38 protein-coding genes (1 of these 38 running past the window's edge) are annotated in these 57,671 nt (G+C 73.0%); 14 read left to right on the top strand and 24 right to left on the bottom strand.

All coding sequences use genetic code 11. The features are described 5' to 3' along the window. From ACZ45T_RS10595 to ACZ45T_RS10585, 3 genes are all read right to left on the bottom strand, one after another. Window positions 1–406, bottom strand: partial view of a flavin-containing monooxygenase gene (locus ACZ45T_RS10595; RefSeq protein WP_468439542.1) — the 5' portion only. The gene continues 932 nt to the left of window position 1, outside the view; the window shows 406 of its 1,338 coding nt (coding positions 1–406); the start codon lies at window positions 404–406; its stop codon lies beyond the left edge, outside the window. A gap of 163 nt (window positions 407–569) precedes the next feature. Then, entirely contained in the window at window positions 570–2,594 is a 2,025-nt protein-coding gene (recQ, locus tag ACZ45T_RS10590; protein WP_468439540.1) for a DNA helicase RecQ, read from the bottom strand. 75 nt (window positions 2,595–2,669) lie between these two features. After that, window positions 2,670–3,611 (bottom strand): NAD-dependent epimerase/dehydratase family protein, encoded by a 942-nt coding sequence (locus ACZ45T_RS10585; protein WP_468439538.1) that lies wholly within the window; start codon window positions 3,609–3,611, stop codon window positions 2,670–2,672. A 95-nt stretch (window positions 3,612–3,706) separates the two neighbouring features. On the opposite strand from ACZ45T_RS10585, the gene ACZ45T_RS10580 reads away from it, so the two are divergent. From ACZ45T_RS10580 to ACZ45T_RS10565, 4 genes are all read left to right on the top strand, one after another. Next, window positions 3,707–4,132 (top strand): VOC family protein, encoded by a 426-nt coding sequence (locus ACZ45T_RS10580; RefSeq protein ID WP_468439536.1) that lies wholly within the window; start codon window positions 3,707–3,709, stop codon window positions 4,130–4,132. A 76-nt stretch (window positions 4,133–4,208) separates the two neighbouring features. Further along, a complete protein-coding gene (locus ACZ45T_RS10575) occupies window positions 4,209–6,605 on the top strand; it encodes an ATP-binding cassette domain-containing protein (protein ID WP_468439534.1) in 2,397 nt (798 codons plus the stop codon). A 110-nt stretch (window positions 6,606–6,715) separates the two neighbouring features. Further along, window positions 6,716–7,135 carry a helix-turn-helix transcriptional regulator gene (locus ACZ45T_RS10570; RefSeq protein ID WP_468439532.1) on the top strand — a complete coding sequence of 140 codons (420 nt, stop codon included), beginning with the start codon at window positions 6,716–6,718 and terminating at the stop codon, window positions 7,133–7,135. A gap of 10 nt (window positions 7,136–7,145) precedes the next feature. Continuing rightward, window positions 7,146–7,562 (top strand): VOC family protein, encoded by a 417-nt coding sequence (locus ACZ45T_RS10565; RefSeq protein WP_468439530.1) that lies wholly within the window; start codon window positions 7,146–7,148, stop codon window positions 7,560–7,562. Here ACZ45T_RS10565 and ACZ45T_RS10560 read toward each other — a convergent pair. The 10 genes from ACZ45T_RS10560 to ACZ45T_RS10515 all read right to left on the bottom strand — a co-directional run bounded on the left by ACZ45T_RS10560 (window position 7,540) and on the right by ACZ45T_RS10515 (window position 26,441). Next, window positions 7,540–9,645, bottom strand: coding sequence for an FUSC family protein (locus ACZ45T_RS10560; RefSeq protein ID WP_468439528.1), 2,106 nt, complete (start codon window positions 9,643–9,645; stop codon window positions 7,540–7,542). The genes ACZ45T_RS10565 and ACZ45T_RS10560 overlap by 23 nt on opposite strands. Before the next feature lie 78 nt (window positions 9,646–9,723). Then, window positions 9,724–10,533, bottom strand: a complete 810-nt coding sequence (locus ACZ45T_RS10555; RefSeq protein WP_468439526.1) for a thioesterase II family protein — start codon at window positions 10,531–10,533, stop codon at window positions 9,724–9,726. Beyond that, window positions 10,530–11,390, bottom strand: a complete 861-nt coding sequence (fabD, locus tag ACZ45T_RS10550; protein WP_468439524.1) for an ACP S-malonyltransferase — start codon at window positions 11,388–11,390, stop codon at window positions 10,530–10,532. Before fabD ends, ACZ45T_RS10555 begins: the two co-directional genes overlap by 4 nt. Next, on the bottom strand, window positions 11,387–11,938 hold the full coding sequence (locus ACZ45T_RS10545) for a flavin reductase family protein (RefSeq protein WP_468439522.1): 552 nt from the start codon (window positions 11,936–11,938) through the stop codon (window positions 11,387–11,389). Before ACZ45T_RS10545 ends, fabD begins: the two co-directional genes overlap by 4 nt. Then, window positions 11,935–12,990 carry a MupA/Atu3671 family FMN-dependent luciferase-like monooxygenase gene (locus ACZ45T_RS10540; protein ID WP_468439520.1) on the bottom strand — a complete coding sequence of 352 codons (1,056 nt, stop codon included), beginning with the start codon at window positions 12,988–12,990 and terminating at the stop codon, window positions 11,935–11,937. Before ACZ45T_RS10540 ends, ACZ45T_RS10545 begins: the two co-directional genes overlap by 4 nt. Before the next feature lie 79 nt (window positions 12,991–13,069). Next, a complete protein-coding gene (locus ACZ45T_RS10535) occupies window positions 13,070–14,416 on the bottom strand; it encodes an MFS transporter (protein ID WP_468440027.1) in 1,347 nt (448 codons plus the stop codon). 5 nt (window positions 14,417–14,421) lie between these two features. Continuing rightward, window positions 14,422–16,053: an amino acid adenylation domain-containing protein gene (locus tag ACZ45T_RS10530; protein WP_468439518.1), complete on the bottom strand. Its 1,632-nt coding sequence runs from the start codon at window positions 16,051–16,053 to the stop codon at window positions 14,422–14,424. Next, the gene (locus ACZ45T_RS10525; protein ID WP_468439516.1) at window positions 16,050–19,541 is read right to left on the bottom strand and encodes a beta-ketoacyl synthase N-terminal-like domain-containing protein; all 3,492 of its coding nucleotides are present in this window, start codon (window positions 19,539–19,541) and stop codon (window positions 16,050–16,052) included. The genes ACZ45T_RS10530 and ACZ45T_RS10525 overlap by 4 nt, the downstream gene beginning before the upstream one ends. Then, window positions 19,538–24,505 carry an amino acid adenylation domain-containing protein gene (locus tag ACZ45T_RS10520; protein ID WP_468439514.1) on the bottom strand — a complete coding sequence of 1,656 codons (4,968 nt, stop codon included), beginning with the start codon at window positions 24,503–24,505 and terminating at the stop codon, window positions 19,538–19,540. Before ACZ45T_RS10520 ends, ACZ45T_RS10525 begins: the two co-directional genes overlap by 4 nt. A 64-nt stretch (window positions 24,506–24,569) precedes the next feature. Continuing rightward, window positions 24,570–26,441, bottom strand: coding sequence for a non-ribosomal peptide synthetase (locus ACZ45T_RS10515; protein WP_468439512.1), 1,872 nt, complete (start codon window positions 26,439–26,441; stop codon window positions 24,570–24,572). 275 nt (window positions 26,442–26,716) lie between these two features. On the opposite strand from ACZ45T_RS10515, the gene ACZ45T_RS10510 reads away from it, so the two are divergent. Then, window positions 26,717–27,457, top strand: a complete 741-nt coding sequence (locus tag ACZ45T_RS10510) for an SDR family NAD(P)-dependent oxidoreductase (protein ID WP_468439510.1) — start codon at window positions 26,717–26,719, stop codon at window positions 27,455–27,457. 119 nt (window positions 27,458–27,576) lie between these two features. Here the strand turns inward: ACZ45T_RS10510 and ACZ45T_RS10505 are convergent, their stop codons facing one another. Continuing rightward, entirely contained in the window at window positions 27,577–28,491 is a 915-nt protein-coding gene (locus tag ACZ45T_RS10505) for a hypothetical protein (protein ID WP_468439508.1), read from the bottom strand. Further along, window positions 28,488–29,900, bottom strand: a complete 1,413-nt coding sequence (locus ACZ45T_RS10500) for a phenylacetate--CoA ligase family protein (protein ID WP_468439506.1) — start codon at window positions 29,898–29,900, stop codon at window positions 28,488–28,490. The genes ACZ45T_RS10505 and ACZ45T_RS10500 overlap by 4 nt, the downstream gene beginning before the upstream one ends. 424 nt (window positions 29,901–30,324) lie before the next feature. On the opposite strand from ACZ45T_RS10500, the gene ACZ45T_RS10495 reads away from it, so the two are divergent. The 4 genes from ACZ45T_RS10495 to ACZ45T_RS10480 all read left to right on the top strand — a co-directional run bounded on the left by ACZ45T_RS10495 (window position 30,325) and on the right by ACZ45T_RS10480 (window position 35,534). Further along, window positions 30,325–31,086: an IclR family transcriptional regulator gene (locus ACZ45T_RS10495; RefSeq protein ID WP_468439504.1), complete on the top strand. Its 762-nt coding sequence runs from the start codon at window positions 30,325–30,327 to the stop codon at window positions 31,084–31,086. 396 nt (window positions 31,087–31,482) lie between these two features. Continuing rightward, a complete protein-coding gene (locus tag ACZ45T_RS10490; protein WP_468439502.1) occupies window positions 31,483–32,925 on the top strand; it encodes a hypothetical protein in 1,443 nt (480 codons plus the stop codon). 108 nt (window positions 32,926–33,033) lie between these two features. Next, complete coding sequence (locus ACZ45T_RS10485; RefSeq protein WP_468440025.1) at window positions 33,034–34,281, top strand: AAA family ATPase; 1,248 nt, start codon at window positions 33,034–33,036, stop codon at window positions 34,279–34,281. Beyond that, window positions 34,278–35,534 (top strand): vWA domain-containing protein, encoded by a 1,257-nt coding sequence (locus ACZ45T_RS10480; RefSeq protein ID WP_468439500.1) that lies wholly within the window; start codon window positions 34,278–34,280, stop codon window positions 35,532–35,534. The genes ACZ45T_RS10485 and ACZ45T_RS10480 overlap by 4 nt, the downstream gene beginning before the upstream one ends. Window positions 35,535–35,544: 10 nt before the next feature. Here the strand turns inward: ACZ45T_RS10480 and ACZ45T_RS10475 are convergent, their stop codons facing one another. The 3 genes from ACZ45T_RS10475 to ACZ45T_RS10465 form a co-directional block, all read right to left on the bottom strand. After that, window positions 35,545–38,178, bottom strand: coding sequence for a SpoIIE family protein phosphatase (locus tag ACZ45T_RS10475; RefSeq protein ID WP_468439497.1), 2,634 nt, complete (start codon window positions 38,176–38,178; stop codon window positions 35,545–35,547). A 256-nt stretch (window positions 38,179–38,434) separates the two neighbouring features. Continuing rightward, entirely contained in the window at window positions 38,435–39,187 is a 753-nt protein-coding gene (locus ACZ45T_RS10470; protein ID WP_468439495.1) for a tyrosine-protein phosphatase, read from the bottom strand. Window positions 39,188–39,206: 19 nt separating this feature from the next. Continuing rightward, window positions 39,207–45,056 carry a WD40 domain-containing protein gene (locus ACZ45T_RS10465; RefSeq protein WP_468440023.1) on the bottom strand — a complete coding sequence of 1,950 codons (5,850 nt, stop codon included), beginning with the start codon at window positions 45,054–45,056 and terminating at the stop codon, window positions 39,207–39,209. A gap of 168 nt (window positions 45,057–45,224) precedes the next feature. On the opposite strand from ACZ45T_RS10465, the gene ACZ45T_RS10460 reads away from it, so the two are divergent. Beyond that, window positions 45,225–46,415, top strand: a complete 1,191-nt coding sequence (locus ACZ45T_RS10460) for an SLC13 family permease (protein ID WP_468439493.1) — start codon at window positions 45,225–45,227, stop codon at window positions 46,413–46,415. Between the two features lie 38 nt (window positions 46,416–46,453). On the opposite strand, the gene ACZ45T_RS10455 is transcribed toward ACZ45T_RS10460, so the two are convergent. The 4 genes from ACZ45T_RS10455 to ACZ45T_RS10440 form a co-directional block, all read right to left on the bottom strand. Continuing rightward, on the bottom strand, window positions 46,454–47,290 hold the full coding sequence (locus ACZ45T_RS10455; RefSeq protein WP_468439491.1) for an inositol monophosphatase family protein: 837 nt from the start codon (window positions 47,288–47,290) through the stop codon (window positions 46,454–46,456). After that, window positions 47,271–47,759 carry a hypothetical protein gene (locus tag ACZ45T_RS10450; protein ID WP_468439490.1) on the bottom strand — a complete coding sequence of 163 codons (489 nt, stop codon included), beginning with the start codon at window positions 47,757–47,759 and terminating at the stop codon, window positions 47,271–47,273. Before ACZ45T_RS10450 ends, ACZ45T_RS10455 begins: the two co-directional genes overlap by 20 nt. A 154-nt stretch (window positions 47,760–47,913) precedes the next feature. Next, on the bottom strand, window positions 47,914–48,858 hold the full coding sequence (locus ACZ45T_RS10445; protein WP_468439489.1) for a hypothetical protein: 945 nt from the start codon (window positions 48,856–48,858) through the stop codon (window positions 47,914–47,916). 115 nt (window positions 48,859–48,973) lie between these two features. Continuing rightward, window positions 48,974–50,410, bottom strand: a complete 1,437-nt coding sequence (locus ACZ45T_RS10440; protein ID WP_468439487.1) for an MFS transporter — start codon at window positions 50,408–50,410, stop codon at window positions 48,974–48,976. Between the two features lie 166 nt (window positions 50,411–50,576). On the opposite strand from ACZ45T_RS10440, the gene ACZ45T_RS10435 reads away from it, so the two are divergent. Continuing rightward, window positions 50,577–51,521 carry a helix-turn-helix domain-containing protein gene (locus ACZ45T_RS10435; RefSeq protein WP_468439485.1) on the top strand — a complete coding sequence of 315 codons (945 nt, stop codon included), beginning with the start codon at window positions 50,577–50,579 and terminating at the stop codon, window positions 51,519–51,521. Between the two features lie 10 nt (window positions 51,522–51,531). On the opposite strand, the gene ACZ45T_RS10430 is transcribed toward ACZ45T_RS10435, so the two are convergent. Then, window positions 51,532–51,894 carry a zinc ribbon domain-containing protein YjdM gene (locus tag ACZ45T_RS10430; RefSeq protein WP_468439483.1) on the bottom strand — a complete coding sequence of 121 codons (363 nt, stop codon included), beginning with the start codon at window positions 51,892–51,894 and terminating at the stop codon, window positions 51,532–51,534. A 152-nt stretch (window positions 51,895–52,046) separates the two neighbouring features. On the opposite strand from ACZ45T_RS10430, the gene ACZ45T_RS10425 reads away from it, so the two are divergent. Then, a complete protein-coding gene (locus tag ACZ45T_RS10425; RefSeq protein WP_468439481.1) occupies window positions 52,047–53,675 on the top strand; it encodes an AMP-binding protein in 1,629 nt (542 codons plus the stop codon). Between the two features lie 141 nt (window positions 53,676–53,816). Continuing rightward, entirely contained in the window at window positions 53,817–55,007 is a 1,191-nt protein-coding gene (locus ACZ45T_RS10420) for a serine hydrolase domain-containing protein (RefSeq protein ID WP_468439479.1), read from the top strand. Window positions 55,008–55,022: 15 nt separating this feature from the next. On the opposite strand, the gene ACZ45T_RS10415 is transcribed toward ACZ45T_RS10420, so the two are convergent. Next, complete coding sequence (locus ACZ45T_RS10415) at window positions 55,023–55,307, bottom strand: hypothetical protein (RefSeq protein WP_468439477.1); 285 nt, start codon at window positions 55,305–55,307, stop codon at window positions 55,023–55,025. 257 nt (window positions 55,308–55,564) lie between these two features. On the opposite strand from ACZ45T_RS10415, the gene ACZ45T_RS10410 reads away from it, so the two are divergent. Continuing rightward, window positions 55,565–57,583, top strand: a complete 2,019-nt coding sequence (locus ACZ45T_RS10410) for a galactose-binding domain-containing protein (RefSeq protein ID WP_468439475.1) — start codon at window positions 55,565–55,567, stop codon at window positions 57,581–57,583. The last annotated feature ends 88 nt before the right edge of the window (window positions 57,584–57,671 follow it).

Below are 57,671 nucleotides of genomic sequence, written 5' to 3'. Positions count from 1 at the left end.
CGTCGCGGCTCGTGACCGTCCAGGCGCCGTCGCCGTCCTGTCGTACGGAGAGCACTTCGGTGCGCAGTTCGATACGGGGCAGCAAGCCGGCCCACTCGGCGAACGACCGCAGATAGGCGGCGACATCGCAGTGCCTGGGGTAGAGGGGCAGTTCGGACGGCATCGGGAAATCGGCGTACCCGGTGAGCTGTTTGGCACTGTTCAGATGCAGCGACAGATAGGCCGGGCCCCGCTCCCCCGCCTCCGGCTGGCGCCAGATCCCGCCGACGTCCGGTGCCTTCTCCAGGCAGACGAAGTCGATCCCCCTGGCCGAGAGGGCGTGCGCGGTCGCCAGCCCCGCCAGCCCCGCACCGATGACGCACACGGTCGCAGCAGTGGGAACGCCGCCCACACGTGACCCGACCAAGGATCCCTCCACAGCACACCATCCGTCCTCGTACCGGGCGTTGGCTTCCCGACCGACCCTCGTCTCACACCGACGACGAGGGAACAGCAGCGCAGGGACTGCCGCGACGGATGTCGCAACAGCCCCTGCAGGAGCCCGGACGGCTCACGATACCGATCGCGCGCTACTCCCAGTCGTCCCAGGGCGGTTCCGTCTCCTCCGGGTCGAAGGGCGGCTCCTCGAACTCCTCCGCGAGCGCGGCGGCGCGGGCCGGCACGGTGGCCTGGGCAGGCACAGTGGCCGGGGCAGGCACGGTGGCGGGGGCGGGCGCGGTGGCGGGGGCGGGCGCGGTGGCGTCGCACTCCGCCAGGGTGTCGAGGACCCCCTGGGCGTACTTGGCGAGTTTGGCCTCGCCGACCCCGCCGATGGTGCCCAGCTCCTCCACCGTGGCGGGAAGCCGCGTCGCGATCTCCCGCAGCGTCGCGTCGTGGAAGACGACGTACGCCGGCACGCCCTGCTCGCGCGCCGTCGCGGCCCGCCAGGCGCGCAGCGCCAGGAACACCGGTTCGGCCGCGGCCGGCAGGTCGACCGGGACGCGGGCGGCCTTCCCGGAGCCCGACCCGGACGCCTTTCCGGACGAGCCGGCGGCCGGCGCCTTCTCCTTGCGCATCGAGACGGTCCGGCGGCCTCCCAGCACCTCGCCGCTGGCGTCCGTCAGGACGAGCGTCCCGTACTCGCCCTCCACCGCCAGCAGTCCCAGGGCCAGCAACTGCCGTACGACCCCTCGCCACTCCGCGGTGCTCAGGTCCGCGCCGACGCCGAACACCGAGAGCGCGTCGTGGTCGAACTGGATGACCTTGGCCGTCTTCTTGCCCTGCAAGATGTCGATGATCTGGCCGGCGCCGAACTTCTGGCGCCGTTCCTTCGCCAGCCGCCACACCGTGGAGAGCAGCTTCTGAGCCGCGACCGTCCCGTCCCAGGACTCGGCCGGCGTCAGACACGTGTCGCAGTTGCCGCACGGCTCGCCCGACTGCCCGAAGTACGCCAGCAGCCGCACCCGGCGGCAGGTGACCGTCTCGCACAGCGCCAGCATGGCGTCCAGGTGCATGCCCAGGGACCGGCGGTGCGCCTCGTCCCCCTCGGAGCCGTCGATGAGCTTGCGCTGCTGGACCACGTCCTGGAGGCCGTACGCCAGCCACGCCGTGGCCGGCTCGCCGTCGCGGCCGGCCCGGCCGGTCTCCTGGTAGTAGCCCTCGACCGACTTCGGCAGGTCGAGGTGTGCCACGAAGCGCACGTCCGGCTTGTCGATGCCCATGCCGAAGGCGATCGTGGCCACCACCACGACTCCGTCCTCCCGCAGGAAGCGCGCCTGGTTCGCCGCACGCGTCCGGGCGTCCATTCCCGCGTGGTAGGCCACGGCGTCGATGCCCTGCTCCGCCAGGAAGGCCGCGGTCTTCTCCACCGAGGACCGCGAGAGGCAGTAGACGACTCCGGCGTCCCCGTCGTGCTCGGCCCGGATCAGCTCCAGGAGCTGCTTGAGGGGGTTGTTCTTCGGGGCGATGCGGTACTGGATGTTCGGCCGGTCGAAGCTGGCGACGAAGTGCCGGGCGTCCTCCAGGCCGAGCCGCGCCACGATCTCGGCGTGGGTGGCCTCGGTGGCCGTCGCGGTCAGCGCGATCCGCGGCACCTTCGGCCAGCGCTCGTGCAGCATGGACAGCGCGAGGTAGTCGGGCCGGAAGTCGTGGCCCCACTGGGCGACGCAGTGCGCCTCGTCGATCGCGAAGAGCGCCACCTTGCCCCGGTCCAGCAGCCGCTGCGTGCCCTCGGTGCGCAGCCGCTCGGGCGCCAGGTAGAGCAGGTCCAGCTCGTCGGCGAGGAAGGCCTGCTCGACGGCCTGCCGCTCGTACGGGTCCTGCGTGGAGTTCAGGAATCCGGCCCGCACGCCGAGGGCGGTGAGCGCGTTCACCTGGTCCTGCATCAGCGCGATGAGCGGCGAGATCACGACGCCCGTGCCTTCTCTGACCAGCGCCGGGATCTGGTAGCAGAGCGATTTGCCACCGCCGGTCGGCATCAGGACGAGGGCGTCACCGCCGCCGACGACCTGCTCGATGATCTCCTGCTGCTCACCGCGGAAGGAGCTGTAGCCGAAGACGCGGTGCAGCACCTGCAGAGCATCGGAGATCTCGGGGGAAGCGTCGGGAAGGGCCATTCACACAGCGTAACGTCATCCGCCGACAGCCCGGCTCCGTCCGCCCGAAGCTGTGGACAGCCGTGCTGCGCGGAGTCACCCGGCGGTGGCCAGTCGCTCCCGCCACCACTCCACGGTCGCCTTGAGCTGCTCGTCGAGGGGGGTGGCCCGTACGGCGAACGCGGCCTCGTACGCGCTCGAATCGACCACGAAGGGACGGTCGAACTGGTAGCGGATCTCCTTCAGTTCGCGGATCAGCGGGGAGAAGAGCGACGCGACGCCGAGCGCCGCCGACGGGAGCCTGCGCACCGCGACCGGGCCCGTGCCGGCCTGGGCGGCGAGGCGGTCGACCATCTCCCGGGTGGAGCGCGCGGGCTCCGTCGGGACGTGCCAGGGCCGCCCCCAGGCCCCTTCCTCGCCCGCGACCTCGACCAGGGCCCTGGCCACATCGGGGAGGTAGGTCCAGCTGTGCGGGGCGTCCGGGTCCCCGAGGGTGGAGACCGGCTTGCCGCGCAGCAGCCGCGGCACGACCCGCACGGCCAGGTGGCCGCCGTCGGTCACACCGGGCCCGAAGAAGTCGCCGGCCCGCACCTCGACGGCCTTGATGCGGCCCTGCTCGTGCAGGGTCCGCGCCTGCTCCCAAACGGCTGCGCGCACACGCCCCTTGGGGCCGGTCGCCGCGAGCGGCAGCTCCTCGGTCATGGGGCCGTCCACCGGGCCGTAGCCGTAGAGGTTCCCCAGCATGACGAGTACGGCCCCGGTCGCCTCGGCCGCGGCACAGGCCGACGAGGCCAGCGGGGGCCACGCGCTCGCCCAGCGGGGGTAGGGAGGGGCGGCGCAGCTGTAGATCGCCGCCGCGCCCCGCGCGGCCGCTGTCAGTCGCCCGCCGTCCGTCGCGTCCAGCGCGACGTGCTCGATCCCGGGCTCCGGACGGCGGCCCGACGTGGTGACGACCCTGACGGAATGACCCTGTTCGGCCAGCAGCCGGGCCGTCGCCGCCCCGGCAGGCCCATAACCCATGACGACATGAAGACTCACGTACGAACCCTAACGCGGAGGGGGCCACGGAGCCGGACCGGATCGATCAGGATCGGAGAAGCGCCGGCCCACGGGCCGCGCCTAGCGTGACGGTCATGGACATCAGCCTGCACGCGAGCTTCCTCCCGCACCACGACCCCGAGGCCTCCCTGGCCTTCTACCGCGACCTGCTCGGCTTCGAGGTCCGCAAGGACGTCGGATACGACGGCATGCGCTGGCTCACGGTCGGCCCCGCCGACCAGCCCGGCACGTCCATCGTCCTGGAGCCGCCGGCCGCCGACCCCGGCCTCACCGACGACGAGCGCCGCACCATCGTCGAGATGATGGCCAAGGGCACCTACGCCCGCACCATCCTGGCCAGCGCCGACCTGGACGCCACCTTCGCGCGGCTGCGGGCCGGTGGCGCCGAGGTCGTCCAGGAGCCGACCGACCAGCCGTACGGCATTCGCGACTGCGCCGTCCGCGATCCCGCGGGCAACCTGATCCGCATCAACGAGGTCGGCCTCGACGAAGTCCGCTGAGCCTCCCGATCGTCGATACATACTGCTCGAAGCCGATGAGACCAGGCCGGGCGACGCCCCTGTGGATGGAGACACGATGAGCATGGCCAGGAAGACGAACACGGGGTCGCCCGCGCCGCACGCCACCGACAGCCACGACGTGATCCGCGTGCACGGAGCGCGCGAGAACAACCTGAAGGACGTCAGCATCGAGATCCCGAAGCGCCGGCTGACGGTCTTCACCGGCGTCTCCGGCTCGGGCAAGAGCTCGCTGGTGTTCGACACGATCGCCGCGGAGTCGCAACGGCTGATCAACGAGACGTACAGCGCCTTCGTCCAGGGCTTCATGCCGACGCTCGCCCGTCCCGAGGTCGACGTCCTGGAGGGGCTGACGACCGCGATCAGCGTCGACCAGCAGCGGATGGGGGCCGACCCCCGCTCCACGGTCGGCACCGTCACCGACGCGAACGCGATGCTGCGCATCCTCTTCAGCCGGCTCGGCAAGCCGCACATCGGCCCGCCCAGCGCGTACGCCTTCAACGTCCCCTCGGTCCGGGCGAGCGGCGCCATCACCGTGGAGCGCGGTGCCAAGAAGGCCGTCAAGGCGACCTTCAACCGCACCGGCGGCATGTGTACGCGCTGCGAGGGCCGGGGCGCGGTCTCCGACATCGACCTCACCCAGCTCTACGACGACTCCAAGTCGCTCGCCGAGGGCGCGTTCACCATCCCCGGCTGGAAGTCGGACAGCTTCTGGACCGTGCAGGTCTACGCCGAGTCGGGCTTCCTCGACCCGAACAAGCCGATCGCCAAGTTCACCAAGCGGGAGATGCAGGACTTCCTGTACCGGGAGCCGACCAAGGTGAAGGTCAACGGCGTCAACCTCACCTACGAGGGGCTGATCCCCAAGCTGCAGAAGTCGATGCTGTCCAAGGACAAGGAGGCCATGCAGCCGCACATCCGGGCGTTCGTGGAGCGGGCGGTCACCTTCACCACCTGCCCCGAGTGCGAAGGGACCCGGCTCAGCGAGGGGGCCCGGGCGTCGAAGATCAAGCAGATCAGCATCGCCGACGCCTGCGCGATGCAGATCAGCGACCTGGCCGCATGGGTCCGGGGACTGAAGGAGCCCTCGGTGGCACCGCTGCTCACCGCGCTCCGGCACACCCTCGAGTCGTTCGTGGAGATCGGGCTCGGCTACCTCTCGCTGGAGCGGCCGGCGGGCACGCTGTCCGGCGGCGAGGCGCAGCGCGTGAAGATGATCCGCCACCTCGGCTCCGCGCTCACCGACGTCACCTACGTCTTCGACGAGCCGACGATCGGGCTGCACCCCCATGACATCGAGCGGATGAACAACCTGCTGCTGAGGCTGCGGGACAAGGGCAACACGGTGCTGGTCGTGGAGCACAAGCCGGAGGCGATCGCGATCGCCGACCACGTGGTCGACCTGGGCCCCGGCGCCGGTACGGGCGGCGGCACCGTCTGCTTCGAGGGCACCGTCGAGGGACTGCGGGCCAGCGGCACCGTCACGGGCCGCCATCTCGACGACCGGGCCGCCGTCAAGGAGACCGTACGCGAGCCCGCCGGCGCCCTGGAGATCCGCGGCGCGACGGCGAACAACCTGCGGAACGTCGACGTCGACATTCCGCTCGGGGTGCTGGTCGTCGTCACCGGTGTCGCGGGCTCCGGCAAGAGCTCGCTCGTGCATGCGTCGATCCCTGCCGGTGAGGACGTGGTCTCGATCGACCAGAGTCCGATCCGCGGTTCGCGGCGGAGCAACCCGGCCACCTACACCGGGCTGCTCGACCCGATCCGCAAGGCGTTCGCGAAGGCCAACGACGTCAAGCCGGCGCTGTTCAGCGCCAACTCCGAGGGCGCCTGCCCCACCTGCAACGGCGCCGGCGTCATCTACACCGACCTGGCCATGATGGCCGGCGTCGCCACCACCTGCGAGGACTGTGAAGGCAAGCGGTTCCAGGCATCGGTGCTGGACTACCACCTCGGCGGCCGCGACATCAGCGAAGTGCTCGCGATGTCGGTGACCGAGGCCGAGGAGTTCTTCGGCGCCGGCGAGGCCCGCACGCCGGCCGCGCACAAGATCCTCGAGCGGCTCGCCGACGTCGGGCTCGGCTACCTCACCCTCGGCCAGCCGCTGACCACGCTGTCCGGCGGCGAGCGGCAGCGGCTCAAGCTGGCCACCCACATGTCGGAGAAGAGCGGCGTCTACGTCCTCGACGAGCCGACCACCGGCCTCCACCTCGCCGACGTCGAGCACCTCCTCGGCCTGCTCGACCGGCTGGTCGACTCCGGCAAGTCGGTCATCGTCATCGAGCACCACCAAGCGGTCATGGCGCACGCCGACTGGATCATCGACCTCGGCCCCGGCGCCGGGCACGACGGCGGCCGGATCGTCTTCGAGGGCACGCCCGCCGACCTCGTCGCCGCCCGCTCGACCCTCACCGGCGAGCACCTCTCGGCCTACGTCGCCCAAGGCGCCTGACCCGGCCGACACGGGGACCGGGCCGCGGCCGAACCGAGGCCGCGGCCGGTCAGCGGACCGTGCGGAGAAAAGGCCCGGGCCGGCGCCCCGCGCTGTGCGATGGTGGTCGGGTGAACTTGGAGGACCTCGTCCGGCTGCGCCGGGCCCGTGACCGGATGGACCGCGAGTACGCGGAGCCGCTCGACGTTCCGACGCTGGCGCGCGCCGCGCTCATGTCGCCCGGCCACTTCTCCCGCAGCTTCCGCGCCGCCTACGGGGAGACCCCGTACGGCTACCTGATGACGCGCCGGATCGAGCGGGCGAAGGCGCTGCTGCGGCGGGGGGACCTGTCGGTGACGGAGGTCTGCTTCGCGGTCGGCTGTACCTCGCTGGGGTCGTTCAGCTCGCGGTTCACCGAGCTGGTGGGCGAGAGCCCGAGCGCCTACCGGGCCCGTCCCCATGACGAGGGCGCCGCCATCCCGGCCTGCGTCGCCAAGATCCACACGCGACCGGTCAGGAATGGAGAAGCAAAACCCGACCCCCGCCCTTAGCGTCGTACGCATGGACATCAAACTCACTCAGTGCTTCATCGCCGTCGACGACCACGACAAGGCGCTCGCCTTCTACCGGGACGCCCTCGGGATGGAGGTCCGCAACGACGTCGGGTTCGAGGGGATGCGATGGGTGACCGTCGGCTCGCCGTCGCAGCCGGACGTGGAGATCGTCCTGGAGCCGCCGCTCGCGGACCCGAACGCCTCGGCCGCCGACAAGGAGACCATGGCGGAGCTGCTGGCCAAGGGCCTGCTGCGGGGTGTCATCTTCAGGACCGACGACGTCGACGCCACCTTCGAACGGATCCGCGCCGCGGGTGGCGAGGTGCTCCAGGAGCCGATCGACCAGCCCTACGGCGTCCGGGACTGTGCCTTCCGCGATCCTTCCGGCAACATGCTGCGCTTCAACCAGCCTCGTAAACAGTGATCCGTTCCAGGTCCGTCAGCAGCGCGTCCAGCCAGGTCTCCGCCACGAAGTAGCTGCTCGGCGCCCCGTCTGGGGCGGTCCTCGACGCGTCCGGCGCGTCGGGGGGCCGCCCCGGCGTCGGTTCGGGGTCGCCCATCGGGTCCAGCACCGCGGACAGCAGCAGCATCCGTCCCGCCACCCGGTCCCCGAGGCGGGTCACCGCGGCGGCCACCGCGGGTGGCGGCGGCGGGCCCGCCGGCGGCACGGGCGCCAGCAGCATCCGCTCGGCGCCCCACAGGGTGTGGTGGCCGGTCAGCAGCACCGCCTGCCAGTCGACGGCCTGCGGGCCGTCCCCGGGCCCGTGCCCCGGTTCGATCTGGAACTGCGCGAACGCCGACTCCGCCAGGACGAGCGAGTGCCGCAGCGCTCCGTGCCCCGGCGGCTGACCCGGCTCCCGCGCCCCGCCGGCCGCGATCGCCGACACCGTGGTGACCACCGCCTCGGCGGCGGCCCGCAGCAGCGCCGCGCCCGAGCGGCGCACCTCCTCGTGCGCGCCGCGCGGCCAGGCCAGCAGCCCGAACACGGCACCGATGGCGCTTCCGATCAGCACGTCCAGCAGCCGGACCTCGGCCAGCCGCCAGGTGGTCGGCGCCAGCTGCGCGAACACCAGGGCGACCACCAGCGCGAACAGCGCCTGTGACCAGCCGACGCCCTTCACCGGCCCCACCGTGAAGGTGAACAGGAGCAGCACGGGCATCACGACGGCGTACACCGTGGTGTCCGTACCGACCAGGGCGAGGACGCCGGCCACGCACCCGGCTCCGATCAGGGTCCCGGCCAGGGCGTGGCGGATGCCGGTCCGGGTCGCGTCCAGGGTGGTACGGGTCAGCGTCAGGGTGGCCAGCATCGCCCAGAAGCCGTGCGGCAGCGTGGCCAGGCCGGCGACGGCCCGGGCGGCCGCGAGCGCCAGGCTGATCCGCACGGCGTTCTGGAAGAGGACCGACCTGCTCCCCGTGTGCCCCACCAGCCGCCGCCACCACAGCTGCGGCGCCCGCATCCGCGCGTACCAGAACCGGTCGGCGGGCAGGCCGGCCGCGGCCGCCCGCCCCCGTACCGCCAGTCCCGCGGCCGCCGACAGCGCCAGCGCGGCGTCGGCCACCTCCAGCAGGGCCGCGCGGCGGCGCAGCGACGCCGGGAGGGCGTGCCCGGTCGGAGCCCCGGCCAGCAGCGCGCGCTCGCGAGTCGGGCCGGAGTGCGCCGCGCCCGCTCCAGGATCCCCGCGCAGCAGCGCGGCGGTGTCCGCCGCGGACCGCCCGACGGCGCGCAGCAGGTCCAGGCCCGCCTGCGTGGGCTCCCGGCCCGGTGGTACGGCGGCCATCCGGGCCAGCCGGTTCAGCAGCGTACGGCCCGCCAGCCCGGTCTGGGCCAGGCCGCGGGAGCGCACCCCGGGCCCGGCGGGACGCTCCGCCTCCGGAACCCGCGAGGGCCGCAGCGCCTCGCTCGCCGTGCGGGCCGCTTCGCGCTGCGCCGGGGAGAGCGCGTACGGCGCCCGGGCCAGCTCCCCGGCGCAGCGCTCGGCCGTGACCGCGGCGCGGGCGGCGAGTTCCCGGTACGGCACGGTCGGCGGATCGGGGAACAGGAACGCCTCGGCGAGGATCAGCAGGAGGATCCCGACGGTGGTCCCGGCGAACCGCTCGCCCAGGGTGTCCGGGGCGTACGGCGGGAAGGACGGCAGGATGTAGAGAAGCTGGAGCCCGGGCGCCGCGCCGGCCGGGCGGGGGCCGGCCACGGCGAGGAAGGCCAGGGCGAAGCCGATGACCAGCATCCCGGCCACCGCGCTCCAGGTGCGTACGGCCAGGAAGGTGCCCGCGGCGACCAGCAGCCAGGCCGCCGGGAGCGACCGCCCCAGCACGGCGGCCCGCTGCCGCCCGGTCCCCGGGATGCGCGAGAGCCCGGCCAGCGCCACCGCGGCGAACAGCGCGTAGGTGGCCGCGACGGGCTGCCCGAAGCCATACAGGAACAGGTAGAACGCGGCCCCCGCCGCCGCCGTGACCCGCAGCGAGCGGCGGGCCGCCCCCGCGTAGGCGGCGCGGTCGGCACCCATGCCCCCAGGATCGGGCACCCGCCGCGCCCCGGCACCCCAGGCCCCAGCGGTGTCCTGCCGATCAGGACTCCGCGGTGCTCACCAGGCCAGCAGGCCCGGCGCCGCCGTGTCGATCTCCTGCGCGATCTGCTCGGCCACCACCGGGATCTGGGCCTCCCAGAAGAAGTGCGCGCCCGGGTACAGGTACTCGCCGAGCACTTCGTCGGCGCCCTGCGCCCACGCCGCCAGCTGCTCCCGGCTCACCACGTGGTCGTCCTCGCCGCCGAAGAGCGAGATCGGGACGGTGATCCGCGACGATCCGCCCGGGCGCGGCCGCCAGGTCTCCACCACCTCGAAGTCGGCGCGCATCCGGGCCTCGCAGAGCGCCCACAGTTCGTCGTCCTCCAGGATGGCCGTCGGCAGGCCGCCCATCTCCGCCAGCGCCGCGCGCAGCCGCGCGGACTCCATCAGGTGCATCGGCTCGCCGCCGTGAGCCGCGTCCATGACCGGTTCGAACGGGGACTCGCAGGCGGAGACACCCAGCCACACCGGCTCCTCCAGGCCCCGCTCCGCGAGCTGCCGGCTCATCTCGTACGCGACGAGCGCGCCCATGCTGTGCCCGAAGAAGGCGAACGGCGTGCCGCCCAGCCAGGGAACCAGGTCCTCCAGCAGGTACGCGGCCAGCTCCGCCGCCGTCCTGCACGGTGCGACACCGCTCAAGGGGCCGCGGCCGGGCGCCTCCGGCAGGCAGATGTCCCACCCGGTCGGGAAGTGCTCCGCCCACTGCGCGTAGGACAGATGGGAGCCCCCCGCGTGGTGGAAGACGAAGAGCCGCAGCTCGGGGTCGTCCACCGGGCGCGGCCGGACCACCGCCGGGACCCGGTCGCGTACAGGGTTCGGCCCGCTCATCTCTTCGCTCCTTCGGTGCGGATGGCCCGCAGCAGCCGGGTCAGCACCTGGCTGTCCCCGAGCTCCTGGAACTCGGCCCGCGGGTCGGTGTCGAGCAGCTCCTCGACGGTCTGCCGCCACAGCACGGGGTGGTCGATCTGCGCGGTGAGCACGTCGGCCAGCTCGCCCGGCGCGTAGGGCCGGGCGGTGCGGTTCGCGATCACCGGGAAGCGCGGCGCGCGCAGGGCGGCCGCGGCGGCCGCCGGCCGGAACTCCTCGGCCGCCGGCGTCATGTGGCGGGTGTGGAAGGGGCCGCTGACATCGAGCCGGCGCACCGCCTTCGCACCGGACTCCCGCAGCAGCTCGGCCGCGGTCTCCAGCTTCGCCAGCGGCCCGGCGACGATCGTCTGGTCGGCGGTGTTGTAGTTGGCGACCTCCACGGCCTCCAGCCCGGCCCGGCGCAGCAGCAGCCGGATGACCGCCTCGTCCATGCCGATGACGGCTGCCATCGAGCCGTCCGTGATCCGGGCCATGGCCCGGGCCCGGGTGACCACCAGCCGCAGTCCTTCGGCGAAGCCGAACACCCCGGCCGCCTGGAGCGCGTTGTATTCGCCCAGGCTGTGCCCGATGGCCACGTCGGGCTCCGGCGCGTCCTCCCGTACGGCCTCGTAGGCGAGCGCGCCCACGACGTAGACGGCGGGCTGGGTGAACTCCGTCCGGGACAGCCGCTCCTGCGGGCCGTCCAGGCACAGCTCACGGATCGAATAGCCGAGCACCTCGTCGGCCTCCGCGACCCGGTCGGGGAAGCGGTCCAGCAGGGCTCTGCCCATGCCGGGGCGCTGGGTGCCCTGGCCGGGGAACATGAAGACGCGGGTCACGGGTGATCCTCCCGGTGGCTGAACCGGCTGTCGGCGAACACGAGGGCCCGGCGGTCGGACAGGACGTCGAAGGACTCGACCCGCCCGAGCAGCAGGGTGTGGTCGCCCGCCGGGCGGACCTCGGCCACGGTGCAGTCGAAGTACGCGACGCCGTCGAGCAGGACGGGCGCCCCCGAGTGCGGGGCGGCCCGCCACGGCCGTCCGGCGAAGGCCTCGGCGCCGACCGGACGCGAGCGGTCGGCGAACCAGCGGGCGTCGGCCTCCTGGTCCTCCGCGAGGACGCTGACGCAGAAGCTCCACGATGCGAGGACGTGGTCGTGCAGCCGCGATGCGCGGCCGAGCGAGACCAGCACCATGAACGGGTCCATGGAGACGGTGGTGAAGGAGTTGACGGTGGTGCCGTGCGGCTGGCCCCCGGCCGTGGTCGTCACCACCGTGACCCCGGTGGCGAACCGTCCGGCGGTCCGCCGGAAGCGCTGCCGCGCCGCCGCCGCGTCTTCGGTCCGACCGGCGAGAGCGACCGCGGGCGGCGGACCGGCGGGCGTCATGAGCTCAGCTTTCGCAGCGCGTCGAGCTGTTCCAGCCCGTCGAGCACGGTCTTCGTGGGGAGCCCGAAGTCGATGAGGCAGGCGATCTCGTCGACGCCGAGCGCGCCGAGTCGCTCCACCACCTTGGCGGCCTTGGGCAGGGTGCCGAGCAGCCCGCCGTCCTCGTAGTACCGCTCGAAGGCGCGCCGGGCCAGGAAGTCCAGGTCCTTGTCGCGCAGCTTCGCCGGATCGATCTTCCGCGCGCTGCCGTGCGCCTGGGAGCCGACGAGCAGCCCGACCGAGGTGCGCAGGTACTCCGTGAGCGGCGCCCGCACCAGGTCGCGGGCCGTGTCCTCGTCGTCGTCCAGGTACGTGTGGACCATGACCACCACGTGGCCCCGGTCCCCCGGTCCGGCGCCGGGGCGGGCCGCGTACGCCTCCCGGTACGCGGTGATCTTCCCGGCGAGCTCGTCCAGGTCCTGGCCGAGCAGGTGGGTGAGCACGCCGGCCCCGAGGGCGCCCGCGTTGCGGAAGGTCTCCACGCCGCCGGCGCTGGTGATCCAGACGGGCAGGTCGCGCTGCACGGGACGCGGGTACGAGCGCACGGCGCGCGGGCTGCCGGTGCCGTCGAGGACCTCCGCCTCCTCGCCGCGCCACAGGCCGCGCACCTGGCGCACCGTGTCCAGCAGCACCTCGCGGCGGTTCTCGTAGGACTCGGGGCGCAGGGCGAAGTCGGTCGCGTGCCAGCCGGAGGCGAAGGCGAGGCCGACCCTGCCGTCCGAGATGTTGTCGACGACCGCCCACTCCTCGGCGATCCGGAGCGGGTGGTGCAGGGGGGCGACCACGCTGCCCGCGCGGATCGCGACGCGGCTGGTGGCCGCGGCGATCGCGGCACCGGTCACGGCCGGATTGGGGTAGAGGCCTCCGAAGGGGTGGAAGTGGCGCTCGGGCGTCCACACGGCGGTGAAGTCGTGCGTGTCCGCGAACCGGGCGCCTTCGAGGACCAGTTCGTAGCGGTTGCCGGTGTCCGGTGAGGTGCTGTCGTTGCCGAAGTAGAACAGGCTGAAGTCCACGCGTGTCTCTCTGTGTCGTACGGGTGTCTTGCGTGTCTTGCGTGTCTTGCGGTACGGGCTCGGGTGGCGTAGCCGCGGGTCAGGCGCGCGCGGGGGCGGTCTCGTCGGCGGAAGGCGGCGGTACGGCCGCGGGCGCGGCGGACGCGGGCCGGGCGGACGCGGGCTCGGCCGCCTCGGCGGGCTCCGCCACCACCCGGGTACGGGCCGCCCAGCGGGCCACCGCCGGGGTGGCCAGTCCGCCGGCCAGCAGGACGGCCCCGAAGAGCAGCCAGCCCGGCCAGCCCCAGCCGATGATCACCGCGGTGGTGAGCGCGGGCGTCACCGCGCCGCCCACGCGCTGGGCAAGGTTGAACATGCCCTGGTACTGGCCGTGCGCGTGGGCGGGCGCGAGCTCGTACGACAGCGCCCACGACCCCGCGGAGTGCAGCATCTCCCCGCACACGTGGACCGTCGCGCCGACGACCAGGCAGACCGCGGCCACCCAGGCCGGCTGCCCGGCGGAGAGCGCGAAGAACGCGCAGCAGACCGCCAGCAGGATCCCCGCCCGCCGCATGGCCCGCGCACCGCCGGCGACGTCCTCGGCGCCCTTGCTCATCCGCACCTGGAGCAGCACGCACATCGCGGTGTTGATGAAGATCAGCGCGGCGAAGAGCGAGACCGGCGCGTCCGTGCGCTCCGCGATCCAGATCGGCAGCGCCACGGTCAGCAGCGCGTCGGTTCCCAGCACCAGGACGGCGTTGAGCACCGAGACCGCCACGAAGGGCATGTCGCGCAGCACGTGGCCCGGGCCGCCCCCCTCGGCGGGGCCCGGCTGCGGCCGGGTGTTCGGCAGCGGCAGGCACATCAGCCCGGCGCCGACGAACAGGAGCCCCGCACCGGCGAGCAGCCACCGGTACAGCGCTCCGGAGTCCGCCGCCAGGGCCACACCGCCGAGCAGGGTGCCCAGCGAGAGGCCGACGTTGATGACCGACTGCAGGTAGGCGCGTGCCCGGACCCGCTCCGCCGGGGGCAGGGCCTCGGCGATGAGCGCGCCGCGGGCGGCCGCGCCGCCCGCGTCGGCCATGGCGGAGAGCGCCACGACCACCACGAAGCCGCTGAAGGCGCCGGTCAGCGCGTAGCAGCCGACCACCAGCCCCTGGGCGACGCCGAAGAGCACGGAGGTGTTGCGGGAGCCGAGCCGGTCCGAGAGCTGCCCGGCCGGGATGCTCACGATCATCGCGAGGACGGCGGCGACGGTCAGTCCGAGGCCCACCTCGCCGGCCTCGATGCCGACCGCGCGGATGAAGAAGAGCACGCTGACGGAGAGCAGGAAGCCGTTCGCGACGGTCCGGGCGAGATTGCTGACCGCCAGGATCCGGACCACGCCCGGCGGCGGGCTCAGGTCGCGGAGCAGGGACGGCAGGGAGAAGCGGGAGTCGGCTGCCATCCGGGTCACCGGTGTCCTTCCGGGGTGAACCGGAGCGTCAGCGCGGGCCGGTCGATCTTGCCGTTGGGGTTGAGCGGCAGCGCTTCGAGGAACACCATCCGGCGCGGCACCATGTGCACCGGTACGTGCCGCCGCAGCCACAGCATCAGGTCCGTCGCCTTGAGCTCCGTGCCCGTGTAGCAGCCCACCAGCTCGGTCTCGTGGGGGCCGGGCACGACCAGGACGACCACGTCGGAGATCGCTTCGTGGCGGCGCAACGCGGCCTCGATCTCGCCCAGTTCGATCCGGTAGCCGCGCACCTTGACCTGGCTGTCCAGCCGGCCGAGATGGCTCAGCGTTCCGTTCTCCCGGCGGACGCGGTCGCCCGTGCGGTACCAGTGCCCGGCGGTCAGCGGGCCCTCGCCCTCGTAGACCGCCGCCGGCTCGCCCGACTCCGGGTCGTAGCGCAGGAAGCGGCCCTTGTCGTCGGCCGGATCGAGGTAGCCGTCGAAGCGCTGCGAGCCGCGCACGCACAGCTCGCCCTCTTCGGCGGGCAGCCCGTCGGCGCCGAGGACGACGTGCTCGAGGAAGTCGTAGACCGGTCCGATGGGGACCGTCCCGTTGGACGCCTCGGACCAGTCCCCGGGGTCCTCTGGAAGCCTGAACTCGGTGCAGGCGACGGTGAGTTCCGTGGGGCCGTAGACGTTCTCGATCCGCGCCTTCGGGGCGGCCTCGCGCCAGAGGCGGGCCTGCCGGGAGGTCAGCTGCTCGCCGATGAAGACGCCGTAGCGCAGTCCGGTGGCGAGGCCCGCGGGCAGCTTGCCCAGGCTCGCGGAGACCGATACCACCGACGGGACCGAGAACCAGTGCGTGATCCCGCGGTCGACGACGTACGTGACGGGCTCCAGCAGTTCGGTGCGCTGCGGCACCACCAGGGTGGCGCCACCGCCCCAGGTCACGAACAGGTCGAACACCGACGGGTCGAAGGTGAGGTCGAAGGTGTGCGAGACCCGGCAGCCCGGCGCGATCTCGAAGCGCCGGATGTTGTGCCCGATGTACGGGGCGAGGTTGCGGTGCCGGATCGGCACGCCCTTGGGGCGGCCGGTGGAGCCGGAGGTGAACAGCACGTACGCGATGTCGTCCGGGCCGGTCGTCCGCGGCGGCAGGGCGGCCTCGTCCGCCGGCAGGGCGGCGGTCTCCTCCTCCGTCAGCCACAGGACGGCGAGGCCGTCGCCGGAGTCCGCGCCGAGCTGGGCCGCGCCCGCCCGGTCCGCCAACAGCACTTCGGCGCGGGCGAGTTGCCACACCGAGCGGTTGCGGGCCACCGGGTAGCCCGGGTTGAGCGGGGTGACGGTGGCCCCCAGGCGCAGGGCCGCGAGATAGCCGGCGAAGGCCGTGAGGCTGCGGGAGGCCAGCAGGGCGATCCGGGCCGGGGCCTTGCCCCCGTTGGCGCGCAGCACCGCGCCGGCGACGGCCACGGCCCGCTCGTCGAGCTCCCGGTAGGTGTAGCCGCGACCGAGCACTTCGAGGGCCGGCTGGTCGGGGTGGTTCGCCAGGGAGTCCGCGAACCAGTCGTACAGTGTGTGCCGTGCCGTGTCGTGGATGTGGGTCGGGGTCGGGGTCGGGGTCGGGGTCGGGGTCGGGGTCGTGTCTGTCATCGGGGTCCTTGCAGATCGAGCAGTTCCGCGTACCTGGCGCGCCGGTCGGCGGCGAAGTCAAGGCTGTGGAGCAGGAGTTCGGCCGTGGGGCGAGGGTCGTGACCGCCGCGGGCCAGCCAGGACTGCCAGGCCTGCGCCTCGACACCGCCGCCGGTGGTGGTACCGAGGGCGAACCGGCCCAGGCCGCGCACCGCGAGCGGGTCGAGCGCCTCGTTCTCCCGGTCCAGGGCGCGCAGCGCCACCTCGCGCTGCCACGCGCGCTCGGACACGGTCCTGGTGGGCCGGTCGCCCGCCGCCAGCAGTTCGAAGAACCGCAGTGCGGTGACCGGGTCCTCGCCCACGAGGTGGTACGCCCGGCCCTCGGACGCGGGTGAGACGGCGAGCTCCGCGATGGCGCGGGCGGCCAGGTCCACCGGGCTGACGGCGAACGGCCGTTCGTCCCGGGGGTGCACACCGGTGGCGAGGGCGCTCGCGATCAGCCGCCACAGCGGGTGGTCGGGGTCGCAGGCGCCGGATCCCCGGTCGCCGAGCAGCAGGCCGGTACGGAACACCCGTACCCGCATGCCCTGTTCCTCGGCGCGCTCCGCCAGCCGCTCACCGACCCAGGCCGCGACGGCTCCGCCGTGCATGCCCGGTCGCAGCGGCTGTTCCCGGGACTCCTCGATCCGGGCGTCCGCACCGAGGCCGGAGCCGCAGGCGCTGAGCGTCGACAGCAGGACGAGGTCGTCGATGCCGTGGCCGCGCATCCAGGTGAGCAGCGACACGAGCGGCAGGACGGTGTCCTCGCGCACCTGCTCGTAGGGACCGGTGAGTCCGAAGGCCGCCGGAGTGTGCACGACGCGGGCGATCCGGTCGATCCGGTCGGCCGGCAGGCCGGGGAGGGCCCACCCGCCGCGTGCGCCGTCCGCGGGCAGTACCCGCACCCGCGCAGGGTCGGGTTCGGGGAGGGCGCACGCGGCGGCGCACTCCCGCAGCAGGTCACGGGCCTCGGCTTCGCCCGCCGCCGGTACGACGACGTGGACCAGGCCCGTCGTCGCCCTGACCAGCTCGTGCAGCACGAAGGTGTCGAGGAAACCGGTGCCGCTGGTGAGCAGGGTGTCGGTGGCCTCGGCACGGTCCACCGCGGCGACCGCGGGGCCCAGGTCGAGGGCCAGGTCCGCGTCGACCAGGTCGGCCTCGGTGACCTCCCGCACCGCTCCGGCGGCGGCTGCCCCGTCGCCCTCCTGCCCGGTCATCCCGCGCACGATGCCGGCCATGCGCCGGACGGTGGCCTGGGCTCCGCCCGCGCGGAACACGTTGACCGTGACCCCGAACGCCCGCTGCACGGACGCCTCGATGCGCATCGAGGTGAGCGAGTCGCCGCCGTACGCGCCGAACTCGTCGTCGTGGCCGAGAGCGGCATGGCCGAGTACCCGCCGCCAGACGGCCAGCAGTTCGGACTCCACCGGGTCGGCCCCGCCGGCCGGCGCTCCGGCCGGCCCGGCAGCCGGTCCGGACGCCCGATCCGCCTCCGGTTCCGGTGCGGCCGGACCCGCGGGCGGCGCGGCGATCGGGGGCAGCGTGTCCAGGGCCCAGTACGTGCCCCGGACGAAGGGGTAGGTCGGCAGCGGGACCCGGCGGCCGGCCGGGCCGCACAGTGCCTCCCAGTCCACGTCCGCGCCGTGCGTCCAGGCAGCCGCGACGGCTCCCTCCAGCTCCTCCTGCGGGGCCGCACCCTCCACGTCCAAGGCCAGCACATGGCGGCCCTCGCCGGGCTCGCCGTGGCCGAGCAGGATCGTGAACCGGTCGGCGCGCGGCTCCTGTCCGGGTGCGGCGGTCTCGGCGCGGCCCTTGAAGGCCGCCGAGAGGCGGTCGAGCACCGGCAGGTCCGCCGCGTGCCCGACGGGCGGTACGAGCACCACGCGGCGCAGCGGCTTCGGCGCCGCGGCCGCATCGGGCTCGCGCAGTGCCGAGGCCAGCGCGGCCGGATCCGGGGCGGATGCGGTGACCACCCGGCGGTGGGGCTGCGCGGTGCGCCCGACGCGCAGCGTGTGCGCGGCGTCGGCGACCGGCGGTGCGTCGGGCGCGGTCAGCGCGTCGGCCAGTTCGTCCGCGACGGCCGCCAGTTCCGCGGGGGTCCGCGCGGACAGCATCAGCCGGACCGTCTCGCGGGCCGGGGCCGGGGCCCGGGTGGGGGCCGGCGGCGGGCCGAGCACGGCCGCCGCGTTGGTGCCGCCCAGCCCCATGGAGTTGACCAGCACATAGGCGTCGTCGCCGGTCTCGGTGGGGGTGGTGGCGATGGCGAACGGGCTCTCGGCGAGCACACCGGGGTTGCGCGGCCGCTCGAACATCGGGTGCGGCGGCAGCTGTCCGGTCCGCGCCACCTCGACGGCCTTGATGAGTCCGGCGATGCCCGCCGCCGGACCGGCGTGGCCGATGTTGGCCTTGACCGAGCCGAGCCCGCAGTAGCCCGCCGGGGCGGCCGCCGTGCGGGCCAGGCCCGCCCTGATGCCGGCCGTCAGCCCGCGCAGCTCGATCTGGTCGCCCAGTGCGGTACCGGACCCGTGGGCCTCGACGTAGCGCAGCTGGTCCCCGCGCACACCGGCGACGTCCAGGGCCGTGGCCACCACGTCGGCGAGTCCCGAGGGGCTCGGCGCGGTGAAGCCGGAGCGGGCCGAGCCGTCGTTGCCGACCGCGGTGCCGCGCAGTACGGCGAGCACCGGGTCGCCGTCCCGCAGCGCGTCGCCGAGGCGGCGCAGCACCACGACGCCGACGCCCGAGCTGAAGGACGTACCGGTCGAACGGGCGTCGAAGGGACGGCAGTAGCCGTCCTTGGACTGGAGCGCGCCGACGTGGAAGCGGTAGCCCAGCATCGGCTCGTTGACGGAGGCGCCCCCCGCGAGCGCCATGTCGCATTCGCCGGACAGCAGGGACAGCACCGCGTAGTGGACCGCCGTCAGCGACGAGGAGCACGCGGTCTGCACGCCGATGGACGGGCCGCGCAGGCCCAGCTCGTACGCCACTCGGGAGGGCAGGAAGTCACCGAGGCCGCCCAGGTGCAGCGCCACGTCGTCGACGGCGCCCATGACACCGTCCGACACGGCGCGGGAGGCCTGCAGCGCCGCCATGTAGGTGCTGGGGCTGCCGCCCGCGAAGACCCCGGTGACCAGGCGGTCGCCGCTGGGCGCGTGACCGGCCGACTCCAGTGCCTGCCAGCAGGCTTCCAGGAAGATCCGCTGCTGCGGGTCGGTGGCGGCGGCCTCGGCCGGTGAGTAGCCGAAGAACTCGGCGGCGAAGTCACCGGCCGCCGGGATGCCCGCCGCGCGCCGCACGTATTCGGGGTCGGCCAGCTGCTGTTCGGTCAGGCCCGCGGCGAGGAGCCGCGCCGGGTCGAGGTCCCGTACGGACACCCGTCCTTCGGCGATGTTGCGCCAGTAGTCCCCCGGGCTCCAGGCGTCGGGGAAGCGGCAGCCGGCGCCGACGACCGCTATCGCGCCGTCGTCGCTCACGCGGAGCCCTCCACGGCCGCGCCGCGGCGGCCGCGGCCGAGCAGCCCGGTGCGGCCGGCCTGCGCGGCGGGCGGCTGCGCCCCGGCCGCCTCCTCCGGGGCGGCCGGCGCGTCGGCGTCGGCCTCGCCGAGGAAGGCGGCCTGGGCCTCGATCGTGCTGTGCTCGAAGAGGTCGGCCGCTTCCAGGTCGCGGCCGGTCAGCTCGGACAGCCGCTCCATGAGGATGATCAGGAGCAGCGAGTCGCCGCCCGCGTCGAAGAAGTTCGCGTCGTGCGCGACGCCGGCCTGGTCGAGGACGCCCTCCCAGACCTCGGCGATCCGGTCGGCCATGTCTTGGGGCGGGGTGGTCTGCGGAGGGGTGGTCTGGGGCGGGGTGGTGGTGAGCACAGGTGACTCCATGTCGGTGAGAAGGTCCCCGGCGGCGTTCGCCAGGTCGGTGAGGAGCCCTTCGACGGTCGTCGCGTCGAACAGGGCGGTGAGGTAGGAGAAGGAGAGGCCGAAACCCTCGGGGCCACCAGTGGCGGTGAGTTCGAGCTCGTACTTCGCCTTCAGCCGCGGCGGCGTCACGTACCGGGACCGGGTCCGGTCGTCCAGCGCCGGCGGCCGAGGGCTCTCGTCCGTCGCGTTGAGGTAGACGGGGGTGACGGCCGGGCGGCTGAGGTCGCGGTCGGGGTGCAGGGCGGCGGCGAGCTCGTCGAACGGCGTGTCCGCGTGCCGGTACGCCGCCAGCGCGGACTCGCGCACCTGCTCCACGAGCTGCCGCCAAGTCGGCCCGCCCGTCAGGTCGGCCCGCACCACCAGGGTGTTGACGAACATGCCGACGGTTTCGGCGCGGCCCGCCCCGTCGCGGCCGGCCCACGGGAAGGCGAACAGGAAGTCGCGCTGGCCACCGCGCCGGGCCAGCGCCGCCGCCAGCAGTGCGGTCGCGACCATGAAGGTGGTGCAGCGCAGCCCGGCGGCCGCTTCCCGATGGCGGGCGGACTCCTCGGCGGGCAGCCGCAGTTCGCACAGTGCGGCCTCGACGGACTGGGTCCGGCCGCGCTCGCGGTCGTGCGGGAGCGCGATGTCCGTCGGCGCTCCTCGCAGCCCTTCCACCAGCGTCCGCAGTCCTTCGGCGGTGTCCTGCGCCGGCGCGGCGCCGGCCGCTGCCGGATGGCCGGGGACGGGCAGTTCCAGCGGCGCTCCGGTGGTCAGCGACCGGTAGGTGGCGGCGATGTCGCGCAGTACCAGCTCCAGCGACCAGCCGTCGGAGACGATGTGGTGGACGCCGTAGACCAGCAGGGTCCGCTCCGGCCCGACGGAGATGATCTCGCCGCGGGCCGGTGCGTCCTTCGCCAGGTCGAAGGGGGTCCAGCAGATCTCGGCGACCCGCTGCTCCAGCTCGGCTGCGGTCCAGCCGGTACCGTCCACCAGCGCCGCCTCGGGGGCGGCGCCGTCGGTGCGGTAGAAGACCTTGCGGACTGCGGTGTCCATGGCGAAGCGGGAGCGCAGTCCCGGGTGCCGGGCGAGGGTACGGGCGAACGCCTCGCGCAGCGCCGCCCGGTCCAGCGGGCCGTCGATCTCGACCACGCAGGGCGCCAGGTAGGCGGTGCGCATGCCCTTCAGCCGGTCGAGGAACCACAGGCGCTGCTGGACGGGGCCGGCCTGCCGGGGCTCCGCCGGCTCGGGCACGGCGGCCGACGGCGCTGCCGTGGGGGCCGGCCGCCCCTCCTCCAGGGCGCGGGCCAGCCCGGCCACCGTCGGGTCGGCGAGGAACGTCCGCAGCGGTACCGCGGCTCCCCAGCGGCGCTCGGCCTGCGCGAGCATCCGTACGGCGAGCAGGGAATGGCCGCCCACGGTGAAGAAGTCCGTTTCGGGCCCGAGCAGTTCGGGGCGCAGCGGCTCCGAGCCGGGCTTGGCGAGTGCGTCGGCCATGAGCGAGGCGGCCCGGCGCTGGGCGGGCGTCGCCTCGGCGGGGCGGACCTCGGCGCGGGTCAGCGGCCGGTCCCGCAGGGCGGCCAGCGCGGCGAAGTCGACCTTGTCGTTGGGCGTACGGGGCAGGGCGTCGACCACGTACACGTGCTGCGGCAGCACGGCGGCCGGCAGCCAGCGCAGCAGCGGCCGTACGAGGTCCTCGCGGGTCGGCGGCGCGGTCGTGCCCTGCTCGCTGAGCTCGACGTACGCGACGAGGGCGGCCGGTGAGCCGGCGGCGTGCACGGCGGCGGCCGCGACGGCCGGGTCCTCCTCGATGAGCCGGGTGATCTCGCCGGGCTCGATGCGGTTGCCGAGGATCTTCAGCTGGTCGTCGGCGCGGCCGAGGTAGCCGAGCCGGCCGTCCTCGCGCAGGACCACCCGGTCGCCGGTCCGGTACATGCGGGCGCCGGGGTCCTCGCCGAAGCGCGCCGCGTGCGGATCGGGCAGGAAGGCCGCCGCGGTGAGGTCGGGGCGGTCGAGGTAGCCCAGGGCCACGCCGGTGCCGGCGACGTACAGCTCGCCGGGGACGGTGGGCGGCAGTTCCTCGCCGTGCGGGCCCAGGACGTACGCGCGCGTCCCGGGAAGGGGGACACCGATGGGCGGCGCCAGCGGGTCGGCGGGGTCGACGTGGGCGAAGGTGGAGTTGCAGGAGGCCTCGGTGGGCCCGTACACGTTGACGACCGCGGCGCCCCAGCGCTCCGCGCAGTCGGCGGCCAGTCGGCGGGGCAGCGCCTCGCCGCCCGCGTACACGGCGCGCAGCGTGCTGCCCTCGGCCTCGTCCGCGTCCGCGTCCGCGTCCAGCATGGCGTGCAGGAGGCTGGGGGTGAGGGAGCCGGCCACGGTCGCGCCCCGCGGCCCGCGGATCAGTTCCAGCAGGGCGCGGGCGTCGCGCCGTTCGATGTCGTCGGCGATGACCAGCTCGGCGCCGGCGATCAGGGTCTCCACCACGTTGAACGCGGCGGGGTCGAAGGCCGTGCCCGCGGTGAGCAGCAGCCGGTCACCGGGGCCGAGGCCGCAGTCCTGGCCCCACCACAGGGCGGTGTTGAGCAGCCCGCGGTGCGCCACCCGCACGCCCTTGGGGCGGCCCGTGGTGCCGGAGGTGTAGATCAGCGCGGCCGGGTCGGCGGCGCCGGGCAGCACGGGGTCGGGCAGCACGGGGTCGGGCAGCACGGGGCCGTCCGCGAGCTCGCCCGCACGGACGCGCAGGTCCGTCAGCGACACCGCCTTGACGGTGCTGCCCAGTCCGGCGAGGAGCCGCGCGCCCTGCGGACACACCAGGGCCGCCTCGGCGCCCGTCTCGCCGAGGATGAAGTCGACCCGGGCGGCCGGGGCGTCCATCGCGAGCGGTACGAAGGCCGCGCCCGCTCGCAGTACGCCGATCCAGCCCGCCACCAGTTCCGGTCCGCGGGCGGCGAGCACCGGGACGTACGAACCGGGGCCGGCGCCGTGCGCGCGCAGCAGCCCCGCCACGGCGCGGGACCAGGAGTCCAGCTCGCCCCAGGTGAGCCGGGCGCCGGCGCAGGTCACGGCGACCGTGTCCGGATCCGTCCGGGCGAACCGGCGCTCCAGCAGTTCCACGGCGGTCGCGGCCGGCGGTTCCCCGAGGGCCGCCTGGGCCGCCGGGCCGCCGTCGAGGACCCCGCACGGAAGGGCGTCCGCGGGCCGCTGCGTGACGGGCAGCTCCCGCAGGGGGGTGTCGGGCCGGGCGACTCCGGCGGACAGCAGCGCGCGGTAGCTCGCTCCCAGGTGCCGGGCGGTGGCCTCGTCGTAGCGCGCGGTGTCGTACTCGACGGTGGCGCTCAGGCCGCCGTCCGGCGCGTACTCGAGGACCAGGGACAGGTCCTGCTTGGCGGTCCCGGTGGGCAGCAGCAGCGGCGGCTCCCAGCGGTGCCGTCCGTCCGGATCGGCCGCGGGCGCGTTCTGCAGGACGAAACCGATGTCGGCCAGTCCTCCGGCCTCGCCCCGGCGGGCCTCGGCCACGTGCGCGGTGAGCCGGTCGAAGGGGAGCCGCTGGTGCGCGAGCACCCGGAAGGCCTCGCCGCGGGAGTCGGCGCACAGCTGGGCGAGACCGCGCCGCGGGTCGGGTGCGCAGCGCAGCGGGACCGTGTTGACGAAGAAGCCGATGAGGCCTTCGACGCTGGGGTGCGGGCGGTTGGCCGCCACCGTGCCGAGCAGGAACTCGTCCTGCCCGCTCCAGCGTTGGACGACGGCCTGGAAGGCGGCGAACAGCACCACGAAGGGGGTCACCTTGAGCGTGCGCGCCAGCTCCGCGGCCGCGCCCGCGAGTTCGGCGTCGAGCGTGAACCGGTGCTGCGCCCCGCGCCGGTCGCCCTCCACGGTGCGGCGGCGCGGCGGGCAGACGCCCAGCGCGAGGTCGGCGCCCGCGCTCAGGGTGGCGGCGCGGGAGGCGAGCTGCGCCTCCATGGCCGGGTCCTGTGCGCCCTGGCGGTCCCAGACCGCGAAGTCGGCGTACTGCACGGGCGGTTCGGGAAGCCGCGGGACGGTCCCGGAGAGGGCCTGCTCGTAGGCGTCGGCGAGCGCGCCGTACAGCGCGGACAGCGACCAGCCGTCGACGGCGATGTGGTGCACGGTGAGCAGCACGGTGCCCGGGCCGGCGCCGTCCCGTTCCTGCCACACCGTGCAGCGCAGCGGTGGTGCGGCGGTGAGGTCGAAGGGCGCGCGGGCGTGCCGGGCCAGCTCCGCCTCGTCGGGCGGCCCGCCGTCGATCAGCCGGAACGGGACGGGGCCGGCCGGGGCGATGAACTGGGCCGGGGCGCCGTCGTGCGTTCCGTACGTCGTGCGCAGCACCTCGTGGGCCGTCGCGACGGCCTGCAGGGCGCGGCGGAAGGCGGCCACGTCGATGCGCTCCCGCCAGCGGGTCAGCAGGGGGACGTTGTAGACGGCCGATGCGGGCGCGCTCTGGTGGATGAACCAGAGCCGCTCCTGGGCGGGGGACAGCGGGGCGACGGTGGCCGGCCGGCGGACCGGGGCGGAGGGGCGCGTGGGCGCCATCGATGGTTCTCCTTGCGGGTGGTTCACGCGGTGGGGCGTCAGGGCCTGATCCGACAGGCAGGCCCTAGGCCTGGGTGCGGAGCTGGTCGGCCAGGTCCGCGAGGCTCGCGGCCAGCAGGACGTCGGTGGGATCGAGCGGCACGCCCAGCTGTTCGGCGATGCGGAAGGCCGCCTGCGTGGCGAGGATCGAGTTGCCGCCGAGGCCGATGAACTCGTCGGCGGGGCCGATGTCCGCGACGCCGAGCAGCTCGGCCCACACCTGCGCGACGACCGCCCGCACGGGGTCGGCCGGACCGGAGCCCGCGCCCTGCGCGAGCTGCACCGCGGAGGCCGGGTTCTGGGTCGCGAAGCCGGCGAGCAGCTCCTTGATACGGGTGCGGTCGGCCTTGCCCGTGGAGCCGTACGGGAGTTCCGCGAGCGCCAGCCAGCGCGCCGGCAGCATGTACGAGGGCAGCGCGGCCGCGAGGGCGTCGGCCAGGTCACGGGCCTGGGCCTCGGATCCGCCCGGGTGCCCGGGGTCGGCGAGGAACGCGCCGAGGAGCCGGGCGGTGTGGCCCTCGCCGGTCTTCTCGACGAAGGCCGCGGCGGTGCGGCCGGTGGTGGTGGCGGCCAGCTCGATCTCCTCCAGCTCGATCCGGAAGCCGCGCAGTTTGACCTGCCGGTCGGCCCGGCCGACGATCTCGTACACCCCGTCGGGCAGCAGGCGTACGAGGTCGCCGGTGCGGTAGCGCAGGCCCTCGGTGCCGTCGGGCGAGCGGTGGGGCAGGAAGGACTGCGCGGTGCGTTCGGGCCTGCCCAGGTAGCCGCCGGCCACGGAGGGCCCGCCGATGACGAGTTCACCGGTCGCACCGGGGGCGACGGGATCGAGGTTCTGGTCGACGACGGAGAGCTCGGCGGCCCGGACGGGGTGTCCGATGGGGATGCGGGTCCGGCCGGCGAGGGAGTCGGGAGTGCAGTCGTAGTAGGTGGCCAGCACGGTGGCCTCGGTGGGGCCGTAGATGTTGGTGAGCCGGGCCGGCGGGCCCGCGGCGAGCACGGCCAGGGTGGCGGCCAGGTCCATCTGTTCGCCGCCCACGAGGAGTTGGCGCATCCCGCCGAGCGAGCCGGGGGCCTCCCGGGCGACCATGTGGAAGAGGGACGTGGTCAGGAGCGCGGTGCTGATGCCCTCGGCGGCGAGCAGCGCGGTCCAGCGCTCCAGGTCCATTTCGACGACCGACGGCATGACCACGAGGGTGGCGCCGGCGATGAGCGCGGCCCAGACCTCCCAGGTGAACGCGTCGAAGGCGGGGTTCGCGAGCTGCCCCATCCGGTCCTCCGGCACGATGGCGCCGTGCGCCGGGTCGGTGACCAGGTCGCGGATCGCCCGGTGCGGGATGACGACGCCCTTGGGGGCGCCGGTGGATCCCGAGGTGTAGCCGACGTAGCACGGGCTCTCCTCGTCGACCGGGACGACGGGGGCGCCGCAGCCGACGGCTGCCGCGGCCGCGGGGTCCGGGACGGTGAGCACGGCCACCGGGGACGCCACGTCGAGGGAGCGGGTGCGGCGGCTGGCACCGCTCCCGACGACGACCGCGTGCACATCGGCGTCCTTGAGGATCGCCGAGACCCGCTCGGCCGGGGCGTGCCCGTCGACGGGCAGGTAGGCGGCGCCGGCCCGCACGATGCCGAGCAGCGCGACGATCAGGTCGTTGCTCCGGTTCAGATCCAGGGCGACCAGCGAGCCCGGCCCCACTCCGTGTCCGGCGAGCGCGGCCGTGACGGCCCCGGCCCGGTCCCACAGTTCGCGGTAGCTGAGCGCCGGTCCCCCGTCCGCCTCGCGCACGGCGCAGGCGTCGGGCGTCCGCAGGACCCGGTCGTGGACGAGGAGGTGCACGCCCTCCGCCGCCGGCGCGGTGCCGGCCCTGTCCTCCGCTGTGCCCACGGGCAGCAGACCCATGAATCCCCCTTGTGCTCTGTGTCGGATGTCGGATGTCTGGTGTCTGATATCGCATGCCGGGATGACCACGGATGTTCCCGGTAGTAAAGAAGCGCTGGAATGCCCGAATTGCACGCGAAGGGTGCTGACCGGGGACCCGGGCACAGCAAGATGGGCCACATTGCCCGATTTTGCACGCTGCCAACAGGTGAAGATTCCGCATATCGGAAACTTGATTCCGCCTGGCGGTAGGCTATGATCCGCCACGAGATCTTGTCAACGTTGAGGAGTTGAAGATGGCCGAACGGCGCGTCGCCCTGATTACCGGCTCATCATCCGGAATTGGCGCCTCCATTTCCCGTCGACTGGCGGCGGAAGGAATTCGCATTGTCGTGAACTCGGCCCGCAGTGAAGCCGCCGGCGAAGCACTCGCCAAGGAGCTCCCGGACGCCGTGTACGTCCAGGGCGACGTCTCGGACCCGGCGGACGTGGAGCGCGTCGTGCAGGCCGCGATCGACGCCTACGGGCGGCTCGACATCCTGGTGAACAACGCGGGGACCACCCGGTTCATCCCGCTCGACGACCTCGCCGGCGCGGACGCGGACGCCTGGCGGGAGATCTTCGAGGTCAATGTCATCGGCGCCTGGCAGATGACCTCCGCCGCAGTCCCCCACCTGCACCTTTCCGAGGCCGGGACGGTCATCAACATCTCCTCGGTATCGGCGACCCGAGCCCTCGGAAGCTCGATCCCCTATGCGGTCAGCAAGGCTTCGGTCAACCACATGACCCGCCTGCTGGCCTCCCAGCTCGGCCCGGACATCCGCGTCAACGCCATCGCCCCCGGCCTCATCGAGACCCCGTGGTACGACGAGGCGGAGCAGGTCTGGGAGAGCTCCCGCGAGTGGATCACGGCCAACACCCCGCTGCGCCGGGTCGGCACGCCGGACGACGTCGCCGAGGCGGCCCTCTACCTGGCGAATGCCCGGTACACCACGGGCGATGTACTCACCGTGGACGGCGGCCGGCATATCGTCTGAGCGGCTTCGGGGAGAATTCGAAATACGCCACCGGGGGAACGCAAAGAACTCTGTGTGCAGAATCTGCACACAGAGTTCACATATTTGCCTGTCCCTTTGCCCGGTCCACGGAAGGCCGCTCAGCCGGCGGGGCGAGCGGCCGCGTCGAGGCTCGGGGCCTGCTGGGGAACGCGCGCGGGAGCCCGGTGGAAGAGCACCTCGACCATGCGCCGCTCCGGGCCGCGCCGACGCAGCACCAGGTAGCCGATGAAGGCCGCCGGGCCGAAGAACACCTGGGCGGGGATGAGGGTGGGGGCGCTGCCGGTGACGGCGGTGGCGATGTGCAGGGTGGCCATGGGCGCCACCGCTCCGAAGAGGGTGACCAGGACGATCCCGGTCCACAGGCCCGGCTTCCCGTACGCCTTGTAGGCGGCGGTGGTGAACAGGGCGTACGCCAGCAGATCGCCCATGCCGACCACGGCGCCCGCGTCCTCGCTGAGGCGCAGTCCGGCGGCGGGGGCGTACGGATAGCCCTGGACCGCCTCGGACAGCTCCTGGGTCAGCGGGATCACCGTGGCGAAGAACGCGTCGTACACGGTGAGCGCGAGGAGGAACCACGCGACGTTCTTCAGCCGCATGCCGCCCTGCACCTGCAGGTTCGTGGCGGAGATGACGACCAGGCAGACGACCACGCTGTTCGCCACCCAGTACGGCGGCTGCGTGCCGCCGAACGCCATGTGGAGGCCCAGCACGCTCGCGATCAGTACGGCGATCAGCGCCCAGCGCAGCCGACCGTTCCCGACGAGGGGCTGGTAGCCGACGGACAGCCCGCCCGCGAAGACGAGCGCGAGCACGACCGGGAGGACGGGGCCGGGCAGTGTGAGATAGATGTAGGGCAGCGCCAGGACGAAGCCCATCATCAGGAAGATGTCGCGGCCGTTGAAGACGCCGACCGGCGGCCGCTGCGTGCGCACGTTGCGGAAGTAGAGGACCGCGCCGACGCACACCGCGAGCGCCAGGACGGTGGTGGCCGTGATCTGGAAGAAGACCGTCATGCGTGGCTCCGGGTGAAGGTGTGCTCCAACAGGTCGCAGCGGAGCGGGAATCGGCGGGCGGCCTCCTCGTCGCTCAGGGGCAGGACCGTGACCTCCGCCTCGATGTCCCGGGCGTGCAGCCGCTTGGTCACATCGGCCGCGGTGACGTCCCTGGAGGCGACCTCCACATGGAGCCGGCCGTCCTCCCCGACGGCGGCCCGGTGGCGCAGCGGCCACGGCAGACCGGGGGTGCCGTCCAGCGCTTCCAGGATGTCGCGGGGGGTCACGACGCCCTCGGCGGTGCGGTGCAGCAGGCCCGCCTTGCCGAGGATCTGGGACACCGCGGGCACTGCCTTCAGCTCGCACTCCGGCTCGCCGTCCAGAGTGCGGACCACGTCACCGGTGTTGTACCTGAGGACCGGCATGCACTCCCGGTAGGGGTAGTACGGCGTGACGGTCAGCTCGCCGAGCCGGCCGGGTGCGGCGGGCTCGCCCGTCTCCAGGTCGAGCACCTCGATGTACCCCATGTTGGGATCCATGTGGAGGTGGTGGTGGCTGCAGGTGCGTCCGCCGACCGGCAGCAGCTCGGTCATGCCGAAGGTGTCGTTGACGTCCTGGGCCCCGAAGGTGTCGCGCAGGGCCTCGGACAGGGCCCGCGACAGCATCTCCCCGCCGGCGTAGATGGCACGCACGGCGAAGTCGCCCGGCCCGTAGCCGCGTTCGCGTGCGGCGGTCACCATCTGGCCCAGGTAGCTCGGGTTGCCGGTGAGCAGGGTGGGCGGGCTGCCGTACCGGCCGAGCAGGTGGTCGACGGACTCCTCGGCCGGGATCTGTCCCGCGACGTGGCACGAGGCGTTGGCGAGCCGGCAGACCTCGACGTCCTCCTGGACGGCGGCCGTGGCCCGGGAGCTCATGTTGATCTGCATCCGGTCGGTGGGGCGGAGATCGCCGCGGAGCACCATGGACAGCGCGATCAGCGCGGGCCAGAGCTCCATCTCGTAACGGGACACCCAGATCTGTACGGGGCGGCCGGTGGTACCGGTCGTCTGTGTCGCCAGGTACGGAGGGCTGCACAGGAAGTCGGTGGGGCGTTCGATCAGATCGGCCTTGCGGGTGACGGGGATCCGGGTGAGCGTGTCGACGGTCAGTCCGTCGAGGTCCACTCCGGCGAGCCGCTCCCGGTAGAAGGGGGAGAGCTTGGCGAGCCTTCGAACGGTGCGCTGCAGCGCGCGGTTCTGCAGGTCCCGGCGGTCGTCGGGGTCCGCGAACGGACCGTCGGCCAGTTCGTCGACGTCATCGCCGAGCGAGCCGAACTCCTCCAGCGTGGCGAGGGCGTCGGCGACCAGCCGCTCCACGGCCCGTACGTTCAGCCGCCGGCCGAACACCATGGACATGGCCACCCGTACCTGCCGGACACCGGTCTCCAGCACTCATGCCTCCCTAAGGCGTAGTGCGGGGTGGGGACGGCGAGCCGTCCCCACCCCTATTCACTGCGTCAGCTGCCGGAACAGGTCGAGAAGAAGACCGCCGTCATGGCGGACATGACGTACTTGAACTGCTTGGCGCTGGTCTTGATCGAGCTCATGGAACCCTCCTTGTTTCGTTCCGGTGGACGGCCGCTCCGACGCCCCGGGGGGCGCAGTAACGTTCCGTCACTTGGGTGATGACACAGTGGCGTGATTCCGGTGCACGGGCAATGATCGGGTCCATTCAACGGACCGGCCGATGAACGGGGCGGCAACAGCGTCCTGTTGATGAGCTGGTACGAACGGGGAATTCCGGGACCACCCGACCGGTGGTCCCGGCGTGAGAGGGGGACCGCTCATGGCCAGATCCGGCACAGAGGGGCGGGGAGTGCTCGAGGGCGCGTTCGCGCTCATGGAGGCACTCGCGCAGGGCGACGAAGTCGGGCTGACCCGCCTGGCGGCCGACGCCGAACTACCGAAGGCGACCGCGCACCGGCTGCTCGGCCAGCTGGTGTCGCTCGGCGCGGTGCAGAGCGAGGAGGGCCGCTATCGGCTCGGGCCGAGGACGTTCCGCCTGGGGCAGGCGTGGCATCCGGCGCGTGCGCTGCGCGCGGCATCGGCGCGGCCGCTGCGTGAACTCGCCTCGATGGGCGGGCGGTTGAGTTTCAGTCTGTCGGTGTCCGAGGCGGGACACACGATCATCGTCGGCGGTCTGCGCGGAGAGGTGGACGAGATCTTCCCGCTGCGCTCCGGCGCGGTGCTCCCGCCCGGGAGCGCGGCCGAGCTGATCCTCGCGGCGTCCGCGCCGGTGGCGGAGCCGCCCGAGGGCTGGGGGAAGGGCGAGTGGGCCCGTGAGGTGGCGCGGGCCCGGGAACGGGGCCTCGCCTTCGAGTACGGACGGTGCGTGAGCTCGCTCTCGTGCGTGGCGGCGCCGGTGCACTCCGCGTCCGGCCAGGTGGTCGCCACGGTGGCGGCAACGGCCTTGGACAGCAGGCAGATCGCTCCGCTGGGCGAGGCCGTGAGCCGGGCGGCGGCCATGATCAGCTCGAACCTGTCCCGGCTGCCCGCCCCGGCGTCCAGGGCCGCGGAGTGGCCCGCCCAGGCGCCGGCGCCTCGGGTCCCGCAACCCGTCCTGGCGCGTCCGAGGTAAGGCGCGCCGGTGTCCGGACGATCCTCGCGGACTGCGGGGATCGCCCGGGCCGGGTCGCCGGCTCAGGTGTGGACGGCCGTGTCGTGCACCTCGCCGAACCGGGGGAAGATCCGTTCCACGGTGAAGTCGTGCTCGTCGGCGGCGAACCCGGACATGGCGTCCGCGAACCGTGCGCTTGACGACCACGAGGTCTCCGGGCCGGACCAGGTCGTCGGCGAAGCCGCTGCCGGGTGGCTGCTCGGCCACGTTCGGCCGCTCCACCTGGACCAGCACCACCGGGCGTCCCTTCGCCCTGAAAATGCCTGGCAGTTCGAAAGCCGCAGGGGTATGGTCACGCACGATGATGACTCACTTCCTGAACAGATCGGGGGTCCCGTCCGCGCAAGGTGAGTGCTGATGCTCACTGAGACCGCGAACGAGGATTCCCGCCTTTCCTTCTGGCTGCGCGTGCGCGAGTTCGCCGTGCCGCCGTCCATGATCGAGACTGCGACCGCCCGTCGGCATGCCGGCGACTGGGCGGGGGCGTGCGCCGCCGCAGGCTTCGATGTCGATCTCAACCTGAGAAGAACCGCACGCACCCACGGCCGGGCACTCGCGGCCCGCATCCGGGCCGATCTCCGCCATCTGGCACCGGATCTGCTGCGCTGGCACATGCCGAGGATCGCCCCCGACGGGCTCCTGCGCCCGGGGCTGACCATCGCCCTGGCCCGGTACGACGCCGCGGGGCGGGACGGCGAGACGCCGGTGTACCTCGTGGTCCGGACCGCGCCCGCCTGGGCGGACGCCGGTCAGCGGATCAGCCTCGCGCTGTGGGACGGATCCCGCGCGGAGGACGGTGCCCGCCGTCATCCGCACGCCCGTCCCGACCGGCGGTTCCGCCTGGACCTGCACCACCACCTGTGGGACGCGCGCAGGACCGAGGAGCTGCGGATCCGGTCCGGGGCCGACCGGCTGCCCGCCGACGGCCGTCGCACGACGGACCCCGATCCGCATGCGGTTCCGGATCCGCTGGTAGCGGTGCCCGAAGGGAGCCGCTGCGCCGTGGACCGGTGGGCGGCCGAGGCGGGGATACTGCTCCGTGCCGAGGGACGGACCGCCGGTCACACCGTCACCGTACGGTTCGGGGCCCGGCGGCGGCTGGTCCTCGACCTGGTCGCGGACGAGCACGCGGACGAGCACGCGGACGGCCACGGGCCGCCCCTCCTGCGGATCGCGGCGGCCCCCGCCGACGGCAGCGCTTCCGCGCTGCCGGTCCTGCCCGACGCGGCGACCTGGGTGCTGCCCGACCTGGAACTGATCCGCACGGGTTCGATCCGGGCCGACCGGCTGCACCCGCTGGTCGCCTCGGCGCTGGCACCGGATCACGCCCCGGCCGCCGTGTCAGGGGCCGGGGACCTGGCGGGACAACCGCGCCTCGTGGAGTGCCGGGGAGCTCAGCACCGGATCGGCCTGGTCGACGGGGTGCTCGCCCCGTTGGACCACGACCCGGACGAGATCCGCCGCGAGGAACTCCTGGTCGCCCTGACCGGTACCCCCCTGCCCTGCCTGCAGGCCATCGACGTGGCGCACCGCCGTCCGGACTGCCTCACCGGAGTCCGCGAACGCCTGGCCCACGGTGACACCGCCGGGGCGCTGGACGTCGTCGCCGGCTTGCTGGGCCCCGACGCGCTGCTGCGCACCGGCTCGCTGCGCGACGCGCTGGAGGCGGCCGCCCAACAGCGGATCACCTACGGGCTGTTCCGGGCGGGTCTGGCCCAACCGGCACCCGGCCGCACCTACCCGGGCCTGCGACGCCCCCGCGACCACCGCTCCCACCCGCGCCAGACGCTCTCCCGCTGACCCGGGGACGCCTGTCCCCTCCCCCTGCCCCCGTAGCCGCTTGGCCGCTTGGCCGCTCCCCTGCATCCGCTCGCCTTCTCACGAACCCACAGGTGATCCAACATGCCCATGCCCACGCCCCCGCCCATGCCCACGCCCACGCCCTCCCAGCTCGACGTCGCCGGCGATCTGCTGGCCCTGCTGCGCGACACCGCCACCGAACCGCGCCCCGACAGCCAACTGGAGGCCCTGACCCTGGCGGTGGCCGCCGACCTGCCCGTGCTCCTGTGGGGTGAGCCGGGGATCGGCAAGACCGCGGCCCTGACCCAGCTCGCCGCGACCCTGGACCTGCCGCTGACCACGGTGATCGCCAGCGTGCACGAGCCCTCCGACTTCTCGGGGCTGCCCATCGTCGGGGACGATCCCGCCGAGCAGGGTGTCCCGATGGCCCCGCCGGACTGGGCCGTGCGACTCGTACGGGCCGGCCGCGGGCTGCTGTTCCTGGACGAACTGTCCACCGCGCCGCCGGCCGTTCAGGCCGCGCTGCTCCGCCTCGTGCTGGAGCGGCGGATCGGCGCCCTCCAACTGCCGCCCGGCGTGCGGATCGTGGCAGCCGCCAATCCGCGCTCCTCGGCGGCCGACGGCTGGGAGCTCAGCCCGCCCCTGGCCAACCGGTTCGTACACCTCCAGTGGACCCACGACCACGAGGTCGTCGTACGCGGCCTCGGCGGGACGTGGCCCGTGGCGACGCTGCCCCGGCTCGACCCGCACAAGCTGTCGGCGGCTGTGGACTTCGCCCGCCGCGCGGTGTGCGGGCTGCTCGCCGCCCGCCCGACGCTCGTGCACCGGCTGCCCAGCAGCGAGGCCCGCCGCGGCGGCGCCTGGCCGTCGCCGCGGAGCTGGGACATGACCGTGTGCCTGATCGCCTTCGCGACCGCGGCCGGCTCCTCCCGGGACGTGCTGTCCTTGCTGGTCAGGGGCACCGTGGGGGACGGGCCCGGGCTGGAGCTGCTGGCGAGCCTGGACCGGATGGACCTCCCGGACCCCGAGGTGCTCCTCGCCGACCCGGGGGCTGCCGTCCTGCCCGAGCGGGGGGACCTGCGCCAAGCCGTGCTCGACGGTGTGGTGGCCGCGGTCCGCGCACGCCCCGAGAAGGCCCGCTGGGACGCGGCGTGGGCCCTGCTGGTGCGGGCGCTGGAGACCGGCGCCCCGGACCTGGTGGTCGTCCCCGCGACCACCCTGGCCTCGCTGCGTCAGCAGGACTGGGACGTTCCGGCGTCGATCGAACGCCTGGCCGGAGCGGTGTCGCTGTCCCGGCGGGCGGACCGCTCGGCGGCCCTGGCCGCGGCCCGGGTCACCGCGAAGGCGGGCCGATGACCCGGGACGCGCCGGGGACACTGGACCTCGACAAGCTCTACGCCGCCCGGTTGCACGCCGCCCGGGCCCGTCCGTACCTGGCGACCGCGCTGTTCGCCCTGCACACCGTGGAGTCGCGGAGGGTACCGACGATGGCCGTCGACCGGCACTGGCGGTGCTACGTCTCACCGTCGTTCGTGGAGCTGACCCCGGTGGAGGAACTGGCCGGCGTGTGGGTGCACGAGGTCTCGCACCTGCTGCGCGACCATCACGGGCGCAGCGACCGGTTCGCGCGGGAGCACGGGCTGAGCGGGCGGGCGCAGCGGCTCCGGATGAACATCGCCGCGGACTGCGAGATCAACGACGACGTGTTCGGCGACGGGTTGGTCAAGCCCGAGGGAGCGGTCGAGCCGGGCACCTTGAGGCTGGACCCGGGTCAGCTCATGGAGGACTACCTGCGCCAGTTCCAGCTCGGACCGCACACGCAGGACATGGCCTGGCTGGACTGCGGCAGTGGCGCCGACGGGCTGGACCGCGAGTGGGACCTGGGGCCGGACGGCGCGCACGGCCTCAGCGAACAGGAGCGGGACGCCGTGCGGTTCCGGGTGGCGCAGGGCATCACCGGCCGTCCGGGGAACGCCCCGAAGGGCTGGCGGCGGTGGGCGGAGGAGGTGTTCCACCCGTCGCAGCCGTGGCGGGAGCTGCTGGGGGCGGCGCTGCGCTCGGCGACCTCCGGGGCCGGCGCGGGCGAGGACTACACGTACGGCCGGCCGTCGCGGCGCTCGGCCGGGGTGCCCGGCGCGATTCTGCCGAGCCTGCGGCGCAGGCCGCCCCGGGTCGCCGTCATCATCGACACCTCGGGCTCGGTCAGTGACTCCGAGCTGGGCAGCGCGCTGCACGAGGTCGCCGCGATCTCCCGGGCGGTGGGCGGCCGGCGCGACCTGGTCAGCGTGCTGCCGTGCGACGCCTCGGCCCAGCTCGTGCACCCGCTGTGCCGTGCCGAGGGGATCCCGTTGATCGGCGGCGGGGGCACGGATCTGCGGACGGGCTTCGCCCGGGCGCTGCGTACCCGGCCCGGGCCGGATGTCGTCGTGGTCCTGACCGACGGGCAGACGCCCTGGCCGGACGCGCGGCCGTCGTGCCGGACGGTGGTGGGCCTGTTCCCCAGGCGCCATTCCGGCGGGTCGTGGGACGAGGACGACCCCGACTACGTCCCGGACTCGCCGCCCGCGTGGGCCCGCGTGGTCGAGATCGGCTCGGCTCCCGGCCGCTGAGCCCACTCGGTCAGAGAGGATCCACGTCCAGGAAGCCCGCGAGCTCGGGTGCCGCGGCGCCCGGGGACCCGGGCAGTGCCTGCTCCGCCCAGATGATCTTGCTGTCGGGTGTGTACCGGGTGCCCCAGCGCTCGCTGAGCTGCGCCACCAGGAACAGTCCGCGCCCGCCCTCGTCCGTGGTGGCGGCGTACCGCAGGTGCGGGGCGTTGCTGCTGCCGTCCCACACCTCGCAGGTCAGGGTGTGGTCGTACAGCAGCCGTACGCGTACCGGCGCGCTGCCGTACCGCAGGGCGTTGGTGATCAGTTCGCTGAGGATCAGCTCCGTGGCGAAGCCGAGTTCCGTCAGGCCCCACTGCTCGAGCTTCTTCGCCGCGAGGTTGCGGATGGCGCCGACCGCGCTCGGCTCCATCGGTACGTCCCACTGCACGACCCGGTCCTCGCCGAGGGTCAGCGTCCGCGCGATGAGCAGCGCCACGTCGTCGGCCGGCCGGGCCGGGAGCAGCAGGTCCAGTACGGCCCGGCAGCTCTCGTGCGGGTCCCGGTCGGGATGGCTCAGTGCGGTGCGCAGCAGCTCCAGGCCCTCGCCGATGTCCCGGCTCCGCTCCTCGACCAGTCCGTCCGTGTACAGGACGAGCTGGCTGCCTTCCTCCAGGTACAGGTCCGCGGTTTCGAAGGGCATGCCTCCCAGCCCCAGCGGGGGTCCGGCCGGCAGCTCCACGATCTCCGTCGTGCCGTCGGGGGCGACGACCAGGGGCGGCAGGTGCCCCGCCCTCGCCATCGTGCAGTGCTGGGACACCGGGTCGTATACGGCGTACAGGCAGGTCGCGCCCATGACCCCGCCGTTCGTGTCGTCGCCGTCCCCGTCACGGTCGTGGTCGATGCGCTGTACGAGGTCGTCGAGCCGGGCGAGGATCTCGTCGGGCGGCAGGTCGAGCGAGGAGAAGTTGTGCACCGCCGTACGCAGCCGCCCCATGGTGGCCGCGGCGTGCAGGCCGTGTCCCACGACGTCGCCGACGACCAGCGCGACCCGGCTGCCGGGCAGCGGGATCACGTCGAACCAGTCCCCGCCCACTCCGGACTGCGCGGGCAGGTAGAAGTGCGCGACGTCCATGGCGCTCTGCTCGGGCAGGGCGCGCGGCAGCAGGCTGCGCTGGAGCGTCTCGGCGAGGGCGTGTTCACGGGTGTAGCGGCGCGCGTTGTCCATGCTGACCGCGGCGCGGGCGACGAGCTCCTCGGCGAGGGACAGCTCGTCCTCGTCGAAGGGCTCCGGCTTCTGCGAGCGCCAGAAGTTGACCACCCCGAGTACGACGCCCCGGGCCTTGAGGGGCGCTGCGATGAGCGAGTGGATGCCGTACTCGACGATGGCCCGGGCGCGCGGCGGGTCCTGGGCGTGCCAGCCGGGCGCGTCGGAGAGGTCGGGGACCAGCTCGGCGTCACCGGTGCCGTAGCCGCGCGCCTGCGGGGTGGACGGGAGGTAGCCGATCAGCTGGCCGCGCGGGTAGAGGGGGTGGTCGGAGCGGATGCCGTTCACCGCCGTGCGCCGCATGTCGGCGCCCGGGCCGGGCTCCTCCCCGTCGAGCACCGGGTCCGCCAGGTCGACGGTGACGAAGTCCGCGAAGCGGGGTACGGCCACGGTGGCCAGCTCCTCGGCCGTCCGCACCACGTCGAGGCTGGTGCCGATGTCGCCCCCGGCGTCGTACAGCAGCTTGAGCCGTCTGCGGGCGGTGTCGGCCCGGCTGGTGAGGACCTGCATCTCCGTGGAGTCACGGATGGTGACCGCGGTGCCCTCGGGCCGGCCCCGGGGGTGGGTGGGCCGCTGGTTGACCACGAGCAGCCGCTCCCCGGTCTCCAGCACCTCGTCGGTGGTCTCCCGGCCGGACAGCAGCAGGTCCGCCATCCGGCGGTCCAGGCCCGGTACCGCGCCGATGTGGCGTCCCTCGGCGTCCTCCGGCAGCCCGAGGAGCCGCTTCGCCTCGTCGTTCGCCAGCAGCAGCCGCCCCTCGCCGTCGGTGATCAGCACCCCCTCGCGCACGGCATGGAGCACCGCGTCGTGGTGCTCGTACATCCGGGTCATCTCCTGCGTGCCCAGCCCGTGGGTCTGACGGCGCAGCCGGCGGCTGATCAGGGCCGTGCCGGCGGTGGCCAGGGCCAGGCCCGTCGCGATGGCCAGGAGGATGACGGGGAGCTGCCGGTCGACGACACCGGTCACGTTCTTCACGGTCAGGCCCGCCGACACGAGTGCGACGACCCGGCCGTCGGCCGCCGTGACCGGCACCACCGCCTGGATCTCCTTGCCGAGCGGGCCGTCCACGCTCTCGGTGTGGACCCGCCCGGCGAGCGAGGGCTCGATCGTGCCGACGAAGCGCTTTCCGATGCGGTCCGGCTGGGGATGGCTGTACCGGATGCCGTGGGTGTCCATCACCACGATGAAGTCCACCCCGGCGGCCTTGCGGGTCTGCTCGGCGAGGGGCTGCAGGACGGCGGCCGGGTCGGGCGTCTTCAGCGCGTCCTGCAGACCGAGGGAGTGGGCGAAGGTCTCGGCGACGGAAACCGACCGGTTGCGTGCCTCGCGCTCGATGTCGTGCCGGGACTGGAGCACCAGGGCCAGCAGGGCCCCGGCCGCGAGCAACACCACGATCGCCACCTGGAGGACGAATACCTGTCCGGCGACGCTCCTGAACCTGTTGCCTAGAGGTGACCGCACCGACGTACCCGGTACGGGTGGCGAGGAAAGGTCACGAACCCAGTTGTAGCACTTCCGGGCGCCCATGGCCCCCGGCATGCGCGCCGTACATCCAGGTGGTCGCCCCGTCTCACTTCCACTCGTAGATCCGGCTCGCCACCTTTCCGTTCTGCTCGGCGCCCCATGTCTTCCGGACTACGCCGTGTGGCGGGCGGCGTCAAGCCGGGCCCACGGGCACGTCCCCGCCCGTCAGGAACCGGGCGCGCAGGCGCTCCGCCGTCCGGTGCGACAGCTTGACCCTGTCCTCCAGATAGCCCAGCACCGAGCCGTGGCGGGCCTCCAGGTCCGCCAGGACCAACTCCATGATCACTGCGGGCGCGCGGCCGTAGCCGGGCCACTTCAGCTCCCGGTCCGGGTGGGCCGCGCGCCAGTCCCCGATCAGGCGCTCCGTGGCCAGCTCGGTGAGCGCGAAGTCGGCGAGGACCTCCTCCCGGTCCACCCCGAGCAGGGTCAGTACGAGCATCCCGATCAGCCCGGTCCGGTCCTTGCCCGAGGCGCAGTGGAAGACCACCGGGCCGGACGCCCCGGCGATCTCCTCCAGCACCTGCCGTATCTCCTCGGCCCCGTCCTCGGTGACCTCCGCGAACCGGTCCGCGAGGTAGCGCCAGGGGTCGATCTCCGGGTCGATGCCGGCCTGGTCGTAGGGCCGGTGCTCGATGCTCAGGTTCACGTAGTGGAACCGCTCCGCCTCCGGCACCCGGCCCTTGGCCTCGATCTCCCACGGGTAGCGCAGGTCGATCACGGTACCGACGCCCAGCTCCAGGAACCTCTCCCAGTCGGCGCCCCGCAGCTTGCCGAGCGAGTCCGACCGGTACAGCGTGCGCCACGCCACGGTCCGGCCGTCGGCGGCGCGGTAGCCGCCCATGTCGCGGAAGTTGTGCAGGCTCTCGAACTCGACGTGCCGGTTCAACGGTGCTCCCCCTCGATTCTCACAGTTCCTCGCCCAGCGGCAGACGGTGCACGCCCGGCAGGTACTCGTCCAGCTCCCCCGGGGTGAACCGGGACATCCCCACGACGTGCCAGAACTCACCGGCCACATCGCCCTCATATTTATATCCGCCGCCCGGTGTCAGCGCCGCCCAGCCGCCCGCGATGCCCATCAGCGTCGCGCGCAGCGAGGGCGGCTCCCCCTGCTCCGGGAGATTCCAGAGCCGTACGGTGCCGTCCTCCGCTCCGCTGGCCAGGGTCGTGCCGTCCGGGGAGAACGCGAGGGTGAGCACCCGGCCGGTGTGGCCGACGAGGTCGGTGACGTGCTCACCCGTCTCGGCGTGCCACAGGCCGATGGCGCGGTCGTCGCCCGCAGCTGCCACCAGCGGGCGGCTCGGGTGCGCGGCCACGGCCCACAGGCGTCCGCCGCGCCCGCGCAGGCGCAGACTCGGCTCGCCGTCCCGCCAGACGATGGCGCTGCCGTCCCAGCTCGCGCTGGCCAGCCATGCGCTGCGCGGGCCGTACACGACTCCGTACACCCGGTCCGCGTGCCCGGCGCCGCCGCCGAGCTCCGCCAGGAGGTCGCCGCTCCTGGCGTCCCACACCCGCACGAAACTGTCGTCGCAACCGGTGGCCAGCACATCGGTGTCCGAGCGGAAGGCGATCGAGCGGACCCTGCCCCGGTGCCGGGCCAGATTCGACACGGGGGAACCCGTGGGACGGAACCAGACCCGCACGGTGTCGTCGTCGTTGGCGGTGGCGAGCAGCGTGCCGTCGGCGTTGAAGGCCTCCGCCCAGACGTGTTCGGTCTCGGCGTCGAGTTCCCTCAGGTACTCGCCGTCCTCCGGGTCCCACAGGTACATGTCCCCGTCGTTGCTGGCCGTGGCCAGGATGGGGTCGACGGGACTGAACACCGCCGAGACCAGCCGGTCGCCGCGCCCGGTGAGCTCGCCGGTACGACGCCCCGTGCGCGTCTCCCAGAGCCGTACGACCCCGTCGTTGCCGGCGGTCGCCAGTTGCGCTCCGTCCGCGCTGAAGGCGACGCCGCTGATCCGGCGGCCGTGGCCGCGCAGGATGCGCTTGCCCTGGCCGGTGGCGGAGTCCCAGATCTGCGCGCCACCGTCGTTGCCGACGGTGAGGAGTTGGCCGTCGCCGGGCCGGAAGGCGCAAGCCCAGGCGGTGCCCCGGTGCTCGGACGGCTGCTGGGCGTGGAGGGTGACCGCGTATCCGTGCGGTCGCCCGGTGACCGTCCACAGCCGGACCGCGCCGTTGCTGTCGCACGCGGCGAGGAGCTTCCCGTCGTCGCCGAACAGCACCTGGTAGACGGCGCCCGTGCCGCGTTCGAGTATGCCGGCGGGGGTGCCGACGACGGGGTCCCAGAGCCGCACCTGGCCGTCGGTGCAGCCGCTGGCGAGGAGGTGCCCCTCGTGGTGGAAATCGAGGACGTAGACGCGGCCGGTGTGTCCGGTGAACTCGTGCAGCAGCTGTGCGTCGGCCGTCCGCCAGATCCGGACCGTGCCGCCCTGCCCGTTCTCGCCCCGGTCGGCGGTGGCGAAGAGCGTGCCGTCCGGGCTGAACCTGGCGCGGTACACGGCCCCCTGATGGCCGTCGATCTCCCGGATGCAGCGCCCGGTGGCCAGGTCCCAGAGCCGTGCCTTCGCGGCCGCGTCGCCGGTGAGCAGCATGTTGTCCGGGCCGTGGACCGCGGTGTAGACGGGCGCGATGTGCCCGGGCAGCCGGTGCACGGGCTCGCCCGTGGCCACGTCCCAGACCGTGACCAGGCCCTCGCGGTCGCCCGTGGCGAGCAGGGTGCCGGCCGGATCGAACGAGACCGGCCACACCCCGTCGGGGTGGATCTCCAGGCGGTGGCGGCAGGCTCCGGTCACCGGGTCCCAGAGCCGTACGGTGCCGTCGGAGCCCCCGGTGGCGATGACGCCGTCCCGGAATTTCACGGCGTACACCCGCCCTTCGTGCCCCTGGAGGGTGCGCACCGCCCGGCCGTCGTCGGCGCCGCAGACCAGGATGGAGCCGTCCTCGCTGCCGACGGCGAGGAGTTCGCCGTCGGCGCTGTACGCGATGGGCTCGGGCAGCCGGCTGGTGCGCATGCCGAAGCCGTACGGGACGCCGACCGCCGACGGTCGGAACCCGGCGTCCACCGGCATCCCGGGCGCGATCGCGGCGGTCCTGAGCTCGGGGGCCGACCGCACCCCGTCGTCCAGCGTCACGTCGATGAGCGCGGCCCGGTGCCAGCGGCTGCCGGTCAGCAGGGCGCCGCGCAGATCGGCCCGGGTCAGCCGGGCCCGGCACAGGTCCGCGCCGGTGAGGTCGGCCCGGCTCAGGTCGGCCCGGTCGAGGCGGGCGCCCGTGAGCCGGGTGCCCCGGAGCAGGGCGCCGGAGAGGTTGGCGCCGATCAGCCGGGTGTCCGTCAGATCGGCGTCGCTGAGGTCGACCCCGGAGAAGTCGCGGTGCGAGAGGTCCTCACCGGCGAGCCTGGCGCCGCGCAGATCGGCGTTGGCGGGCACCCGGAGCCGGTCGCTGATCCGCATGGCGTTGGCGCGGGCGGCGTCGTTGACCCCGCGTCCGGGCGAGTCGAGGACGTCGCGCACCCAGCGGGCGCACAGTGCGTGGTCGGCGAGATCGCAGAAGAACTCCACCGCGAGCTGGCTGAGCGGGCGGGCGAAGAGCAGGGCGTGCTGTCCACGGGCGAGCTGGTGGGCGGCCTCCCTCGCGACCAGCCATTCGATGACGGAGCCGTGGATGAACTGGAAGACGCCGTCGTCGCTGCGCACCAGCAGGCTGCCCGCGCCGACCGCCTGGGCGCGCTCGGCCGGGGAGAGCGGGGACTCGGTGAGTTCACTGAGGGTGCTGGCCACGGTCTCGGTGAGCTCGTCGAGCCGCAGGGCGCTGCGGCCGCTCTCCCACAGCCGCCAGGCCAGCGCGGTCACCGCGGCCCACAGCTGGTCGATGGTGAGTCCGGGCGGGGCGCCGGGACCGCCCTGGCCGCGCAGTTCCTCGTGGTCGAGCCAGGAGGTGAAGACGTCCTGGTACAGCCGCGCGGCGCTGAGCGCACGGCCCGCCCCGGCGACCGCCCGTAGCTGGTCCTGGCTCAGGTCGGCGACGAAGGAGAGCAGCCGGGGATTGCGGCAGAGCATCAGCAGGTCGGGGATGTTGCGCAGGAGCTGGAAGCGCTGGTCGGCCGCGTGCTCGTCGCCGTAGCTGCGCACCAGGTACGAGCGGATCTGCGCCGGGGTGAAGCCCTCGACGGACAGGATCCGGCGCTGCGGGAGCAGTCCGACGCGCTCGCCGAGCGCGGTGAGGATCTGGGCGTGCGACTTGAAGTGCTGGGTGCGGCTGCTGACCACGATCTTGGCGTTGTCGACGGCGGCGTCGAGGAGGACCTGGAGGTGGTCGGCGGCCCGGTCGTAGCTGACCCGGTTGACCAGCTCGTCGAAGCCGTCGAAGAGCAGGACGACGCGGCCCTGGGCGAGCATGTAGCGCAGGGCCCGCAGGTCGATGGTGTCGACTCCGTGTCCGGCCAGGTGGGCGGCGACCAGCCCTTCCAGGCTGTGGGCCCGGTCCAGGGTGTTCAGCGGGATCAACAGCGGTGTCAGGTGCGGGAGTTGTTCGGAGATGCGGCGGGCCAGCTCGCGCAGGGCGAAGGTCTTGCCGTGCCCGAAGTCGCCGAGGAGCAGGACGAACCGGCCGTGGTCGGACTCCAGGAGCTCCAGCAGCTCCTCGACGAGGCCGTCGCGTTCCTGGCCGGCGCGGTCCTGGCCGTCAGGACGGTCGGCGTCGCGGTAGCGCTGGGGGAGGTAGAGGCCGGGGGCGTACTGCTCGCTGCTGCTGAGGCGGGCGGTCTGCGCGGCGACGTAGCCGCGCAGGTCCAGCAGGCCCTGGAACTCGATGAAGCTGCGCAGCCTGACCCGTACGCCGTGGCTGACCGCCCGCTGCCGCAGCCCGCCGGCCGGCCCGTCGCCCGCGTACACCAGGACGGCCTCGGAGCCGGGGTCGGTCGCGTGCACCTGGGCGATGAAGCGGTCGAGTTCCTCCTCGGTGGGGGTGCCGGGGTGGACGGCGATGCGTTGCTGCTGCACGACGCCGTCCTCCTGCTCCCGCCAGGTGGCCATGATCTGCGCCATGTCGTCCGGTTCGCGGCGCGGCACGTCGCGCAGCCGTACGCCTTCCCTGCGCACCCGGCAGATCTCCTTGACCCGTTCGACGAGCGAGGCGGCCGGATCGTCCAGGGGCGCCCTGCCGACCGCGGGCTCGGCGGTGATGACGGGGGGCAGCTCGGGTACGGGGAAGACCCGGCGGGTCTGCCTCCAGTCGGCGGGGAAGCGCTCGGAGGCGACCTCGATCCGGTCCTGCCAGCGGGTGACGCCGTCCGCGGTGACCTGGAGCAGCTGGAACCTGGCGGGGCCGGCGGAGCCGAAGAGCGGCAGCTCGCCGGCGGCGCCGGCCAGTTGGCTGCGGCTGGGGTCCGCGGCGAGGGTGCGCGGCCCGCCGGTGGGCCCGTGCAGCAGCAGGTGCAGCCGCGGGGCGGCCAGCCGGGCGAGGGTGTCGGCGTCCCGCAGCCCGCCGGGGCCGCCCACGGCGTCGCCCGGGCGGCGGCCGTCGGTGAGGGGATGGCGCAGCGCGCCGATGCGCAGCCAGCCCTCCTCCTCGTACCGGCGCATGGCCTCGGCGAACCAGGCGGCCTGGTCGCGGCCGATGAATCCGTACTGCTCCTCGGGGCGGTGGCTGTAGGCCATGGAGGAGTTGAATCCGGCGACGACCGTGCTCAGCTCGGGCACGGGGAAAAGGGTCCACGGCTGATCGCTGTCGAAGACGGTGTCCAGGCCCTGGTAGAGGCCGCGGAAGAGCCGGGTGTAGTGGCGCCACTTGGGCCAGTACGGGGGCTGCGGCGCCACCTCGTCGGCCTCGCAGCTGTGGAAGTACGCCAGGGAGGCCGCCTGGTTCACGTCCTGCGCCCCCGGCACCACCATCACCCGCTGGGGGGACAGGTCGAGCTGGGACCGCAGCGCGGTGAGGAAGCTCAGGGCCTGGTCGCACTCGCGCGGGCTGCCGGACGCGGTGAGGTCCCCGGTCACCACCATCAGGTCGGGGGCGGGCGCTCCCGCGTCCCTGAGCATGATGAGGTCACCGCGGATCTGCCGGCTGAGCGAGTCGGGCTCGCGGCCGCGCCCGAAGTCGGGCCCGGCCAGGTGCAGGACGGTGACGGCGTCCTGGGCGCTGCTCCCGCCGGCCTGCGAGGCCTGCGGATAGACCGGCGCCCTGGCCGGCCGCCGCCGCCCCGACCAGCCGGGGCCGGCGAGCGCGCTCGGCTGCGGCCGGGCCGGATTGGGCTGCTCCGGGTGACGGGTGGCGCCCGAGGCGCTCCCCGGAAAGCCGGGCCGGCGCCCCGGGCGGGCGTGCCCGTCGACGGCCTGCCCGACCCTCGTCAGCAGCAGGGAGCGGGCGGCGTCGATGTCGGCCACGCCCACCAGGTCGACGTAGGTGATCGTGGCGAGCAGTCCCTCGATCGGGATCGCGTCCACCCGTACGGTCAGCAGTCGCCGTTCGGGGGACTCGGGGGAGGCGCGGAGCGCGGCCTGCCATTCCATGCGGCCGTAGGTGGAGCGTTCGTAATGGCGTGACAATACGGCGATCACCGCGACGGACTCGCTGACTCCGCGGTCCATGAAGTCTATGAAGTTGGTTCCTGGTACAAAGTCCCAGGCCTGCACCACGGTGCGGTAGCCGGCTTCCTCCAGGGTCCAGGCAATCCATGCGGCCCATTGTTCGTCTGCCGGCGAGTAGCTGATGAAGAAGTCGAACTCTCTTGCAGGAGCGCCGAATTGCCCATCCGTCATCATGGGACCATCGTAGGGGCGTCCTTGCTGCGACGGCTTCGGCTCGTCGAAGACGAGGGACGGCTCCCGGCCGCCGGTGGGGCGCCGGTCGCGTCACCCGGACGGGCCTGTCCGATTCCGTCCGCACCATCTGATGGCCGACCGCCTGTTTGTGCGAGTCTGTTCGGCGTGTCTCTCCTCAGGCGTCTGCATCCACTGGACTGGCTGGCCGGCGGGCTGCTCGCGCTCGGTGTGCTGTGCGTCGCCACGGGTCTGCTGCCCACCGGGCCCGCCGGGGACGTGATGGAGCGCATCGGTCCGCTGCTGGTGTTCCTCGCCACGGTGATCGTCCTCGCCGAGCTGACGGGCAAGGCCGAGGTCTTCGACGTGGTCGCCACCTGGGTGGCGCGGGCGGCCCGCGGAAACTACCTCCTCCTCTTCGGTCTCTGCGTGCTGTTCGCGTCCGTCACCACGATCACTCTCAACCTGGACACCACGGCGGTACTGCTGACCCCGGTGATGCTGGCGCTGGCGACGCGGGTGGGCATCGCGGCCGTGCCGCTGGCGATGACCACGGTGTGGCTGGCCAATACGGCGAGCCTGCTGCTTCCCGTGTCGAATCTGACGAACCTGCTGGCCGCGGACCGCGTGGCACTGGCTCCGTCGGAGATGGCCGCCACCATGTGGGCACCGCAAGTGGCGTCCATCTCCGTCACGATGGCCTGTCTGTGGGGCTTCTACTGGCGCCTGGGCCGGCGCGGCGAGCTGCGCTACGAGCCCCCGTCGCCGCCGCGCCCGGCGGACCGGGTCCTGTTCCGCGTGTGCGCGCTGGCGTGCGCCGGATTCCTGCTGGCGATCCTCCTCGCCGACGTGCCGCTGTGGACGGCGTCGATGACGGCCGCGCTGATCGTGCTGGTGGCCTTCGCGGTGCGCAGCCGGGAGGCGCTGCGCCTGTCGCTGATCCCCTGGCGGCTCCTCGTCCTCGTCCCGGGGATGTTCCTGGTCGTGGAGACCGTCAACGCCCATGGGCTGCACGAGATACTGACGACGGCGATGGGCTCCGACAACGGCGTGATGGGGATGCTCCGGTCCGCCGCGGTCGGCGCGGGCTTCTCCAACGCGCTGAACAACCTCCCCGCCTACATGGCCGGCGAGGCGGCCATCCCCGAGGCCAACCACGAGCAGCTGCTCGCGCAGCTCATCGGCGTCAACGTGGGTCCGGTCATCACGCCGTGGGCCTCGCTGGCCACCCTGCTGTGGTTCGAGCGGTGCCGCTGGCACGGCACCCGGATCGAGCTGGGCCGCTTCCTCGGTACGGGGCTGGTGCTGGCGGTGACGGGCACACTGGCGGCGACGGTGGCACTGGCGGCCACCACCTAGTGCTGTGACCGGCGCGGTGGGCCGGTCGGCCCGGCGCATCACCCCGATGCCCGCTCGGCCGCCGCGCCCACCTCTCGCAGCAGGTGGGCCAGGGTCTCGCCGCGCGCGGCGACGAAACTGCGCCCGCTGTCGTCCCCGGCGAAGCCCGGTCTGAACTCCGCCCCGGACAGCGTGCGCAGCTCCACCCCCGCCTCGGCCGCGAGCAGCGCCCCGGTCGGCAGGTCCACGCCCTCGGCCCGGTAGCCGACGAAGGCGTCGATGGTGCCGCGCGCCAGCAGGCTCCAGCCGAGCAGGGGCGCCCACAGCTGCAGTACGCGCCGGCAGTGCAGTTCGAGCGCCCCGCGCAGCGCAGCCGCCGTCGGGTCGCCGCGCCGCACGGCGTACCCCTGGGTCCAGGCGACGACGGGCCCGGTGCGCGGCAGTGCGTGGTCGGGACCGGGCAGCGCCCCGGCCGCCCCGTGGGCTCCCCGTCCCTTGACCGCGTGCCAGGTCTCGCCGGTGACGGGCTCGTGCACCACGCCCATCACCGGGGTGCTTCCCAGGCACAGCCCGATCCCCACCACATAGGCGGGCAGTCCGATCGCGACGTTGTTGCTGCCGTCCAACGGGTCGACCAGCCAGGTGCGCTCACCCGCCGCGTCGAGGAGCCCGGCCTCCTCGGACAGGATCCGGTCGTGCGGGAAGTGCCGCTGGATGCGGCCGAGTACGAGCTTCTCGGCGGCGAGGTCGAGGTCCACCACCACGTCCCCGGACTCGCCCTTCGTCCGCAGGCACTGCGCCGTGCCGAAGCGCCTGCGCAACAGGCCGCCCGCCTCCTGGGCCGCGGCGACGGCGACCTGCAGCTCGCGCTCGAAATCAGGCCCGCTGTTCGGCATCGATCCTCCTGAGGACGGTATGGGCGCTGCGCACCGTCTGCCCCGTGTCGCACAGCCGGCGGGTCGTGCGGCGCGGGCGGCCGTCGAGCGGCCCCAGCGAGAGGTCGACCTGCCCGGGGATCGAGAACCCGTGCACCAGGGTGGCCGCGGGGGCCTCGCCCGCCAGGGCGGTGGCGTGGAACTCGCCCGCGGCCAGGGTGTAGCTCTCCCCGCCGGAGGTGATGTGGGCGGGGCCGATCTCACTGCGCACCAGGAGCGGGGTGGGCCGGATCTCGTCCACGCCGTCGCTGCGGCTGCACACCTCGAACACCCGATGCGTCGCGCCGGCCTCGCCGTCGGCCACCGCGCTGGTGTGCACGGGGAGGTTGGCCACCCGGCCGTAGAGCACGTGGCTGCGCAGCTCCCAGCTGTGGCAGTGCATGGGCGACGCGTCGGGCTCGGGGCGGTTGCCGGCCTCGAAGAGATGCACACAGACTCCGCGCGGGCCCTCTCTCAGCAGCGGGAGGCAGAGGAATCCGAGGGGATGACGTACAGCATGTAACTCCCGTGTCCCGGTGGCGATTTCCTCCAGGGTGACGAGAGACCTTTCAAGCTCGTAGTCCATGGGTGCGCGCCTGGGCGCCTCACCTCCTGTAGGGGTCCTCCGCGTGCAGGGCCTTCTCGATGATCTTGCCGATGTCGCTGTCGGTGAAGACGCGCGGCAGCGGGAGCCGCAGCTCGTCGAAGAGCGTCCGCACCTCGTCGACGGTGGGCTCCTGGCCGAGTGGCGAGGCGACGCGCAGGTCGAGAGCGGTGGCCTGCTCGCGGCTCTGGTGCAACTCGGTCACGTAGTAGTCGTAGAGCGGCTGTCCCCGCTCCACCAGCAGGTTGACCCGGGACTGGTCGTCCTGGGTGATGACCAGGCAGGTCTCGGACAGGTCGAAGCGCAGGGTCGGCACGGCGGACGACAGGTGCACGCTGATTTCCAGCGTCGTGAGCTGCCGCTGGTACCAACAGGCGGCGAGAACCGTCGCGTACGACTCCCGCCGGACCCGGTCGGTGGTCCACACCTCGTCGTTCTGGCGCTGCCTGCCGAACATCTGCCGGAAGCGGGCGTACGCGGCGCACGCCCGCTCGTCGGCCGGGTTGACGATGTCGATCTTCACATTGAGCTGCGACCGCTGCTCCTTGGCCGCGCTCACGCACAGGGGCAGCGTGACCGCCCGCAGGTAGGTGCCCGTACCGCCCTTGAAATACCAGAGGTTGGTGTGCTGCCGGGCCTCGCGCAGGGCCTCGCCGACCTCGTTGCCCGAGAGGGACCGCACCATGGCGAGGTCTTCCAGGGCGCGGCGGGTCCCGCTCATGGCCTCCTGAATGCTCGCGGGGCGGCGTACGCGCTCCACGATCGACCCGGTCGCGAGCAGACCGAGCACGACGAGGGTGGCACCGGAGGACACGTCGTCGTCGATGACGTCCCCGAAGATGTCCAGGAACCCGACCACCATCGCGATGAACAGGGCGACGACCACGTCGGCGTTGCGCAGCACCCAGGCCACGAAACGCTCCAGCCGCCCGACATGCGCCGTCATGGACGCACCCCCCTCCCCCGCCCGTGCACCGATGGTAGGAGATGCCCCCGCGGCGCCACCAGTGGCACTTATCGGCTACCCGCGCACACCCGGCGGTCGTAGAGCGCACACACCGTCAGCCGGACTGCCGGGCAGCCCTGTCGGGAAGGAAGAGGACGGTGGTGAGGGTGCCGAGGAGGACGATCACGGTGTTGACGACGACCGCGGTCGTGATCCCCGCATGGATGTCCGGCTGCGACGCCGCGATCGCCGACATGATCGGCGTACCCATCGTGATGCCGATCTGCTGCGTCATCGTCGCCAGGCCCGTCGCCATGCCCTGCTCGTGATCGGGCAGGCCCGTCGTCGCCGTCACCATGAATCCGACGATCACCAGCATGTTGCCGATGCCCCCCGCGAACGTCGCGACCAGCAACAGCCACATCGTCCCCGAGGTCTCCCCCAACCCGACCAGGCTCAGCGTCGCGGCCGCCTGCAGCACGCCACCCGCCACGAGCGTCGTACGGGTGCTCGTCGCGGCGATCACCCGCGGCGCGACCGAACCGCCGATGACCGTGCCGATGCCCAGCACGCCGAACGACAGGCCGGCCGTCAGCGGCGAGAAGTCGAGCACGTCCTGGAGGTGGAGCGTCATCAGGAAGACCAGGCTCGTCTCCGTCAGGAACGCGAGCAGACCCGCGATGTTGCCCCAGGCCACCGTCTTCCTCTTCAGCACCGACACCGGCACCAGCGGACTCGCCGACTTCGACTCCACCGCGTAGAACACCACCAGCAGCACCGCACCGGCGGCGAGCCAGCCCAGCGCCGCACCCGAACCCCAACCGCGTTCGCCCGCCTGTGTCAGACCGTAGATCAAGGCGAGCAGACCGGACGTCACAGCCGCCGCACCCGGCAGGTCCAGCTTCGGGCGGGTGGTGGGACGGGACTCCTTGATGACCGCGGGGGCGATGATCAGGACGGCCAGCGCGACCGGGACGTTGACGAGGAACGCCCACCGCCACGACAGCAGATCGGTCAGGACACCGCCCAGGATCGCGCCCGTCGTGAAGCCCGCGGACATCAACGCACCGTTCAGACCGAGTGCCTTCTGCCGCAGCGGGCCCTCGGGGAACGAGGTCGTCAGCAGCGACAGACCCGCCGGGGTCACGGCCGCCGTCGCCAGCCCCTGGAAGACGCGGGCGATCAGCAGCATCTCCGGACCGTTCGCCAGACCACCCGCCAGCGAGGACAGGCCCAGCACCGCCAGACCCGCCAGGAACAGCCGGCGGCGGCCGAACAGATCCGCGACCCGCCCGAAGAGGAGGGTGAACCCGGCGGCGCACAGGGCGAACGACGTCGCGATCCACTGCAGATCCGACAGGGAGAATCCGAGCCCGTCGCCGATCACCGGCAACGCCACGTTCAGAATGGAGAAGTCGACCGCCAGCATGAACTGCGCCACCAGCAGCACCACCAGCACCAGCTTCAAACGCCCGTCCAGACGGACCGGCGCCCCGGACCCTGCGCCGTCTCCCGCACCGGCATCCGCCCGCACACCCTCGACAACCGACATCGCCACGCATCCTCTCGCTCACGCAACACGGTGTTGCCCGGTCGACTGTGGTGCGGGCGGCGGGAGTTACCCAGCCCCCTGGTTGTGCTGGCGCCGGGGAAGCTGGCACTGCCAGGGCCACCTTCGGGGCCGCTGTCCGGCGCCCTCCCCCGGCACACTGGAGGACATGGACACACCCACTGCCCTGGGCGCCTTCCTCCGTACCCGCCGCGCCCAGCTCCAGCCCGAGGACGTCGGGCTCCCCTCCCACGGCACCCGCCGGCGGGTGCCCGGGCTGCGGCGCGAGGAGCTCGCGCTGTTGGCGGGCGTGAGCATCACCTACTACACGCACCTGGAGCAGGGGCAGAGCACCAACGCCTCGGACAGCGTCCTCGACTCCCTGGCCCGCGCCCTGCGCCTGACCCCGGACGAGCACGCGCATCTGCTCGACCTGGCCCGGCCGCCCCGCACCAAGCGGACCCCGTCGCCCCGCCCCGAGTACGCCCGGGACGCCACGCGCCGCCTGATCGGCGCGATGCCGCAGGTCCCCGCCGTCGTCCTGGACGGCCGCAACAACGTGCTCGCCTGGAATCCGCTGGGCCACGCCCTGCTCGCCGGGCACCTCGACCTCGCGAGCCCCGACGATCCGGCCGTGCGCCCCAACCTCACGCGGATGCTGTTCCTCGACCCGCACACCCGGGAGCTCTACACGGACTGGAAGAGCGAGGCCCGCGTCGCCCTGGCGGCGCTGCGCCTGGTCGCCGGACGCAATCCCGAGGACCGCGCGCTCGCCGAGCTCATCGGGTCCCTGATGCTGCAGAGCCCCGACTTCGCCTCGCTCTGGTCCAAGCACCCCGTACGGGACTGCACCGTCGGGACCAAGACCCTGCACCACCCGGTCGTGGGTCCGCTCACCCTCGATTTCGAGAGCCTGCACCTCACCGACGGCACCAACCACCGGATGCTGCTCTACAGCGCCCCCGAGTCCTCCCCCTCCGACGCGGCGCTGCGCATGCTGTCGAGCCTCACCGCCGATCGCGCCGGCGCGGGGCGCGAAACCCCGAAGCCCGCGTCGGCGGATGCGGACACGGGCTTCGGGGGCGGGGGCGGAGGCGGAGGCCGGGGGCGGTAGGACGGCCCGGTCAGACCTTCCTGACCACGCTCGACTTCAGCTGCATGGCGCCGAAGCCCTCGATCTTGCAGTCGATGTCATGGCCGTCGACACCCTCGACGAGGCGGATGTTGCGCACCTTGGTGCCCGCCTTGATGCCGGAGGTGCTGCCCTTGACCTTCAGACCCTTGACGACCGTCACCGTGTCGCCGTCGGACAGCACGTTGCCGACCGAATCCTTGATCACCCGCTCCTCGGAGGCGCCACCGGCCCCGGCGGCGGCCGCGGCCGGCTGCCATTCGTGTCCGCACTCGGGGCAGATCAGGAGCGCGCCCATCTCGTAGGCGTACGCGCTGTTGCACTCGGGGCAGGGGGGCAAGGAGGTCTCGGTCACCTCACCAGTGTATTTCAGGCCATCGGTGCAGATCAGCGCGCCGTCGGCCGACACCGGCTTTCCCGGAAGCCGCGAGGACGGTACCCGGCTTGTGCAAGAGTCCGGGTCGGCGCGGATCACCCGCTCACGCCCACCCAGTCCAGGAGGTCCATGTGTCTGCCGCATCGAGCTACGCGTCCGGGGTCTGTGAGGTGCCGCTGCTGGGCGACACCATCGGCGAGAACCTGGACCGCACCGTGCGGAGGTTCCCCGGGCGCGACGCCCTCGTGGACGTGGCCGCCGGGCGCAGGTGGACGTACGCGGAGCTGGCGGCCGACGTCGACGCCCTCGCGCTCGGGCTGCTGGATCTGGGCATCGTCCGGGGGGACCGGGTCGGCATCTGGGCACCCAACCGCGCGGAGTGGACGCTGGTGCAGTACGCCACCGCCAAGATCGGGGCGGTCCTCGTCACCGTGAACCCCGCGTACCGCTCCCACGAACTGGAATACGTGCTCCGGCAGTCCGGGGTCCGGCTGCTGGTCGCGGCGGAGCGCTTCAAGACCTCCGACTACGCGGCCATGATCGAGGAGGTGCGGCCGCGCTGCCCGATGCTGGAGTTCACGGCCCTGCTGGAGGGACCCCTCTGGGCCTCCCTGCTGGAGCGGGGACGGCGGGGCGACCCGGCGGACCTCGTGCGGGCCCAGGCCGCGCTCAGCCCGGACGACGCCGTCAACATCCAGTACACCTCGGGGACCACCGGCTTCCCCAAGGGCGCCACGCTCTCGCACCACAACATCCTCAACAACGGCTTCTTCGTGGGCGAGTTGTGCCACTACACCGAGCGCGACCGGGTCTGCCTCCCGGTGCCCTTCTACCACTGCTTCGGCATGGTGATGGGCAATCTCGCGTGCACCAGCCACGGTGCGGCCATGGTGATCCCCGCGCCGTCGTTCGATCCGGCGGCCACCCTGGCCGCGGTCGAATCGGAGTCGTGCACCTCGCTCTACGGCGTCCCCACCATGTTCATCGCCGAACTGGCCGATCCCGGCTTCGACGGGTACGACCTGTCCAGCCTGCGGACCGGGATCATGGCGGGCTCGCCCTGTCCGGTGGAGGTGATGAAGGAGGTCATCGACCGGATGGGCATGACCGAGGTGTCCATCTGCTACGGGATGACGGAGACCTCCCCGGTCTCGACGCAGACCCGCGCCGACGACTCGATCGAGCGCCGGGTGTCCACCGTGGGCCGCGTGGGGCCGCACCTGGAAGTGAAGGTGGTCGATCCGGTCTCGGGGCGGACGGTGCCCCGCGGGGAGCCGGGCGAGCTGTGCACCCGCGGCTACTCGGTCATGCTCGGCTACTGGGCGGAGCCGGAGCGGACCGCCGAGGCCGTCGACGCGGCCCGCTGGATGCACACCGGCGACCTGGCCGTCATGGACGACGACGGGTACCTGAGCATCACCGGCCGGATCAAGGACATGGTGATCCGCGGCGGCGAGAACGTGTACCCGCGGGAGATCGAGGAGTTCCTGCACGCCCATCCGGACGTACTGGACGTGCAGGTCATCGGCGTTCCCGACGCGAAGTACGGGGAAGAGCTGATGGCGTGGGTGCGGATGCGCGACGGCGCCGAGCCGCTGACCGCGGCCGCCGTACGGGCGTACTGCGACGGGCGGTTGGCCCACTTCAAGATCCCGCGCTACGTGCACGTCGTGGAGGAGTTCCCCATGACCGTCACCGGGAAGATCCGCAAGGTCGAGATGCGCGAGGCGGCGGCCCGGCTGCTGGAACAGCGCTCGTAGAACGGCGCGTTGCGGACCGGACCACCCCGTTCCTGACCGATGATCTTACGTAGGCGCGGCGTCGCCCGACCCGACCGGTCCGCGGCGCCGCTCCTCTTTGCCCTGCCGACCGACCACCGGAGGACCACAGTGACCCCGCCCATGACCCGACGCCTGACCCTCAGCGCGGCCCTGCTGGCGGTGATGGCCGCCGTGACGCCGGTGTCCACCGCCCACGCGTCCCCGGTCACCCCCGACATGGAGGCGCTGACCCAGGCGCTGCGGAACACGACCGACGCCGGAGCGCCGGGGGCCATGGCCCGCTTCACCGGCCCGGCCGGCGTCAAGACCCAGGCCCTGGGCGTACGCGACAAGAGCACGGGCGCGGCCATGAACCCCCAGGCCCGCTTCCGGATCGGCAGCGTCAGCAAGACCTTCTCCGCGGTCGTCCTGCTCCAGCTGGCGGGCGAGGACCGGATCGCCCTGGACACCTCCGTCAACCACTACCTGCCCGGCCTGCTGCCCGACGACCGGATCACCGTGCGTCATCTGCTGACCCACCGGAGCGGACTGGCGGACTACACGAACGCCATGTTCGACAAGACCGTGCCCGGCTTCGAGGCCGTGCGGAACAAGGTGTTCAGCTACCAGGAGCTGGTGAAGCTCTCGCTGAGCGAACCGAGGACCACCGAGCCCGGCGCGGCGTACAAGTACTCGAACACCAACTTCGTCGTCGTCGGCATGCTCATCGAGAAGATCACCGGCAACGGGGTGGCCGCGGAGTACGACCGGCGCATCATCAAGCCGCTGGCCCTGCGGAACACCTCCTACGTGCACCCCGGGACGCGGATCGACGGACTGCACGCGCGCGGCTACCTCCACCCGGACGAGGCCGGGGCGCCCCTGGTCGACTCCACCGAGCAGACCGTTTCCTGGGCCCAGTCCGCGGGGGCGATCATCTCCAGCCCGGCCGATCTGAACTCCTTCACCTCCGCGCTGCTCGGCGGCCGGCTGCTGCCGGCACGGATGCTGGACGCCATGCTCACCATGACCCCGACCGACACCACGAACACCCGGTTCTACGGGCTGGGCCTGCGTCGCTACGACCTCTCCTGCGGCACGTCGGTCTACGGCCACACGGGCACCGTGCAGGGCTTCTACACCTACGCCTTCTCCACCCGCGACGGCCGGCGCAGCCTCTCCGCCATGGCGAACACCTCGAACAAGGGGGCGGCCAACACCGCCCTCGGCGGGACGCTCGAAGCCGCGTTCTGCGGCAAGCAGCCCGGCAAGCCCACCCAGCGCGGGCTCGGATTCACCCCGGCCGAGATGGACCTGCCCGAGCAGCGCTGACCCCTTCGCGCACGCTCAGCCGTTGCCCACCGCGTCGTCGCAGGCCGGGCAGACCCGGTTCGCGTACTGCGGGTCGAACCACCCGGAGCCGGGATGCCCGGCAGGCTGCCACGGGGCCGTTCCCATGGCGAAGGTGTCCCTGCCGCAGAAGGTCCGCGGACCGGGGACGGCCGTCATTCCCGGGGCGGTGGGCGCGGCGTGCACGCGCAGCACGAGCGCGTCGCCGCCTGGGGAGGAGCCCCCGGAGCCGTGCTCGGTCACCGGTGCGCCGAGCTCGTACACCACGACAATCTCGCTCATACCCCGACGGTAGGCCGCTCGGGGGCGACTTGCCGAAATCGACACCGCGAACTCCGGGGAATAACGATCCTGACGACTCATCAGGTCATCCGTCCCGGACTCTTGACTCTGTCGGCGCCAGTGGCGATCCTCGTCGCAATATTTGTGCGGTCCATGACAAGCCACGCCGGTGGCCGAACCGCACCCTCCGCTGACCGAAGACGTGAGTGATGACCATTAATCGACACACGCACCACAGGCGTAGGCCCCTGGCCGTCATGTCATTGCTCCTCGCCGTGGTGGCCATGGTGCTCGGCCCCGTGCCCAGCTCCGCCGCCGACCCCGGCTGGTGGAACCCGGTCGCCCGGCCCGCACCCGACTCCGACATCAACGTCACGGGCGAGCCCTTCAAGGGAACCGACTCCGAGGGCCGGGTCCGGGGCTTCGTCGACGCGCACGACCACCTGATGTCCAACGAGGGCTTCGGTGGCCGTCTCATCTGCGGCAAGCCGTTCTCCGAACTGGGGGTGGCCGACGCGCTCAAGGACTGTCCCGAGCACTATCCGGACGGCTCGCTCGCGATCTTCGACTTCATCACCAAGGGCGGTGACGGCAAGCACGACCCGAACGGCTGGCCCACCTTCAAGGACTGGCCCGCCCACGATTCGCTGACCCACCAGCAGAACTACTACGCCTGGGTCGAGCGAGCCTGGCGCGGTGGTCAGCGGGTGCTCGTCAACGACCTCGTCACCAACGGCGTGATCTGCTCGGTCTACTTCTTCAAGGACCGCAGCTGCGACGAGATGACCGCCATCCGCCTGGAGGCGCAGAAGTCGTACGACATGCAGGCCTACATCGACAAGATGTACGGCGGCCCGGGCAAGGGCTGGTTCCGGATCGTCACCGACTCCGCGCAGGCCCGCGACGTCATCAAGCAGGGCAAGCTGGCCGTCGTCCTCGGGGTCGAGACCTCCGAGCCGTTCGGCTGCAAGCAGATCCTGGACATCGGGCAGTGCAGCAAGGCGGACATCGACCGCGGCCTGGACGAGCTGCACAAGCTGGGCGTCCGCAGCATGTTCCTGTGCCACAAGTTCGACAACGCCCTGTGCGGGGTCCGCTTCGACCAGGGCGCGCTCGGCACCGCGATCAACGTGGGCCAGTTCCTGTCGACCGGCACCTTCTGGAAGACCGAGAAGTGCACCGGCCCGCAGCACGACAACCCCATCGGCCTGGCGGCGGCGCCCTCGGCGGAGAAGGAGCTGCCCGCGGGTGTGGCGGTCCCCTCGTACGCCGCGGACGCCCAGTGCAACACCCGCGGTCTCACCGAGCTCGGCGAGTACGCGGTGCGCGGGATGATGAAACGCAAGATGATGCTCGAAGTCGACCACATGAGCGTCAAGGCGGCGGGCCGGGCCTTCGACATCCTGGAGTCCGAGTCGTACCCGGGCGTGATCTCCTCGCACAGCTGGATGGACCTCAACTGGACCGAGCGCCTCTACAAGCTCGGCGGTTTCGCCGCCCAGTACATGAGCGGCTCCGAGGGGTTCAGCGCGGAGGCCAAGCGCACGGACGCGCTGCGCGACAAGTACAACGTGGGCTACGGCTACGGCACCGACATGAACGGTGTCGGCGGCTGGCCCGGCCCGCGGGGCGCGAACACCCCGAACCCGGTGAAGTACCCCTTCCGCAGCGTCGACGGCGGCTCCGTCATCGACAAGCAGACCACCGGGCAGCGCACTTGGGACCTCAACACCGACGGCGCCTCGCACTACGGCCTGGTGCCGGACTGGATCGAGGACATCCGGCTGGTCGGCGGCCAGGACGTGATCGACGACCTGATGCGGGGCGCCGAGTCCTACCTCGGCACGTGGTCCGCGTCCGAGCGCCACAAGGCCGGGGTGAACCTCGCCTCCGGAGCGTCCGCCTCGGCGTCCACGTCCGAGTGGTGGAACCCGTTCGTGAGCTACGCACCGGGCCGGGCCGTCGACGGGGACACGGGCACCCGCTGGGCGAGCGAGTGGAACGACAACCAGTGGCTCCAGATCGACCTGGGGTCCGCGAGCCTGGTCAAGCGCATCACCCTCGACTGGGAGGCCGCGTACGCACGGGGCTACCGCATCGAGGTGTCCGCCAACGGCACGGACTGGCAGAGCGTATGGTCCACCGACTCCGGTGACGGCGGGCTCGACACGGCGCGGTTCTCGGGCGTCTCGGCGCGCTACGTACGCGTCCAGGGGCTCCAGCGCGGCACTCAGTGGGGCTACTCCCTGCACGAGGTCGGGGTCTACAGCGGCTGACGGCCGCAGCAGTCGGGGGGGGGGGGGGGGGGGGGGGGGGGGGGGGGGGGGGGGGGGGGGGAGAGGGGGGGGGGGAGGGAGGAAGGGG

Source organism: Streptomyces sp. NPDC030995 (genome assembly GCF_055571215.1).
This window is presented reverse-complemented; position numbering and strand designations above follow the sequence as displayed.

What these genes read in the sequence shown, in the direction of transcription:
- recQ (WP_468439540.1), bottom strand. Translation starts at nt 2,594, where the DNA reads ATGGCCCTTCCCGACGCTTCCCCCGAGATCTCCGATGCTCTGCAGGTG.
- ACZ45T_RS10580 (WP_468439536.1), top strand. Translation starts at nt 3,707, where the DNA reads ATGGACATCAGCCTGCACGCGAGCTTCCTCCCGCACCACGACCCCGAG.
- ACZ45T_RS10575 (WP_468439534.1), top strand. Translation starts at nt 4,209, where the DNA reads ATGAGCATGGCCAGGAAGACGAACACGGGGTCGCCCGCGCCGCACGCC.
- ACZ45T_RS10565 (WP_468439530.1), top strand. Translation starts at nt 7,146, where the DNA reads ATGGACATCAAACTCACTCAGTGCTTCATCGCCGTCGACGACCACGAC.
- ACZ45T_RS10560 (WP_468439528.1), bottom strand. Translation starts at nt 9,645, where the DNA reads ATGGGTGCCGACCGCGCCGCCTACGCGGGGGCGGCCCGCCGCTCGCTG.
- ACZ45T_RS10555 (WP_468439526.1), bottom strand. Translation starts at nt 10,533, where the DNA reads ATGAGCGGGCCGAACCCTGTACGCGACCGGGTCCCGGCGGTGGTCCGG.
- ACZ45T_RS10545 (WP_468439522.1), bottom strand. Translation starts at nt 11,938, where the DNA reads ATGACGCCCGCCGGTCCGCCGCCCGCGGTCGCTCTCGCCGGTCGGACC.
- ACZ45T_RS10535 (WP_468440027.1), bottom strand. Translation starts at nt 14,416, where the DNA reads ATGGCAGCCGACTCCCGCTTCTCCCTGCCGTCCCTGCTCCGCGACCTG.
- ACZ45T_RS10530 (WP_468439518.1), bottom strand. Translation starts at nt 16,053, where the DNA reads ATGACAGACACGACCCCGACCCCGACCCCGACCCCGACCCCGACCCCG.
- ACZ45T_RS10520 (WP_468439514.1), bottom strand. Translation starts at nt 24,505, where the DNA reads ATGGCGCCCACGCGCCCCTCCGCCCCGGTCCGCCGGCCGGCCACCGTC.
- ACZ45T_RS10515 (WP_468439512.1), bottom strand. Translation starts at nt 26,441, where the DNA reads ATGGGTCTGCTGCCCGTGGGCACAGCGGAGGACAGGGCCGGCACCGCG.
- ACZ45T_RS10510 (WP_468439510.1), top strand. Translation starts at nt 26,717, where the DNA reads ATGGCCGAACGGCGCGTCGCCCTGATTACCGGCTCATCATCCGGAATT.
- ACZ45T_RS10505 (WP_468439508.1), bottom strand. Translation starts at nt 28,491, where the DNA reads ATGACGGTCTTCTTCCAGATCACGGCCACCACCGTCCTGGCGCTCGCG.
- ACZ45T_RS10490 (WP_468439502.1), top strand. Translation starts at nt 31,483, where the DNA reads ATGCTCACTGAGACCGCGAACGAGGATTCCCGCCTTTCCTTCTGGCTG.
- ACZ45T_RS10485 (WP_468440025.1), top strand. Translation starts at nt 33,034, where the DNA reads ATGCCCACGCCCCCGCCCATGCCCACGCCCACGCCCTCCCAGCTCGAC.
- ACZ45T_RS10480 (WP_468439500.1), top strand. Translation starts at nt 34,278, where the DNA reads ATGACCCGGGACGCGCCGGGGACACTGGACCTCGACAAGCTCTACGCC.
- ACZ45T_RS10465 (WP_468440023.1), bottom strand. Translation starts at nt 45,056, where the DNA reads ATGACGGATGGGCAATTCGGCGCTCCTGCAAGAGAGTTCGACTTCTTC.
- ACZ45T_RS10455 (WP_468439491.1), bottom strand. Translation starts at nt 47,290, where the DNA reads ATGCCGAACAGCGGGCCTGATTTCGAGCGCGAGCTGCAGGTCGCCGTC.
- ACZ45T_RS10445 (WP_468439489.1), bottom strand. Translation starts at nt 48,858, where the DNA reads ATGACGGCGCATGTCGGGCGGCTGGAGCGTTTCGTGGCCTGGGTGCTG.
- ACZ45T_RS10440 (WP_468439487.1), bottom strand. Translation starts at nt 50,410, where the DNA reads ATGTCGGTTGTCGAGGGTGTGCGGGCGGATGCCGGTGCGGGAGACGGC.
- ACZ45T_RS10435 (WP_468439485.1), top strand. Translation starts at nt 50,577, where the DNA reads ATGGACACACCCACTGCCCTGGGCGCCTTCCTCCGTACCCGCCGCGCC.
- ACZ45T_RS10420 (WP_468439479.1), top strand. Translation starts at nt 53,817, where the DNA reads ATGACCCGACGCCTGACCCTCAGCGCGGCCCTGCTGGCGGTGATGGCC.
- ACZ45T_RS10415 (WP_468439477.1), bottom strand. Translation starts at nt 55,307, where the DNA reads ATGAGCGAGATTGTCGTGGTGTACGAGCTCGGCGCACCGGTGACCGAG.
- ACZ45T_RS10410 (WP_468439475.1), top strand. Translation starts at nt 55,565, where the DNA reads ATGTCATTGCTCCTCGCCGTGGTGGCCATGGTGCTCGGCCCCGTGCCC.